The 57,671-nt window shown below is 63.7% G+C and carries 46 protein-coding genes (2 of these 46 running past the window's edge); 12 read left to right on the forward strand and 34 right to left on the reverse strand.

What is annotated here, in order from left to right:
- The 4 genes in view from BI327_RS18540 to ccmI are tightly spaced (at most 59 nt apart) and all read right to left on the reverse strand, a layout consistent with a single transcriptional unit that may run on beyond the window.
- A protein-coding gene (locus BI327_RS18540; RefSeq protein ID WP_076862258.1) for a cytochrome c-type biogenesis protein crosses the window boundary here: on the reverse strand, positions 1-283 show its 5' portion. The gene continues 224 nt to the left of window position 1, outside the view; 283 of the gene's 507 nt are visible here — the first part of the coding sequence; it begins with the start codon at positions 281-283; its stop codon lies beyond the left edge, outside the window.
- Complete coding sequence (locus BI327_RS18545) at positions 283-2,268, reverse strand: heme lyase CcmF/NrfE family subunit (protein WP_076862259.1); 1,986 nt, start codon at positions 2,266-2,268, stop codon at positions 283-285. The genes BI327_RS18540 and BI327_RS18545 overlap by 1 nt, the downstream gene beginning before the upstream one ends.
- Positions 2,265-2,762: a cytochrome c maturation protein CcmE gene (gene ccmE, locus BI327_RS18550; protein ID WP_076862260.1), complete on the reverse strand. Its 498-nt coding sequence runs from the start codon at positions 2,760-2,762 to the stop codon at positions 2,265-2,267. The genes BI327_RS18545 and ccmE overlap by 4 nt, the downstream gene beginning before the upstream one ends.
- Positions 2,763-2,821: 59 nt before the next feature.
- Positions 2,822-3,943 (reverse strand): c-type cytochrome biogenesis protein CcmI, encoded by a 1,122-nt coding sequence (gene ccmI / locus BI327_RS18555; RefSeq protein ID WP_076862261.1) that lies wholly within the window; start codon positions 3,941-3,943, stop codon positions 2,822-2,824.
- Between the two features lie 461 nt (positions 3,944-4,404).
- Here ccmI and BI327_RS18560 point away from each other — a divergent pair, with 461 nt between their 5' ends.
- Complete coding sequence (locus BI327_RS18560; protein WP_076862262.1) at positions 4,405-5,070, forward strand: hypothetical protein; 666 nt, start codon at positions 4,405-4,407, stop codon at positions 5,068-5,070.
- Positions 5,071-5,186: 116 nt separating this feature from the next.
- Here BI327_RS18560 and BI327_RS18565 read toward each other — a convergent pair whose 3' ends face one another.
- From BI327_RS18565 to BI327_RS18590, 6 genes are all read right to left on the reverse strand, one after another.
- Positions 5,187-6,581 (reverse strand): hypothetical protein, encoded by a 1,395-nt coding sequence (locus BI327_RS18565; RefSeq protein ID WP_076862263.1) that lies wholly within the window; start codon positions 6,579-6,581, stop codon positions 5,187-5,189.
- A 259-nt stretch (positions 6,582-6,840) separates the two neighbouring features.
- A complete protein-coding gene (locus tag BI327_RS18570; RefSeq protein ID WP_076862264.1) occupies positions 6,841-7,473 on the reverse strand; it encodes a hypothetical protein in 633 nt (210 codons plus the stop codon).
- 8 nt (positions 7,474-7,481) lie between these two features.
- A complete protein-coding gene (locus BI327_RS18575; RefSeq protein WP_076862265.1) occupies positions 7,482-9,731 on the reverse strand; it encodes a xanthine dehydrogenase family protein molybdopterin-binding subunit in 2,250 nt (749 codons plus the stop codon).
- A 1-nt stretch (position 9,732) separates the two neighbouring features.
- A complete protein-coding gene (locus BI327_RS18580) occupies positions 9,733-10,197 on the reverse strand; it encodes a (2Fe-2S)-binding protein (RefSeq protein WP_167350174.1) in 465 nt (154 codons plus the stop codon).
- 155 nt (positions 10,198-10,352) lie between these two features.
- The gene (locus BI327_RS18585; protein ID WP_076862266.1) at positions 10,353-11,729 is read right to left on the reverse strand and encodes a sensor histidine kinase; all 1,377 of its coding nucleotides are present in this window, start codon (positions 11,727-11,729) and stop codon (positions 10,353-10,355) included.
- Positions 11,730-11,984: 255 nt separating this feature from the next.
- A complete protein-coding gene (locus BI327_RS18590) occupies positions 11,985-12,647 on the reverse strand; it encodes a response regulator transcription factor (protein ID WP_016841655.1) in 663 nt (220 codons plus the stop codon).
- Between the two features lie 345 nt (positions 12,648-12,992).
- On the opposite strand from BI327_RS18590, the gene BI327_RS18595 reads away from it, so the two are divergent.
- A complete protein-coding gene (locus tag BI327_RS18595; protein ID WP_167386893.1) occupies positions 12,993-13,139 on the forward strand; it encodes a sigma factor-like helix-turn-helix DNA-binding protein in 147 nt (48 codons plus the stop codon).
- A gap of 823 nt (positions 13,140-13,962) precedes the next feature.
- Here BI327_RS18595 and BI327_RS42765 read toward each other — a convergent pair.
- Positions 13,963-14,139 (reverse strand): hypothetical protein, encoded by a 177-nt coding sequence (locus tag BI327_RS42765; protein ID WP_167386896.1) that lies wholly within the window; start codon positions 14,137-14,139, stop codon positions 13,963-13,965.
- 341 nt (positions 14,140-14,480) lie between these two features.
- Between BI327_RS42765 and BI327_RS18605 the strand changes: the two genes are divergently transcribed.
- Positions 14,481-14,870: a VanZ family protein gene (locus tag BI327_RS18605; RefSeq protein ID WP_174683052.1), complete on the forward strand. Its 390-nt coding sequence runs from the start codon at positions 14,481-14,483 to the stop codon at positions 14,868-14,870.
- Positions 14,871-15,069: 199 nt separating this feature from the next.
- Here BI327_RS18605 and BI327_RS18610 read toward each other — a convergent pair whose 3' ends face one another.
- Together BI327_RS18610 and BI327_RS18615 are read right to left on the reverse strand one after the other, a co-directional pair.
- The gene (locus BI327_RS18610) at positions 15,070-15,303 is read right to left on the reverse strand and encodes a hypothetical protein (protein ID WP_245334865.1); all 234 of its coding nucleotides are present in this window, start codon (positions 15,301-15,303) and stop codon (positions 15,070-15,072) included.
- The gene (locus BI327_RS18615) at positions 15,300-16,448 is read right to left on the reverse strand and encodes a hypothetical protein (protein WP_076862271.1); all 1,149 of its coding nucleotides are present in this window, start codon (positions 16,446-16,448) and stop codon (positions 15,300-15,302) included. Before BI327_RS18615 ends, BI327_RS18610 begins: the two co-directional genes overlap by 4 nt.
- 126 nt (positions 16,449-16,574) lie before the next feature.
- Between BI327_RS18615 and BI327_RS18620 the strand changes: the two genes are divergently transcribed.
- Together BI327_RS18620 and BI327_RS18625 are read left to right on the forward strand one after the other, a co-directional pair.
- Positions 16,575-18,140 (forward strand): hypothetical protein, encoded by a 1,566-nt coding sequence (locus tag BI327_RS18620; protein ID WP_076862272.1) that lies wholly within the window; start codon positions 16,575-16,577, stop codon positions 18,138-18,140.
- A 45-nt stretch (positions 18,141-18,185) separates the two neighbouring features.
- The gene (locus BI327_RS18625) at positions 18,186-19,163 is read left to right on the forward strand and encodes a UbiA family prenyltransferase (protein ID WP_076863035.1); all 978 of its coding nucleotides are present in this window, start codon (positions 18,186-18,188) and stop codon (positions 19,161-19,163) included.
- Between the two features lie 67 nt (positions 19,164-19,230).
- On the opposite strand, the gene galE is transcribed toward BI327_RS18625, so the two are convergent.
- The 5 genes from galE to BI327_RS18650 form a co-directional block, all read right to left on the reverse strand.
- Positions 19,231-20,226 (reverse strand): UDP-glucose 4-epimerase GalE, encoded by a 996-nt coding sequence (gene galE, locus BI327_RS18630; RefSeq protein ID WP_076862273.1) that lies wholly within the window; start codon positions 20,224-20,226, stop codon positions 19,231-19,233.
- A gap of 139 nt (positions 20,227-20,365) precedes the next feature.
- On the reverse strand, positions 20,366-20,656 hold the full coding sequence (locus BI327_RS18635; RefSeq protein ID WP_076862274.1) for a hypothetical protein: 291 nt from the start codon (positions 20,654-20,656) through the stop codon (positions 20,366-20,368).
- Positions 20,657-20,787: 131 nt separating this feature from the next.
- The gene (locus BI327_RS18640; protein ID WP_076862275.1) at positions 20,788-21,417 is read right to left on the reverse strand and encodes a transglutaminase-like cysteine peptidase; all 630 of its coding nucleotides are present in this window, start codon (positions 21,415-21,417) and stop codon (positions 20,788-20,790) included.
- 329 nt (positions 21,418-21,746) lie between these two features.
- Positions 21,747-22,409: a ParA family protein gene (locus BI327_RS18645; protein WP_076862276.1), complete on the reverse strand. Its 663-nt coding sequence runs from the start codon at positions 22,407-22,409 to the stop codon at positions 21,747-21,749.
- A 15-nt stretch (positions 22,410-22,424) separates the two neighbouring features.
- The gene (locus tag BI327_RS18650; protein ID WP_076862277.1) at positions 22,425-23,660 is read right to left on the reverse strand and encodes a glycosyltransferase family 4 protein; all 1,236 of its coding nucleotides are present in this window, start codon (positions 23,658-23,660) and stop codon (positions 22,425-22,427) included.
- A gap of 196 nt (positions 23,661-23,856) precedes the next feature.
- On the opposite strand from BI327_RS18650, the gene BI327_RS18655 reads away from it, so the two are divergent.
- Together BI327_RS18655 and BI327_RS18660 are read left to right on the forward strand one after the other, a co-directional pair.
- Positions 23,857-24,822 (forward strand): hypothetical protein, encoded by a 966-nt coding sequence (locus BI327_RS18655; protein WP_076862278.1) that lies wholly within the window; start codon positions 23,857-23,859, stop codon positions 24,820-24,822.
- Between the two features lie 22 nt (positions 24,823-24,844).
- Complete coding sequence (locus BI327_RS18660; RefSeq protein WP_076862279.1) at positions 24,845-27,400, forward strand: glycosyltransferase family 2 protein; 2,556 nt, start codon at positions 24,845-24,847, stop codon at positions 27,398-27,400.
- Here the strand turns inward: BI327_RS18660 and BI327_RS18665 are convergent.
- A complete protein-coding gene (locus BI327_RS18665) occupies positions 27,341-29,521 on the reverse strand; it encodes a glycosyltransferase family 2 protein (RefSeq protein ID WP_245334867.1) in 2,181 nt (726 codons plus the stop codon). The two genes, BI327_RS18660 and BI327_RS18665, sit on opposite strands and share 60 nt — an antisense overlap.
- A gap of 395 nt (positions 29,522-29,916) precedes the next feature.
- Between BI327_RS18665 and BI327_RS18670 the strand changes: the two genes are divergently transcribed.
- On the forward strand, positions 29,917-31,224 hold the full coding sequence (locus BI327_RS18670) for a UDP-glucose dehydrogenase family protein (RefSeq protein ID WP_076862281.1): 1,308 nt from the start codon (positions 29,917-29,919) through the stop codon (positions 31,222-31,224).
- Between the two features lie 119 nt (positions 31,225-31,343).
- On the opposite strand, the gene rfbD is transcribed toward BI327_RS18670, so the two are convergent.
- The gene (gene rfbD, locus BI327_RS18675; protein ID WP_076862282.1) at positions 31,344-32,255 is read right to left on the reverse strand and encodes a dTDP-4-dehydrorhamnose reductase; all 912 of its coding nucleotides are present in this window, start codon (positions 32,253-32,255) and stop codon (positions 31,344-31,346) included.
- Positions 32,255-32,809: a dTDP-4-dehydrorhamnose 3,5-epimerase gene (gene rfbC, locus BI327_RS18680; protein WP_076862283.1), complete on the reverse strand. Its 555-nt coding sequence runs from the start codon at positions 32,807-32,809 to the stop codon at positions 32,255-32,257. The genes rfbD and rfbC overlap by 1 nt, the downstream gene beginning before the upstream one ends.
- A 109-nt stretch (positions 32,810-32,918) precedes the next feature.
- Here rfbC and rfbA point away from each other — a divergent pair, with 109 nt between their 5' ends.
- The 3 genes from rfbA to BI327_RS18695 all read left to right on the forward strand — a co-directional run bounded on the left by rfbA (position 32,919) and on the right by BI327_RS18695 (position 35,620).
- Positions 32,919-33,830, forward strand: coding sequence for a glucose-1-phosphate thymidylyltransferase RfbA (rfbA, locus tag BI327_RS18685; protein ID WP_076862284.1), 912 nt, complete (start codon positions 32,919-32,921; stop codon positions 33,828-33,830).
- Positions 33,820-34,887 (forward strand): dTDP-glucose 4,6-dehydratase, encoded by a 1,068-nt coding sequence (rfbB, locus tag BI327_RS18690; protein ID WP_076862285.1) that lies wholly within the window; start codon positions 33,820-33,822, stop codon positions 34,885-34,887. The genes rfbA and rfbB overlap by 11 nt, the downstream gene beginning before the upstream one ends.
- 166 nt (positions 34,888-35,053) lie before the next feature.
- Complete coding sequence (locus BI327_RS18695) at positions 35,054-35,620, forward strand: hypothetical protein (protein WP_083742153.1); 567 nt, start codon at positions 35,054-35,056, stop codon at positions 35,618-35,620.
- A gap of 110 nt (positions 35,621-35,730) precedes the next feature.
- Here the strand turns inward: BI327_RS18695 and BI327_RS18700 are convergent, their stop codons facing one another.
- Complete coding sequence (locus tag BI327_RS18700) at positions 35,731-36,828, reverse strand: glycosyltransferase family 92 protein (RefSeq protein ID WP_245334868.1); 1,098 nt, start codon at positions 36,826-36,828, stop codon at positions 35,731-35,733.
- A 327-nt stretch (positions 36,829-37,155) separates the two neighbouring features.
- On the opposite strand from BI327_RS18700, the gene BI327_RS18705 reads away from it, so the two are divergent.
- A complete protein-coding gene (locus BI327_RS18705; RefSeq protein WP_245334869.1) occupies positions 37,156-38,397 on the forward strand; it encodes a hypothetical protein in 1,242 nt (413 codons plus the stop codon).
- Positions 38,398-38,499: 102 nt separating this feature from the next.
- Here BI327_RS18705 and BI327_RS18710 read toward each other — a convergent pair whose 3' ends face one another.
- The 12 genes from BI327_RS18710 to BI327_RS18760 form a co-directional block, all read right to left on the reverse strand.
- Complete coding sequence (locus BI327_RS18710; protein WP_076862288.1) at positions 38,500-39,423, reverse strand: glycosyltransferase family 2 protein; 924 nt, start codon at positions 39,421-39,423, stop codon at positions 38,500-38,502.
- Between the two features lie 11 nt (positions 39,424-39,434).
- Entirely contained in the window at positions 39,435-41,639 is a 2,205-nt protein-coding gene (locus BI327_RS18715; protein WP_076862289.1) for a glycosyltransferase WbsX family protein, read from the reverse strand.
- Entirely contained in the window at positions 41,636-41,920 is a 285-nt protein-coding gene (locus tag BI327_RS41810) for a hypothetical protein (protein WP_143271657.1), read from the reverse strand. The genes BI327_RS18715 and BI327_RS41810 overlap by 4 nt, the downstream gene beginning before the upstream one ends.
- A 52-nt stretch (positions 41,921-41,972) precedes the next feature.
- Positions 41,973-44,009, reverse strand: a complete 2,037-nt coding sequence (locus BI327_RS18720) for an SEL1-like repeat protein (protein ID WP_076862290.1) — start codon at positions 44,007-44,009, stop codon at positions 41,973-41,975.
- Positions 44,006-45,352, reverse strand: a complete 1,347-nt coding sequence (locus BI327_RS18725; protein WP_076862291.1) for an HlyD family type I secretion periplasmic adaptor subunit — start codon at positions 45,350-45,352, stop codon at positions 44,006-44,008. Before BI327_RS18725 ends, BI327_RS18720 begins: the two co-directional genes overlap by 4 nt.
- Positions 45,342-47,576, reverse strand: coding sequence for a peptidase domain-containing ABC transporter (locus BI327_RS18730; RefSeq protein WP_076862292.1), 2,235 nt, complete (start codon positions 47,574-47,576; stop codon positions 45,342-45,344). Before BI327_RS18730 ends, BI327_RS18725 begins: the two co-directional genes overlap by 11 nt.
- A 196-nt stretch (positions 47,577-47,772) precedes the next feature.
- Positions 47,773-48,387 (reverse strand): class I SAM-dependent methyltransferase, encoded by a 615-nt coding sequence (locus BI327_RS18735; RefSeq protein WP_076863038.1) that lies wholly within the window; start codon positions 48,385-48,387, stop codon positions 47,773-47,775.
- 304 nt (positions 48,388-48,691) lie between these two features.
- Complete coding sequence (locus tag BI327_RS18740; RefSeq protein ID WP_143271658.1) at positions 48,692-50,545, reverse strand: calcium-binding protein; 1,854 nt, start codon at positions 50,543-50,545, stop codon at positions 48,692-48,694.
- Between the two features lie 54 nt (positions 50,546-50,599).
- Positions 50,600-52,486, reverse strand: coding sequence for a calcium-binding protein (locus BI327_RS18745; protein ID WP_076862294.1), 1,887 nt, complete (start codon positions 52,484-52,486; stop codon positions 50,600-50,602).
- Between the two features lie 210 nt (positions 52,487-52,696).
- A complete protein-coding gene (locus BI327_RS18750; protein WP_076862295.1) occupies positions 52,697-53,968 on the reverse strand; it encodes a calcium-binding protein in 1,272 nt (423 codons plus the stop codon).
- A 665-nt stretch (positions 53,969-54,633) separates the two neighbouring features.
- Entirely contained in the window at positions 54,634-55,788 is a 1,155-nt protein-coding gene (locus BI327_RS18755; RefSeq protein WP_143271659.1) for a glycosyltransferase, read from the reverse strand.
- Positions 55,785-57,671, reverse strand: partial view of a heparinase II/III domain-containing protein gene (locus BI327_RS18760; RefSeq protein ID WP_076862297.1) — the 3' portion only. It continues 105 nt past the right edge of the window; the window shows 1,887 of its 1,992 coding nt (coding positions 106-1,992); its start codon lies beyond the right edge, outside the window; it ends in the stop codon at positions 55,785-55,787. Before BI327_RS18760 ends, BI327_RS18755 begins: the two co-directional genes overlap by 4 nt.

The following is a 57,671-nucleotide window of genomic DNA, read 5'->3' on the forward strand; positions in this document are numbered from 1 at the left end:
CGCCGTAGCGGGCGACCAGGAAATCGATCACCTGCGCGTCGCTGTCGCCGGCCGAGATGCGTTCGCGCACCAGCAGGCGGAGATCGCGCGCCAGCGGCGCCTCGGAATCGTCGATCGACTGGTTCTGGCAGACCATGCAGCGCAGCTCTTTGGAGAGCTCGCGCGCCCTCGCCTCCTTGGCGGGATCGGCCATGATCTCGTCGGGCAGCACGGCGCGGGCGGGCATCGCACCGAACATCAGGGTCACCGCCAGCACGGCGGCTGCAAGCGCGCGCGACCGCATCACTCGGCCGCCTGCAATGCGCGCGCGGCCGCTTTGGCCGGCTTCGGCGCACCGACCCGCAAGCGGCGGTCGGACAGCGACAGCAGGCCGCCGAACGCCATCAGCACTGGCCCCCACCAGATCATCAGCACCAGCGGCTTGTGATAGATGCGCACCGCGATCGCGCCATCGGCTGCGGTATCGCCGAGCGAGATGTAGAGCTGGCTTGCGCCGCGGGTCAGCAGCGCGGCCTCTGTCGTCGAGGCGCCGCGGGTCGTGAAATTGCGCTTCGACGGCGTCATCGCGCTGACCCTCTCGCCGTCACGCGTCACGGTGAATTGCGCGACCATCTCGCGGAAGTTCGGCCCCTGCCGCGGATTGAGGCCGTCGAGCCGCAGCTCGTAGCCGGCGACGCGGGCGACGTCGTCCGGCTTCATCGTGCCGATATATTCGGTGTTCCAGGTGGTCTCGCAGACGATCCCGATCAGGGCGACACCGAGGCCGGCATGCGCAAACGCTGTCCCCCAGGTCGCGCGCGGCAGGCCACGCGCACGGCGCAGCGAGAGCGACAGCGGAATCCTAAACAGCGCGATGCGCTCGGCGAGATCGCACAGCGCGCCGATGATGACGAACACCGCAAGCGCGATCGCGAGCGGCGCCAGCGTCGCACCGCCATAGGTCCACGCAAACACCACGGCCATCGCAACCAGCGCTGCAATGCCGGCGACCATCAGACGCTGCGCCGCGCCGAGCAGGTCGCCGCGCTTCCAGGCCAGCAGCGGTCCGAACGGCACCGCGAGCAGCAGCGGCACGAATAAAGGTGCAAAGGTGAAATTGAAGAACGGCGCACCGACCGAGATCTTCTCGCCGGTCAGGACCTCGAGCGCCAGCGGATACAGCGTGCCGATAAACACCGTGGCGCAGGCGGTGGTGAGCAGCAGATTGTTGAGCACCAGCGCGCCTTCGCGCGAGATCGGCGCGAACAGCCCGCCCTGCTTCAGCGCCGGCGCCCGCCAGGCATAGAGCGACAGGCTGCCGCCGATGAAGACGAACAGGATCAAGAGAATGAACACGCCGCGGGTCGGATCGGTCGCGAAGGCGTGAACCGACGTCAGCACGCCGGAGCGCACCAGGAAGGTGCCGAGCAGTGACAGTGAGAAGGTCAGGATCGACAGCAGCACGGTCCAGACCTTCAGCGCATTGCGCTTCTCCATCACCAGCGCCGAATGCAAGAGCGCGGTGCCGGCAAGCCACGGCATCAGCGAGGCATTCTCGACCGGATCCCAGAACCACCAGCCGCCCCAGCCGAGTTCGTAATAGGCCCAGTAGGAGCCCATCGCGATGCCGAGCGTCAGGAAGATCCAGGCCATCAGCGTCCACGGCCGCACCCAGCGCGCCCAGGCGGCGTCGATCCGCCCCTCCAGCAGCGCCGCCACCGCGAACGAGAACGAGATCGAGAAGCCGACATAGCCGAGGTAGAGCATCGGCGGATGCACCGCGAGGCCGATATCCTGCAGCACCGGATTGAGGTCGCGTCCCTCGAGCGGCGGATTGGCGATGCGCAGGAACGGGTTCGAGGTGATCAGGATGAAAAGATAGAAGGCGCTGGCGACCCAGCCCTGCACCGCCAGCACATGCGCACGCAGCGACAGCGGCAGATTGTTGCCGAAGGCCGCGACGAGGCCGCCGAACAGCGCCAGGATCGATACCCACAGCAGCATCGATCCTTCATGGTTTCCCCAGACGCCGGTGATCTTGTAGAGCAGCGGCTTCAGCGAATGCGAATTCTCGTAGACATTGGCGACCGAGAAATCCGAGGTGACGTGCAGCGTCACCAGCGCCGCGAACGATGCCGCGACGAACAGCAATTGGGCAAGCGCGGTCGAGCGCGCCACGTTCATCAGCGCCGCATCGCGCCAGCGCGCGCCTATGATCGGCACGATCGACTGGATCAGCGCGAGGGCGAGCGCGAGCACCAGGGCATAATGTCCGCTTTCGGCGATCACCGCATCGCTCCCTGGGTCGGCGCCGCGGAGGCGCTCGGCATGTTGCCTGGCTTGGCGCCGTAATCGTCCTTCCAGTGGCCCTGCTTCTTCAGGGCATCGGCGACGTCCTTCGGCATGTAGGTCTCGTCATGCTTGGCAAGCACGGTGTCGGCGCGGAACACGCCTGACGCGTCGAGCGCGCCTTCGGCCACGACGCCCTGCCCCTCGCGGAACAGATCCGGCAGGATGCCCTTGTAGGCGACCGGCAGCGTCGCGCCGCCGTCGCCGACGGTGAAGGTCACTGCAAGATTGTCGCCGCGCTTGAGCGAGCCCTGTTCCACCAGGCCGCCGAGGCGAAAGCGCTTGCCCGGGCCGAGATGTTTCTCAGCGACCATCGACGGCGTCGAGAAGAACACGATGGAATCACGCAGCGCGTTGAGCACCAGACCCGCGGCGATCGCCAGCACGACGAGCGCGCAGCCGATCAGTGTCAAACGCCGTTGCTTCCTGGTCATGGCCCATCCTTGCGCATGACGTCTTGCGAAAACCGCTGTGCACGTTTCGGCGTCATGCTCTATCCATCCAACCCGAGATTCTTCAGCCCCTCATTGAGCTGACGCAACCGGTCCGCATCGTTGGCGACCGCCTGACGGGCATCCGCGCGCGCGCTCATCGCCTTGTCACGCTCGCCCATCACGAGATAGGCGCGCACCAGCCGCAGCCAGCCCTCGACGTCGTCGCCGTTGGTCTTCAGCCGCGTCGCCAGCCGGTCGACCATGCCCTTGATCATGGTGCCGCGATCGGCCTCGCTCATGTCCTTGGCCGCGGCCACCGCGCCATCCGGCAGCGCCGGTGCGCTGGCGCCACCGGGTGCGCTGCCGCCGACCCGCACCAATGCGGCTTGCACCAGCGGGCGCCACGGCGCATCCGATGGCCCCTTCGCCAGCATCTTCTGCCAGAGCGCCGCAGCGTCGGCCTTGCGGCCGTCCTGCTCGGCGGCGAGGCCGAGGAAATAGTTCGCCTTGGCGTCGTCGCCATTCAGCGCGACCGAGCGCTCGAACTCGCTCTTGGCATCCGCGGTGACGACACCGCCGGCGGTCCCCATCAGCGCCTCGCCGAGATCGGCGCGGCGATCGGCGGTCTCGCCGGCATAGGTGATGGCGTTGCGATAGGCGCGGACCGCGTCATCATAGCGGCCGAGCCGCGACAGCACCGGCGCCAGCACCGTCCAGCCGCGGCCGTCGGTCGGGTTCTTCTCCAGATGGGCCTCGACCTGCGCCACCAGGTTGGCAAGCGGCTGGTTGGCATCGGCGACCTTGCTGCGCTCGGCGAGCGGAAAGTCGCCAAGCCGCGGCGAGCCGAGCGCGAGATAGAAGCCCGACGCAATGACGGGCAAGCCGACCAGGGCCACGACCGCGGCGCCACGCCGCAGCGTGAGACTGCCCTGCACCGGAGTCTCGCGTCCGCTCTGGTCGGCGGCGGCCAGCAGCCGGCGGCTGATCTCGATCCGCGCCGCATCGGCCTCGGCGGCGCCGATGATGCCTGAAGCCATGTCGCGGTCAATTTCGGCGAGCTGGTCGCGGTAGACCACGACCTCGCTGCCGCCGGTATCCGCCCGCCCGCGGCGGCTGAGCGGCCACAGCACGGCAAAGGTCGCCGCGACCGTCATCAGCGCGAACACAAACCACAGCGTCATCAAGCGGTTCCCGGGTGGAACGGCGGCTTCAGGTGAGCCGCCTTAGAATCGCTTTACACTACCGGCGGCGAGCCCGGCAATTGACAATTGCTGGATCGGCCGAAGGTCGGAAATCAGGCGGTTTCCGGTGCCGTTCGGGCGGTATTGCAACGGCGGCGCCGGGCCAAGGCGCGCGCCACCAAATATCGAAAACAACCCCATGCACAGTAGCCGACTGGTGCCGGCGCTCGATCGACGGTTGACACGTCGGGCAACTCAAGTGCACACTTCCATTATTCCGAAATTCCAACGGGTTGTCGTCCCGCCTTGGCGGGGTCGTTGGTTCGCGTCGAAATGCTCACGAACTAGGGTGCATCTAATTGTTGACCCATGGGATTGTCCGGCGGTGCTTCCCCTCAGGGCGCGACTTTGCAATTAAATGAACTGTCACCGTGATCGGACAACAACTGAAGACGTCGCCGATGAAATCGAGAGTCGCTGAATTTCGGACCGCGTTCGAGGCCCTTGGATATCGGAGAACGCCTGAGTACGAGGTCTTTGGCAAAGGTGATCTTTGGTACATTTTTGACGGAAGCACGCCGGCGGTTACCCATGTCGCTTACTTGGCATACAAGCCTGCACTGCGTGCGTATGCTCCCCATTTCGGCGTGTTCAACGCTGCCTCGCGGACGAAAGTCATAGCTGCATTGCCGGCGATTTTTCCGTATCTCCACCCGACGTTTGGAAACGATATTTGGCCCTTAGGTCGGCGGCCGTGCTGGACCCTTTTTGACGCGGCACGCCAACTTGGCTGGCAGAGAATGTGTGTGCCAGACCCTCAGGCTCCGGATAGTTGGCCGACCCGTCTGAACGAAATGGTGGAGGAGCTTCTCAAGCCGACATTCTGGTCAATCGAAACCCCATCCGGAATCAAGGCTTTGCTCCTGAAAGGAGATAAGAAGTTCGAATGGACCGTTAGCTACTCAGTGTTGCGCGTTGCAGAAATTGTCGCACTCGCCAAGTCTTTATCGTGCGATGAGAACTCTATCAGAAAGAGACTGGCGGAGCACGAGTCCGATATCGTACGGGATATGTATGGGTCGAAAGACTTGAATGAAATGCTCGGTAGGTTCCTGCGTACGATATAGTGTGACCTGAATTCGGAGACGGCCCCCGGTTTCCTGCGCAGGACGATAAGGTGGAAATTGCGGTGACTGGCTATCACCGCAATTCCAAGTTCTTTCGCCTGCTATTGTCCGCGATCTCACCCCGCGCGCGACGACTTCCGCTCGCCGGTCACGGCATTCTCCGCCGCCCGGTTCATCAGCGAGGCGTAGTCGTGGCCGAACAGCACCTCGCAGAAGCGGATCGCGGCCTTGACCTGCTGCTGGCGGAAGGCGCGGACCCGGGCGTCGCCGCCGCGCAGCGACTGCACCAGCCCCTCGGTCGACTGCTCGACATAATGTTGCAGGTCCGAGAAGGTCCGCAGCGTCACCTCGTTGATGGCGAGCTCGCTGGCATAGGTGCGGCACACTGCGACGAAATCGATCAGGGCGGCGGCATCCTCGACCTCGGTCATGTCGATCCTGGCGCCGGCCGCAATGTCCTTGTCGGCGCGCTGGCGCAGGATGCGGCGGACCCGGCCCGGCACGCTGTCGATCTCCGATTGCAGCGCGTTGGACGTATCGGCGCGCACCGACGTCAGCTGACGTCCCCAGGTGGAATCGTTGCGCAGATCAAGCTCGGTGCGCAGGCCGCGGACGCCGTCATGCAGGGTCTTGAGCTGCTCGCCGACATAATCGAAATGCCCGCGCCGGATGTCGGTGCGCAGGCAGGCCGCGACGAAGGACAGGTCATGCAGCGCGATGGTGACGGCGACGCCATACGGCGTGGCCGCGACCCGCAGCTCGTCGTCGGAGGCCGCCATCTTGATGGCGAGGCGGACGATCTGCCATGGCGCGGCGAGCCGCTGCGCAATCAATGACAGCGCGAACGGCAGCAGCTGCGGCGTCTGCAGCGACGGCAGCTTGAGCGCCTCGGTGGCGGAAGCGATCTGGGAATCGGCGAAAACGCGGATCTGGCTCGGCAGCCGGCTGCCCAGGGTTTCCAGCGCCTCGCGGGCCTGCAGCACGAGGCCGATCGGCAGCAGGTCCTCGACGACGCTCGGCGGGCCGACGCGCGACAGCGCGCGTTGGCGGTCGTCCTGCGTCGGTGCTGCGATCTTGAGAATGGCTTCAGCGGCCGCAAGCTGGAACTTGCGCGCGGCGATCTCCATCGGACCGCTCTCCGTGGCGGCCGCGAGTGCCGTCTCGAATTCACGGGCCGCCTCCGGCGCACCCTCACGGGCCAGCCACTGCCAGATCGGCAGCAGCGAGGCGCGCCGGAGCTGGCCCGCTCGCGTCGGGAAATTGGTCTCGGCGAGGAACGGCTCGAGCGGGCGGAACAGCAGCCGCGCCGGATCGTCGCTGCGCGGCTGGATCTGCTCGTCCTCTTCGGCGCCGCGCACGATCTTGCGCAGCTGCTCCAGCACCAGATTGGCCACAGTGACGTCATCGCCGCGTTCGACGGCGCGCTCCAGCTCCCGCATCAGCAGCGCCTGCGATTGCGGCGGAAGCTGCGCGAGATAATCCCTCAGCCGCTCGGTCGATTTCTGGCTCATGCGCCCGGTCGTGAAAGCTTGGTGCCCGGCAAACGCCGCAGCCCGTCCGCCCGCGATGATAGAGGGGCGCGCGTTAAGAAGCCGTTATCTGAAAAATTCGATGGATCAATAGCTTAGGGTTCCTACGCGTAGAAAGCCCAATTGAAATGATTGAAGAAAATCGCGAGGTGCCTCATTCGATCCGCCGCCGTCCGATCTCAGCAAGATCGCGGAGTTTGCGCCGTGTGACGAAAGCGGTTGGTTGATTGCGATACAGGCGTCACTCCGGACATGGCTGTCCGGCGGCGCCCCAAAGAGCCACGTCCTTGACGTGATCCTCAAACGTCCCCGGCGGGGTCGTGCGGCCCGCCCCGGGTGCCCATCCGTGCGGGATGAAGCCGTTGAGCGATGCATCGTGCCTGAGATGCTCGAGCAGACCAACGGCGTCGCGGCCACCGTTGCGTTTGGGATCCCTAAGCTGCGCGCAGATCTCCGCGCCACTCTTGCCGAACCAGATGAATTCGACGGGGGCGAGTTGCCAGTCGATGCCGGCGCGCGGCGGCGACGGTGCCGGTTCGTTGGCCTGGGTCGAAGTCATGTGACAGGTCGCGCAGGCGATCTTCTCGGCGCCAATACGACTGTCGCCGCCGTGGACGTTCATACCATGGACGCGAGGCTTGGATTCACCTGCCGGCGTCCAGATCGGAATGGCCTTGGCATCGACGTGACAATTCGCACATCGCGGATGCGTCACGACAGCCTCAATGCGTTTCCAGGCCTCCAACCCCTCGGTGCGGCTGACGCTGCCCGCCGGCAAGACATCCTTGTTGGCTTCGTCCTTGGCCGTAACAATTCCGGTCAGGACGGCAGTTGCCGAAGCGGCAAGAGCGAGCACCATCAGAGATCGCTTCATGACCCGCCTCACACGAAATCGATGAACTTGTTGAAGGGCATTTCGCGGATGCGCTGTCCGGTCGCCGCGAAGATCGCATTCGCGAGCGCAGGTGCGGCCGGCGGGACCGGCGGCTCTCCGACGCCCCTTACCTTCGGATCGTTCTCAAGCCCGCGGACTTCGATCACGGGACACTGGTAGATCCGCATCGCTTCGTGGTGGTTGTAGTTGGTCTGCTGCACCGCGCCTTTTGCGTAAGTGAGTTCGCAATTGATGGCATGGCCGAGCCCCCAGACGACGCCGCCCTGCACCTGGTTCTCGAAATTGACGGGATCGACGACCTTGCCGACATCGACGGCGACCCAGACCTTGTCGATCCTGATGCCCTGGTCCGTCTTCGTCACTTCGACGACTTCCGCAGTCGGCGTGCCGAAAGCCTCGACGAAGGCGACGCCGCGGCCTCGGCCGTTTCCGAGCGGTCCCTTCCAATCCGACATCTCCGCGACCGTCTCCAGCACCTTCCGGTAAGTCGGCACATTGCACATCGCGATGCGCGCCTTCATGGGATCGAGGCCCGCGGCGTGGATCAGCTCGTCGATGAAGCTCTCGGTGAAGAAGCCCGCGGTTGAAGCACCGACCGATCGCCATGTGGTGCTTGGCGACAATCCCTGCGCCTCGTAGCTCGTGCCCCGGAAGTTGGGGATGTCGTAATAAACGTTCCACAAACCCGCGGCCAACTGCCCGTCGGGATCCTTCGATGGGATGCCCGAGCGCTCGAGCAGTCCCTTCAGCGGAGGCGTCGAGGCCAGTTGCAGATCGACGGCAACGATCTTGCCATTGTCGACGCTGCCTTTGTGCCGGGCGATGGCAATTTGCCGCGGAATGTCCTGGAGGAAATCCTCTTCGCGCGAGAAGACGAGCTTGATCGGCGTGCCGCGCATCTGGTTTGCGATCTCCGCCAGGACGCGAACGTTTTCATACTCGAGACGGTGCCCGAAGCTTCCGCCCGTCCATTGGTTGTGGAAGGTGACCTGTTCCGGCTTCAGGCCGATCGCCGCCGCCGCGATGTTCTGCACGAATTGCGGGCTTTGATGGCCGACCCAGATCTCCATCCCCTTGTCGGTGACGAGTCCCATTCCGTTGAGAGGCTCAAGCGGCTGATGCGCCAGATAGGGCGCGCGATATTCGGCCTCGACGCGCGTGCCGGCCTTCAGCCCGGCCTCGACATCGCCGATCTTGCGCCACTCCTTGCCGAGGAATTCTGGCTTGAACGAAGCTTCCAGCACCTTCCAATGGTCGGCCTGCTCGGCGGGATATGCTGAGGGCGCCCACTCGCAATCGATCGCGGCGACCGCCTCCATCGCATACCAGCTGTTCGTGGCAACCACCGCAACGCCATTCTTGATTTCGAGGATCTTCTTGACCCCCGGCATCGTGTGGGCCTTGCTTGCGTCATACGATTTCAGCGGCTGCCCCTTGTTGGGGTTCAGCTTGACGGAGGCATAGAGCATGCCGTCCATCCGCATATCGATGCCGAACTTCAGCTCGCCCATGACCTTCGAGCGAACATCGAGACGTGTCATCGGCTTGCCCAGCATCCGCCATTGCGACGGATCGCGCGGCTTTGCATCGAGCACGGGCGCTATCTGGGCCGCGTCTGCGGCGAGGTCGAGATAGGCAATCTTCTTCCCGTCCGGCAAGATCACGTTGCCGGATTGCGTGCGGAGGTCGGCGACCGCAACTCCCGCTCGTTTGGCTGCGGCGGCCTTCAGCGTCTCGCGTGCGACCGCGCCGGCGACCCGCAGCTTTTGGTAGGTGTCCGGAATCGTACTCGAGCCGCCGGTCATTTGCAGACCGGTCTTCCTGAGATATTCGAGCGTGGCGGCGCGCGCTTCTTCCGCGGCCGGGCTTTGGTCCGCCGCCACGAACGGCGCGAATTCATCCGCGAAACCGGTGTTGAAATAGGCGGGACTGGGGCCGGCGAACCGGATCTCGAACTGACCAGGATCCAGATCCATCTCTTCGGCGATCAGGATCACCTGCACTGAGCCGACGCCCTGGCCGATGTCGGCATGTTGCGCAATGAGCGTGATCTTCGCCGGGCTGATTTCGACCCAGGGGTTGAAGGTTGCGGAATTCGGCCCGAGGCCGGCGGTCAATGGATTGTCACTCGCCGTCGCGGCCTGCACAGGGTCGCCGTACAAGCCGAAGGCGATGCCGCCAGCTACCGCAGCGGAGCCAAAAACGAATGCGCGGCGCGAATAAGTCTGAGGTGCCATCTCACTTCTCCGCCATCTTCTTCGCGGCCGCCGCGTGGATAGCGGCCCGAATACGCGGATAGGTGCCGCAACGGCAGAGATTGCCGGACATCACCTCGTTGATGTCTTCGTCGGTCGGCTGCGCGATCAGATCGAGCAGCGAAATGGCCTGCATGATCTGGCCGGTCTGACAGTAACCGCATTGGGGAACCTGATGCTCGATCCAGGCCTGGAGAACTGGATGTTGGTCCCGCTTTTCCAGCCCTTCGAGCGTGACGACCGACTTGCCTGCAATCTCACCGATATGCGCCTGGCAAGATCGGACTGCCATTCCATCGATCTGAACGGTGCAGGCGCCGCATTGCGCAACTCCGCAGCCGTATTTGGGGCTTGTAATTCCGAGTTCGTCGCGCAGCACCCACAGCAAGGGCATCTCGGGGACAACGTCGACTTGGTGCTTGGTACCATTGACCGTGAGCTCAATCATGGCGTCCTCGCAGGTCTTGGCCTGACTTACGGTCAGGCGAGGACGAAACGGTAACCGAGGCTTGTTACACTGCCAAGTACACTGATTAGGCAGCCCTGTGCGATTACGCCGCGCCCCGCAACGCCATCGGCTCGCTCCCGCGCAGTCGCCAACGACTACACCGCCGGCAGCACCAGCTCGGCCCGCAAGCCGCCGATCGGCGCATTGTTCAAGGTGAGATTGCCGCCATAGAGGCCGGCGAGATCGGTCACGATCGACAGGCCAAGCCCCGAGCCGGGCTTTGACTCGTCGAGCCGCTGGCCGCGCCGTGACACCTGGGCGCGCTCGGCTTCCGACAGGCCGCGCCCGTCGTCGTCGACCACGATGCGCAGGCGCGGCCCGGCGCCCGACGCCTCCGGCGGGACCACACTGACCTCGATGAACACCTGCGAGGCCGCCCATTTGCAGGCATTGTCGACGAGATTGCCGACCATTTCCTCGAGGTCCTGCCGCTCGCCGCGAAACCGCGCCGCCGGATCGGCCTTCGCCTCGATCACGAGATCGCGGTCGCGATGGATCTTCTCCATGGTCCGGCGCAGCGCCTCGATCACGGGTGCGACGTCGGTGATGGTCGAGACGATGGTGGCGCGGGCGGCGATCCGGGCGCGCTCGAGATGGTGCGCGACCTGGTCGCGCATCACATCAGCCTGCTCCAGCACCTTGCTGGCGAAAGGGTCCGCGGCATGCGCGGCCGCCTCATTCACGATCACCGACAACGGCGTCTTGATCGCGTGCGCAAGGTTGCCGACATGGGTGCGCGAGCGCTCGACGATCTCCCGGTTGGCATCGATCAGCGCGTTGGTCTCGCGCGCGAGCGGCGCGATCTCGACCGGGAACCGGCCCTCCAGTCGCTCGGCACGGCCGGAGCGGATATCGGCGATCGCATCCGAAATCCGCTTGAGCGGCGCCAGGCCGTAGCGCACCTGGAAGATCGTGGTCAGCAGCAGCACGATGCCGAGGGCTGCGAAGGTGCCGCCGAGGTAATAGTCGAAGCTGCGCGTCTCATCGAAGATCTCGGTGGCGTCACCGGCGACGCTGACCAGGAACTTGCCGTCGGCGCCGAGGTCGACCGGCCGCTCCACGACGCGCAGGCTCTGGCCTTCGGGCCCGTCGACATAGCCGAGGCGGACGCCGGCGGCGGTCAGTTCCGCGCCATGCTCCTCGAGCTTCGGCAACTTCTTGTCCCACAGCGAGCGCGAGGCGCGGGTCTCGCCCTTCTCGGTGTCGGTGCGGGTGATCTGCCAGTACCAGCCTGACAAAGGCAGGTCGAACAGCGGCTCGCCGAGCGACTGGAACTGGCGGTCGGCCGGCTCGTCTGGTGTCGCGACTTCGGCGATCAGGGTGCGCAGATAGAGATTGAGCCGCCGGTCGAAGGCGCGCTCGGTCGCGTCGCGGTAGACCGACGACAGGATGACGCCGGTGATCGCCAGGATCACCACCACCCAGGCGGTCGCCGAGACGAACAGGCGGGTCGCAAGCGAACTGCCGCCCATCAGGGCACGAGCTCGATCAGGGTGTCAGCGGGCCGAGACATTGGCGAATCCAGTCCTCCCGGCGCGCATCATGACAATGCCCGTGTACGCCGATCAAGCGCTCTAAGGGCATGATCCAATTGAATAGGATATGCCCTCATCCTGTTGTTTGGTCGTGTTTTCTTCACGCGAGCGGACCGCTATCCGCTTCGCTCGAAAACGCTTTAAGAGCATGATCTTTTCGGAAAACCGCTTCGCACTTTTCCGGACCATGCCTTAAGTCGGCGGCGACAGCATGTAGCCGAGGCCGCGAACCGTCTGGATGATATCGACTTCCAGCTTCTTGCGGATGCGGCCGACGAACACCTCGATCGTGTTCGAGTCGCGGTCGAAGTCCTGGTCGTAGAGATGCTCGACCAGCTCGGTGCGCGAGACCACCCGCCCGGTGTGGTGCATCAGATAGTCGAGCAGATTGTACTCGTGCGAGGTCAGCTTGATCGGGTTGCCGTTGACGGTGACGCGCTTGGTGCGGGTATTGAGCGCCACCGGCCCGCAGTTCAGCTCGACCTGGGCATGCCCGGTCGCGCGGCGCAGCAGCGCGCGGATCCGTGCCAGCACCTCCTCGAGATGGAAGGGTTTTGCGACATAATCGTCGGCGCCGGCATCGAAGCCCTGAACCTTGTCGCTCCAGCGGTCGCGCGCGGTGAGAATCAGCACCGGCATCACCCGCTTGTTCCGCCGCCAGGCCTCGAGCACCGAGATACCGTCCATCTTCGGCAGGCCGATATCCAGCACGACGGCGTCGTAGGGCTCGCTATCGCCCAGGAAATGCCCCTCCTCGCCGTCGAACGCGCGATCGACCACATAGCCGGCGTCCGTCAGCGCGGTGGTGAGCTGGCGGTTCAGATCCGGGTCATCCTCAACGACGAGCAGACGCACTTTGGCCTCCGAGAGTGAGCATTGCGATAGTCCGCCATCAAATGAGGCTTCCGGCCGTGAACGGCCTATGAATGGATCCGCAACGCAAAGCTAATTTTTTCGTCAGGTGCACCATCCGGGGAACCCGCGCAAGCGTCGCAGGTTCCCGCCAGGAGATACGCGCAGGTCGGATCAGGTTTCAGTTTACGGTATTTTGACACCTCATTGGGTGTGCCCTGGTTGGGACACGCGACAGAACAAATCAGGACAGACCGGAAAACACCGGACAGACGCGACTACCGAAATCTGCAATCCATGCTGGCATTTCCAGAACGAAACAATTCGGAGAGCGTAGTGCCAGCTTGGATGGAAGAGGAAGAGCAGCGCCTGCTGCAGATGATCCGCGAGACCGATCTCACGCAGCGCGAGATCGCTCAGAAGCTCGGCCGCACCGAAGCTGCCGTGAGCGCGCGACTAACGATAATCAGAAGGCGCCTCGCGGAGGGGAACTAGGATCGCACGTTAAGCATCCCGACGATTTATTTACCTTTGATTCACGCAAGTTAATTGACCAGCTCACATTTTGATTCGATGATCCAGGCACTGGGTCGGGCTGTTTCATTAAGTTCAACTTTTAAGCCCAGAGGGGCCGTCTATTATCGGCAAGCGGCGGTTCGGCGTGAGAATGGAAATAAAGAGCGGCCCCGGCATTTGCCCTCCAAGGGTGCTGGGGCCGCCTCCTTTTGCGGCCAGGAACCTCTGTAGCGACATCCGGTTGACCAGCGGTCCCGGTGCCTAAAGCGGACAGCACTTGGACGCGGCCTCAGCGTTTCCCCGGCGCTGGGGCCGTTGCTTCGGGATGGACCGGAAAGGCACAGCTTTCGGGCCCTGTGGTTCACGGCATAAGCAGCCAAGCCACGCTCGCGGCCAGCGCCACAAACGACACTGCCGCAGCGCAGACAAAGGCGATCTCGACGCTGTCGATGCGGTGATGGTGTGCATGCATGATAGACCTCCTCAGCGGAGCTCGGCGAGCGTAGCCACTCACTCATGCCTGCCCCCGGCGTCGGCTTGCCGGGCCAGCTGGAGCTTAGCCTCTTTTTCGATATCTGGGGCCAGCGCTGCGGCCTGTTCGCGCACGCTCCCGGCTCTTGCGATGAGGCGTTCCTCAAGCGAATCGGTTTGCCTGACGCGGTTGCGTCGCTTCGTCACGTGGGCTCCGTTGCCGTTCAGGAGGCCAGAGCGCGACACGCGATCCAATCGCCGGGTGCCAAATGTGATGCGCGGCGATAGCGGTCAATTGTCAGGTTGAAGTAATGTTCCTGAATCGAAACCATTAACTCCGCCTGGACTCGCTCATTGCCTTCTCGACTTCGGCAGCCAGTGCGCGGTAATGCGCAGCCAACCTGGCGAACAGATCTTTCTTGGTCTGATTGGTCGCCAGCTTACTGATCAGCTCGCACTCTTCCGCCTCGATACGAAGCTTCTCCAAGTGCGCTTGCATGTCCTTCATTGGATGAACTCCCAGGGAGATCACAGTGGATCATCACACATGGAACTCGCGGGGCAATAGTCTTCTGGAACTCCCTTCACCCACGCAGAACGATGGAAACACCTCTGAGCCGTAGTCAGGAACGTATTGCGTCCCATAGAAATCTATATGCACATAACGATGCATATGCCTCACCGGACATACCGAGAATGGGACAAGCTACGGTACCCTGTTCCGGATCATGATCCACATGCGACGAGTTACTAGCCGACAGACAAGTTAACCTTCGGCGGGCAATTCATTATCGCGGACGTGAGCGATGCGCTATTGCAGCGCGGGGCAAAGGGACCGGGAATACTTTGTTGCTTGTTTCGAAGATCAAGACGTTTGGAGTGGTTGCCGGCTGGCTTGCGCTGGCCTTCATCGCATTCGTCACGCTCTCCCCAATCCAGGACCGTCCGTCGTTCCTGCATCCGCAGGCCGAGCGCTTCACCGCGTTTGCCGTGATGGGCCTCGCTTTCGTGCTGGGGTACCCGCGGCGCACCGCCCTGATCGTGCTCTTTGTCGTGTTCAGCGCGTTCACGCTTGAAGCGATGCAATTGCTGACACCGGATCGCCATGGCCGGCTGCTCGACGCGGTCGTCAAGGTCGCGGGAGGGCTTGCCGGCATCGGCGCGGGTCACTTCTTGCTGCTGGTGCTGCGCAGCCAGTTCGGCCGATTGAGGTCGCGCGCGGAACAGTCCGCGCGTTGAGGCGGCGCGATGTACTTGAACCGGATCGGTTAGTCCACGTATCAGCTTTACCTCTCCCCAGCGGGGAGAGTCGATTTGCGCAGCAAATCGGGTGAGGGGCCGCAGCGCTAACGAGAGACCGTAATCCCTCACCCGGCGCTACGCGCCGACCTCTCCCAAGGGAGAGGTGAAGCACCGCCATTCCGGTTCCTATCACGCGTTAATCGCGCTTCGGCGCTTCCGCGGACTTTGTGCCCTCTTGCGCCATGCATTGCTGAAAGAAGTGCAGCCGGTCGCCATTCATCGGCGCGGCGCCCGGTCGCTTGTACGGATAGACCATGTAGGCCGCGCGCAGGCACCGCTTCGCCGTCTCGGCATCGGGTGCGGCGATGGCGGCACCCGACGACAGCAGGAGCGCCAGCACGGCGCTGAGCCGAATGGGCGCCCCGCTCACAGCTTCTCGCATTCCGAGTAGAACACGCCATTGGCGGCCGCCAGCCGCTGCAGGCAATGCCGCCTGTCGGTCACCGCGCCCTCGACGGTGAAATCATAGGCCTGCGCCTTCAGGATCAATGCGTAGCGTCCCGGCGACAACGGCGCATCGTCGCGCGGCAGGACCTCGAACATCTGCGGATCCTCGGCGAGCGGCGCGGCGCGGAACGGGATCGAGATGTTGCGGATCACCCAGGTGTCGTCGCCCGGCGAGACCACCGGCTTGCCGGTCGCGTCGAACGTGGTCTGCTGCGTCACCCGCGCGATCAGGCGTACATCGATCGGGTCGGATGCGCCGCCGGCGCCTTCGCGCCGGAACACGATGAAGTGCAGATGTCCGTCAGGCAGCGTGGTCTCGCTCGGCTTGGTGATCGCCGCCGAGATCGCCACGCGCGGGTCCGGCGCCCGCCCCTGGATCAGTTGCAGCTCGTAGAGCTTGCCGCCGCTCTCGGCGTAGACGCCGTAGGCGGTCGGCAACGGCCGCCTCGGCGCCGGCGGCGCGGCGGGCATGGCCGGCGCCGGGACGGCGGCGACCACCGCCGGCCTCTGCGGTTGGGCTGGCGCCGGCGCGAGCGTGCCGGCGATCATCGCGCGCGCCGCGGCGAGTGACACACCGCGTTGCTGCAACAGGACGACGGCTGCGATCAGCCCAAACAGAGCCAGCATCGCAACGTAACGCAGCGGCGCCGACGACGACCACAGCGGACGGCGCGGCGGCACCGCCGGCGCGAGCGTCGTGACGAATGCCTCCTCGACATCGATCCGGGAAGGCCCCTCGATCCTGCGCGCAGCGCCCGCCGCCTCCAGGAAAGCGGGCAGCGCCCGCGCCGGCGGCACGGCGAATTTTTCGAACCGATTGTCGCGGGTGTGCGCTTCGACGCCTTCGATCGCCGCTTCCAGCGCCTGCATCAGACGCTGTTTTTCCGCGGGATCCTCGTGCGCGAGCTGCTGCAGCTTCTGCCGCGCGAGCTCGTAGACCGCGCTGCGCAGCTGCTGCGGGTCGGAACTCACGGAGTCGATGGTCCGCGCCAGCACCAGCGCGAACTCCACCTCGGGGTGCGCGGGGCCGATGTCCCTGACCGTCCTCTGGGCCGGCGTCGACGTCATAAATGTTAGTCTGGTTTGCCCATAATGTTACAACATTGTAGGTGGCTTCTACTGTTAACACAAATGACAAAGCCCGCAGATGACGCCGCGGTCTGACGTTACCAATCCGAGCAGCAGCAGGGTTCATTGAGCCGTTCTTTGCAGATCCTGGACGACTGGTTCTTCGCGCCGAAGCGGGATCGCCGATCCTGGCCGGACCTCGTGCTGCTTGCGGGGTGGATCGCGCTGGCGGGCTTCCAGATCGCCCGTCACGTGATGTGGCGCGACGAGGTCCGCGCGCTCACCATTGCGCTGAACGGCGACGATCTGTTCGCCATGCTGAAGGGGCTGCATGGCGAGGGCCACCCTGCCCTTTGGTACCTGCTGCTGCGCGGCGCCCATGCGGTGTTCGGCCGGGTCGAGGTGCTGCCCGCGGTTGCCTTCGTGGTCGGGCTCCTCACGGCCGCATTGCTGATCTTCCGCTCGCCGTTCCCGCGGCCGCTGGTCCTGCTGCTGATCACGAGCCACGCGCTGCTCTTCGAATATGTCGTGATGGCCCGGAATTACGGTATCTCGGCCCTGTTCCTGTTCGCCATCGCGGCCTGCTATGCGGCCCATCGCGACCGCGGCGTCCTGCTCGGCGCGCTGTTGTTCCTGCTCGCCAACACCAATGTGGTCGGTGCGATCATGGCCGGCGCGTTCCTGCTGTTCTGGCTGCTCGACCTGCTCGAGGCCCAACGCGCGACCCAACCCGGCTGGCGCTGGTCGCCGCAACTGACCAATTTCGCGATCAATGCCATCATTGCGACAATCGGCGTCGCGATCTGTGCGGTGACGATGCTGCCGACCTATAACGACGCGGCGGCCCGGGACTGGTCGCACGCTTCACCGCTGGCGGCTGCAATCCTTTCGCTGGTGAACCCCGGCGCGACGTCGCTGGGGGCGCTGTTTGCCAATCTGCTGCCGGGGATTGCGGGTTCGGTGCTGTTGTTCGGCGCGACGCTCGGGCTGTTGCTGCGGCCTCCCGCCTTCCTCGCCGCCCTCGCCGCGCTGCTGCTGACATCGCTGTTCTTCGCCGTCGCCGCCAACGGCGCCTACCGCCACGCCGCGGTCTGGCTGTGTTTCCTGATCACGCTGTACTGGATCGGCTGGAGCCGGATCACCGCGCCATCCGCCTCGCCGTTGGCGGCGATCGGACGCGTGTCGCTCCTGCTGGTGCTCGCGATCCAGAGCGCGGCAGGCGTCAACGATCTGCGCAACGCCGTGACCGGCGTTGTCGCGAGCCGCAGCGCCGATCTCGGCCGCCTGATCGCCTCACGTGCCGATCTCACCAACGCGGTCATCCTCAGCGAGCCGGAATGGCTGGTCGAGGCGCTGCCCTACTACGTCAAGAACCCGCTCTATCTCGCCCGCGACCACAAATTCGGCAGCGTCGTGATCTTCACGCGCAAGGGCCGGATGGACGGCGATCTCGGCGAGACGCTGCGGCTGGCACGCGAGCTCCGCGAGACATCAGGCGCCCCCGTCATCATCCTGCTGGCCTATCGGCTCGACGAGATCACGCCCGGCCAGATCTACGACCAAGGCAAGGACTGGCGGACGTTCCGTGCCTCGGCCGCAGAGATCCGCGATTTCCGCGAAGCGACCACGATGATCCGCCGCTTCGATCCCGCCAAGACCGACGAGAGTTTCGACGTCTACCTCCTCAAATAGGCGATCGATCGAGGACGACAGGAAAGGACCCGCGCGATGGCGCTGATGGACAGCAAGCTCGACACCCGCAAGCTGCCGGCCGCGGGCATCCGGCAATACCTTGCCATCCTGCGGCTCGATCACAGCACCAAGCACATCTTCATCATTCCCGGGATCATTCTCGCCTGGCTGTTGCGCGGCGCGCGAGGCGATGATCTCGCCGTCTCCGTCACGCTCGGCCTTGCGGCCGCGATCTGCATCGCGTCGGCCAACTACGTGATCAACGAATGGTTCGACCGCGAGTTCGACCGGCATCACCCGACCAAGTCGCAGCGCTCCGCGGTGCAAAGCGTGATGGACGGCAAGATCATCGGACTCGAATGGCTGCTGCTGATCGCGATTGGGCTTATCTGCGCGGCTGCGAGCAGCCGTCTGATGCTGTTCGCGGCCGGCGTCTTCGCCTTGCAGGGCATCGTCTATAATGTCCCGCCGCTGCGCAGCAAGGACAAGGCCTATTTCGACGTCATCTCGGAGTCCGTCAACAATCCGCTGCGGCTGTTGATCGGCTGGGCGATGATCGACCCGACCTCGCTGCCGCCGGGCTCGGTGATCCTGTGCTACTGGTTCGGCGGCGCGTTCCTGATGGCCGCCAAGCGGCTGTCGGAGTACCGCGAGATCGCCGCCTCCCATGGCAGGGAGCTATTGGCACGCTACCGCGCAAGCTTCGCCCATTACACCGAAGTGTCGCTGACCGCTTCCTGCCTCAGCTATTCGCTGTTCTCGGTGTTCTTTTTGTCGGTGTTCCTTGTGAAGTACCGCATCGAGTACATCCTCGCGATGCCGCTGGTGGTGATGCTGTTCACGGCCTATTTCTCGATGTCGACGTCGCCGGGCTCGTCGGCGCAGAAGCCCGAGAAGCTCTATGGCGAGCGCGGCCTGGTGCTGATCGTGCTGGCGCTGGTCGCCGTCTTCCTCGTGGCGAGCTTCGTCGACATGCCGTTCCTCGCGCGGCTCGCGGAGCAGCACTACATCACGCTGGAATGAGGCCGTCGGGATTGTTATTTGAGCATGATCTTGTCGGAAAACCGCTTCGCACTTTTCCGGATCATGCTCATCGCCGGCGCGGATGCGCCTTCTGGTGCCACGCCCAGGCCGAGCGAATGATGTGGCCGAGGTCCGATCGCCTCGCCTTGAAGCCGAGGCCGCTCTCCGATTTGGAGGGATCGGCGACCAGGATCGGCGGATCCCCGGCCCGGCGTTCGCGCACCACGCTCGGCACCGCCTCGCCGGTCTCGGCGCGGATCGCGTCGAGCACCTCGCGCACCGAATAGCCGGTGCCGGTGCCGAGGTTGAACACGCCGCCGGCGTCGCCCTTCAGCAGCAGTTCGAGCGCAGCGATATGCGCCGCGGCGAGATCGTCGACATGGATGTAGTCGCGCACCGCGGTGCCGTCAGGCGTGTCGTAATCCTCGCCGAAGATCGCAAAGTCCGGCACGTGCCCGAGCAGCGCCATCAGCGCGCGCGGGATCAGATGCGTCTCGGGATCGCGCAGCTCGCCGATGCTGCCGGAGGCATCGGCGCCGCAGGCGTTGAAGTAGCGCAGGCAGACCGAGTTGAACCGATAGGCCGCGCGGTAATCGGCCAGGATCTGCTCGATCATGAATTTGGAGCGGCCGTAGGGATTGACGGTCGGGCCTGCGGCACTCTCCGGAATTGGATCGCGCCCGGCATTGCCATAGACGGCACCGGTCGAGGAAAACACCAGGCGGTCGCAGCCCGCCTCGCGCATGCCGCGCAGCAGGCCGAGCGTGCCGGCGACGTTGTTGGAGAAGTATTTCTGCGGATCCGCGACGGATTCGCCGACCGCGCTGAACGCGGCGAAATGCATCACGGCGAGCGCCTTGTGCTCGCGGATGGTGGCGGCGATCTTGTCGTGATCGGCGATGTCGCCGAGTACCAGCGGTCCCCATTGCACGAAATTGCGATGGCCGGTGGACAGATTGTCATAGACGACCGGAACGAACCCCGCCTCGGCAACCGCCTTGGCGCAATGGGATCCGATATACCCCGCGCCGCCCGTGATGAGAATCGAACCCCTGCTCGTCATTGAAAAGGTCGTCCCTGCGCGGACCAATCCTGCGCATCAACAGGCGCAGTGATCGCATGGGTACGACATTCCGTCTGGCGTGGCAAAACGGCGATGCGAATAGCGTTAAGACCGCACGGATTTGCCGCCGGTGGAACCGTTAACGCGACCCCAGCGGAACGTTGCTCTGTTGCCCGACCGGCGGCCCGTATCGTGACGGCCTCCCATTCGGGTAAGCCGGCGTTGCCGGCGGCACCGGCCGGGTCGCCTGCGGCCGCGACGTCGGAACGCCGCCGCCCGGTCCGTCGATCGAATAGCGGGTCGCGCCCTGCGTGGTCTGCCCGGTGCCCTGCGCGAGCGCGGGAGCAACTGTGGCAACGACCAGCGTCGCGGTTGTGACAAGGCCGGCCAGCTTCATCTCGATGCCCTCGATAAGTCGGATCGGAGTCAACCGGTCAGGCGTCCGATCGTTCCGCCGACCGTCGCAGCCTTCGCGATCATCGGCCTTCCTCGAACGAAAAGTGGCGCGGCGAAATGTCTCGCCGCGCCACGTTCGATCGATGGAGCTCTAGCCTTGAGAAGTCAGGCGCCGACCTGCGCGACGGCGGCCCAGTGATCGGGATTTGCCGGGGTCTGCATCCGGACCCAGCGATAGCGCGCCTGCGACCAGCTGCGGATCTGCGCGTTCAGATTGTCGAGTACGATGTCGCCGCCCTGGGCGCGGACCACCAGCACGAGATGATGCTCGCCCCAGGACGTCACCACCTCGCTCAGCAGCAGATTGCGCATCGGCCAGCCGCGCGCCAAGAGTTCATGGCGCTTGCTGACCGCATAGTCGTTGCAATCGCCGCGCGCCGGATTGATCAGCCATTCCTCGCCGGCCAGGCCGCGTTCGTTTCGCTGCGGCGCGATGCTGCGATTGACCGAAGCGTTGACCTCGATCAGGTCGGCGATGCGCTGCTTGGTCAGACGCGTCGCGCCGCCGCGGAACACCATGCGGGCGCGGGGCTTCGGCTTGCATTCATCGGCATAGCGCATGCAGAACATGGTGTAGGCCATCGGCGCCAGCGTCGGCTCGCTGAAGCGTATCTTCTCGACCACGCCGCGCAGCGGCAGCGGGAAGCCGATCATTCCAGCCTGGGTGTCCCGCGCGCTGGTCCCGAGCGCGACGATGGCCAGCAGCAAGGCCATCACTCTCTTGACGTTGTACATTGTTCACTCCCCACCGTGACGGGAAGCATGTACGGGAAATGTCTTGAGCTTAGGCTCAAGCGCGCGGCGGCATTTGCCTCAAATGCCCTGACGCGCGCTTGCAGTCCGTTAACCAAGCAAGGTTCCCGTGCCGGCAAGCCTTTCGGCTGCGGAGTGATAACGCGCGTGCCGGCTAACGGATCGCAGCGTTATCGGTATTTTCGGGAGCCTTTTGCCGCGGCTTCGGCGGATGCGGCCGTCGGGCGCAGGATCGGTTGCGGCGCAGGATTTCTCGTTCCCATGCAAGCATGGTTAGCCTGACGTGAAGCAGCCGGCCGGCTTTGTTAATGCTAGATCGTCACGCGCTGCCGGGGTGCGATACCGCACCAGTTCATGACGAGATCGGCGAGCGTCTTGATCTCGATATCCGCGGGCGTGCCGCCGGCGAAATCGGCGACCGATTGTCCCAATGCGACGGCGCGAACATAGGCCGAGCGGCTTCCGATCATCGGCCCGATCTCTTCGTCGAGCGTATCCAGTTCCTCGATCAACTGCTGGCCTTCCAGCGTACGCTGATCGACGCGGTTCGGCACGATCATGGCACGGAGCGCGGTTCGCCGCGAGGCACGCACCTCCCGCACGATGTCGAGCGTCCGCGCGGTGGCCTCGATGTCGAGGCCGGACGGCGTGCACGGCATCAGCACGATGTTGGCGACCGCGAGCACGGCGCCCAGCACGCGATCGTTGGGCGCTGAGTCCACGACGATGATCTGATGCGGGATCTGGCGCATCAGCTTGGCCCATTCGGCTACCGGGCGGGTTTCCGGATCAAGCTGGTAGACCGGGAACGTCAAATTACCGGGCTCGGCCCAGTGACAGGCCGACGCCTGGGAATCGGCGTCGACCAATCCCACCACGCCAGTGCGCCGGTCTAGTTCTGCGGCCAGCAGGACCGCGAGAGTCGTCTTTCCGACCCCGCCCTTGCGCTGGGCAACCGAGATGACAAGCGGCATCGCAAACTCCTGGCGTTATCCCCCGTGCGTGCGCGGGAGGACACCTTCATCAACGAGCGTCAGCATCCGCGGCAGACAGACCCGCTTCGCGTCGTAATTGTCCCTCACGAAGCTCCGCGCCTTCATCCGCATCTTCTTGAAGGCCTTGGGCCGTGACAGCACCGAGACTACCTGATCCGACAGCGCATCAATATCAAAAAACGGCGCCAGCAGGCCGTTGCCGTCAGAGATGATGTCGCGAAGCGGGGCGGTGTCCGATGCCACCACCGCGCATCCCGCGCTCATCGCCTCCAGCAGCGACCATGACAGCACGAAGGGATAGGTCAGGTAGACGTGCACCGAGGAGATCTGCAGCAGCTCGAGATAGGGTTCCCGCGGAATCCGGCCGAGGAAATGCACGCGGCGAAGGTCGATATCCGACTTGATCTCGTCCAGGAACATCGACTTCCAGCTCGAGCCCTTGGGCGGATTGGCGCCGTACGATGTCCCGGTGCCGCCGACGATCACGACCTGCGCATTCGGCCGCGCCGCCAGGATCTTCGGCAGCGATCGCATGAAGACATGGAATCCGCGCACCGGCTCCAGATTGCGCGAGACGTAGGTGATCACCTCGTCGTCCGCCGACAATATCGCGCCGTTCGGCAGCTGAAACCGCGCGACCGGATTGGGCTTCACCTCGTCGGTGTCGACGCCTTCGTGGATGACCTCGATCTTGCTCTGAAACTCGCGGGGAAAGGTCGAGCGCTGCCATGGCGTCGGCGAAACGCCGGTGTCGCATTCGGTGAGCGCCAGCAGCGTGGTCGCATTCTTCAAATGCAGCGCGACGTTGCCGTCGAGGCCCGTCATGGGAAACTCGGGATCGAAGCCGACGTCCCTGCCCTCGGCGCCGTAGTAGAATTCGCAATAGAGGATGATCCGCGCTTTCGGAAACATCGTGCGCAGCGGCAGCGTCTCGCCCCAGCCGGGATGCGCGAAGATCAGGTCGGGCACGAAGCCCTGGCCCGACAGCGACGACAGCGCATACAGAACCTCTTCGGCACGCCGCGCTTCGACATCGAAGCGGCGGGCGAAAGGATGGACCGGCGAGGAATCCGACTTGGTGGTCGAATATTTGAGCAGCCTGATATCCGGCGTCGTCGTCGCAGTCGACGACCCGACGGCAACGACCTTGTTGCCGGGCTGCTCCGCGAGCGCCCGCGCAATGTGGCGGTACTGGGCTGGAAAGTTATTGTGGACGAAGAGGACGTTCATTGGCGGGCGGGCGCGCCCCCCGGCCGCGCGATCTTCGATTGAGGTCAGGGTCGGCATCATGACCGGCAGTGTGTCATCGATATGCACGGGTGAAACTATCTTACCGGATTAACATTAAGCCCCCTTCTATCACACAGATTTTTGGGGCACACTGCGGGAGACATATCAATCCATTCCGTTAAGCTCGCAGGCGACGATGAACGAACAGATTCAGCAGAAAACCATTGATCTGGCACGGGGTCTCTTCCTGGTTCGGTACAATGGCGCGGAGGATAAAACATCACCTCCGGTGGTACGCGTCTATGCGGATCGCGCCAGTGTTAACAATTGTAATATCATTACCGGACCCGATGTGGTCAATGGAACCCTGTTCGCGCCCGAGACCGCGCTGGTCGTGTCGGTCGCCCGGCCAAGCCGCGTGATCGTCGAGGTCACGGCGGGGCGCGTCGGCGGATCGACCGCCGCCAATATCAAGATCGAGCCGCTAACGCAGGGACAGCCCCAAGCGCAGTTCCAGGGACAGTTCCAAGCCCCGCCGGCCGTGCAGCCGGCGAGCCAGCCGTACGACGCGTTCGAACCCGATCCCGGGTATGACCGCGGCGGACCAAGCGACCTCAAGCTGCTCGCACATGTTGCCGGTCTGGGTGATGTCACGGTCGGTCCGAATACCTGGATTGCCGGACCGTCCGCGCCGGCCCGAATCGAGGGCATTTCGCTGGAATGGCCGAACAAGCCGCACGATCTCAACCTGCAATATGCGGTCAAATTCGCCAGGCCGCAGCGGGGCGACAACCAGTTCGTTCCGCTTGGAACCTTTGCCGGAACCCGCGGACGCGCGCTGGCCATCACGGGGTTCTCGCTGGAAGCCACAGGTCCGAGCGTGGATCGCTACACCATCTCGGCCGAGACCATATTCCTGGGAGCTCCCGCCCTGCGGGTCACCGGAAACCGGATCGTGGTGTCGGGCCCTTCGGGCCGGGAACCGCTGGTGGGCCTCAAGCTCAATCTCGAAGAACGCCGGGTGCAGGCAGCGCCGCTGGCGCCGCAGCAGCCGCGGCGCGCCGAACCCATCAATCCGGCGCCACGCGTCGATGGACCGCGCCTCGAGGGACGCGTGCGCGTGTTCCGGAGCCGGCAGAGCGCGGTCAAGACGGCGGGCTGATCAAGGCAGATAAGGGCGACAGTTGACCGCCAACGCGCGCAGGATCGCATTTACGTCCAAAGCGCTCCACCACGCCGATCTCGAGCGCGCCGCTGTTGCAGCGCTCGAGGCGCGTGATTTCCGTCGTGCGTTCGCGCTCGCCGACCGCCGCTGCCGGATCCTGCCGCATCCGGGCGCGCGCGCTCACCTGCTGCGCGCAGAAGCGCTGTTTCATCTCGACCTCAGGGATGCCGCCGTCGCCAGCGTGGCCAGGGCGATCGAGCTCGAACCCGACGACCTGGTCGCAGCACGGCGAATGATGGCGTGGGGCGACGGTCTTCAGCAGGTCGAGGCCGCGCGAGGCGTCGCGCGGCGCGACGACGATCCGGATTCGGTCAGGAGTGCCCTCGTGCTGCTCGAACAGAGCGGCCAGGATTGCTGCGCGCGCGTCGACTTCCTCGACGAGGAGGTGAAGGGATGGGTGACGTGGCGAGGGGCTGATGACCCGCACCTTTCGCTGGCGCAGGCGGATCAATCCAGCGCCCTCCAGCTTCCGTCCGATCCCCGTCACAGATTCGCGCTCGGCGGGAGGCGCGCCGCGAGCTTCCGCCTGATACGGCCGGTGTCCGAGACCTCGCAACGCCTCGAGATCACGCAGGCCGACCGGGTCATCGCAAGCATCCAACTCCCGGCCAACCGCGTACCGGATCGCCGGCGCGCAGCACAACGGCCGGCTCGCGCCCGAAACGGCGAAACTCCCCCGCTCACCATTATTATCCCGGTCTACCGGGATCTGGCCGCAACGCGCGCCTGCATCGAGAGCGCATTGACTGCCGCCGCCTGCACGCCGGGCTCGACCATCGTGGTCGTCGATGATGCCTCGCCCGAGCCCGACATCAAGCGTCTGCTCGGCGAACTGGCGGCCGAGTTGCGCATCCGGCTCCTGACCAACGCGCACAATCTCGGCTTTGTCGGCGCGGTCAACCGGGCGCTCGCCGAGACCGGTGCCGGCGACGTCGTGCTGCTGAATGCGGACACGATCGTGCCGAAATACGCGCTGCAACGCTTGCGCAGCGCGGTGCGCGCGACGCCGGGCGTGGGAACGGCGACGCCGCTGTCGAACAACGGCGAGTACACCAGCTTTCCAGTGCCGAACCGGTCAAATCCCCTGCCCTCACCTGCCGAACTGGAGTTGCTGGACGAACTTGCAGGCAGCGCAAACTCCGGGATCGCCGTCGACATCCCCAACGGCATCGGGTTTTGCCTCTACATCACCCGCGAATGCCTCGACGCCGTGCGGGAGCTCTCCGACGACTTCTATCGTGGCTATCTCGAGGACGTCGACTTCTGCCTGCGCGCCGCCGAGGCCGGCTTCCGCAACGTGTGCATCCCTTCGGTCTTTGTCGGACACGAGGGCTCGCGCTCGTTTCTCGGCGAAAAGCGTTCGCTGGTGCTGCGCAATCTGCGCGTTCTCGAGCACCGTTACCGGCGCTACGCGACGGAGTGCGCCGCGTTCCTGCTTGCCGATCCGCTTCGCGATTGCCGCGCGGCGCTCGAGCTCAAGCTGCTCGCGAACGAACGACACCCCACCGGGGCGCACGTCATCCTGTGCGGCTCCCCAATCGGCCGGGAGATTGCGATCCGGCGGTGCGGCCAGCTCGCGGCGGAGGATCAGCGCGGCCTGGTCGTGCAGATCCGCGCGGAGGGACAACGTCAGCTCGCTGCAATCTTCGATCCGGATGATGGCGCTCCGCAGTCGATCGCCCTCGACGTTGCGACGCCAGAAGGGTGCGAAGCCCTTCTGAAGCTGCTCGCCGATCTCGGAGTCCGGTCGCTCGAGATCGCGGAGCCGAACCGCATCCCGGGGACCTGCCTGGCGCAGCTCACACACCATTTCGCCTATGACCTGCTGATCACCGACACCGGACTTGCAGCCCGCGCCGCGGTTGGATCAGGCGCACATCCGGATTGGACAGACCTGATCGCCGGGGCGCGGCGCGTGGCTGTGATCGGTGAAGACGGGGCCGCCTTTTCCGAAGCAGTCCTCGGCCTGCAAGCGACCCGCCTGACCGATCCTCCCGCACCATGCCCCCCGCATCGCGCCGCGAGCGGCCCGGCGCGGCTCGGCGTGCTTGCCCTGCGCGCAAGCGCCGCGGAATTCCGCTTCGTCAGAGCGCTCAGCGATCAAATGGCCGATGCCGACGAAGACGCCGAGATCGTCGTGCTGGGTACCACGCTCGACGATCTCAAGCTGATGCAACGGACCAACGTTACGGTCAGCGGCGAAATCGCAGTCGACGAAATTGCCACGCTCATCGAAGGTCACGGCATCACCAAACTGGTTCTCGACATCGGCGAACCGGCGTTCGGGCATCCATTGGCGGACGCGCTGCTGGCTACCGGACTGCCGGCCGCCGCGACACAGTGGATTGCGACACCGCCGGCGCGCGGCCGAACAACCGACCTGAGGCTGCCGCCGGGCCTTGATTCCGATCAGACGATTGCGGCCGTGCTCGGCTGGGTGGTCGAGGATGTCCAGCTACATCCCGATCGGAGGAGCGGCCGGCACAGGCGGCAGGTTGGCGCGCGGCTTCCATGACCGCGGCGGCCATGCAAGCGAAGAGAACGGCGTCGAATCCAACCCCAGCAGCGGGCTGTAATAGGGATCGTCGATCAGCACCTCGCCCCATTTCGCGCGCAGCATCGACAGCTCGCGCTTGAAGCGCGCCTTGCGATCCGGCGCGGAATCGCGGCCCCGGCTTGCCGATTCCAGATGCACGAGCTTCGCATCCGGCGAAAATACGATCCGCTTTCCGAGCTGGCGCAGCTTCAGGCACAAATCGATATCGTTGAAGCTGATCGGAAAGCGGATCTCATCCATGCCGCCGACGGCCAGGAAATCGCGCTTGCGCATCAACAGGCATGCTCCCGTCACCGCCGAACATTCGTGCGCCACCTGGAGCAGATCGCCGTAGCCGGGATCACCATCCATCCGGTCGTTGAAGGCGTGGGCGGCCGAGAAATTCGCCCCCAGCACCACTCCGCCATGCTGCACGACACTGCTCGGCCAGAGCAGCTTGGCGCCGACGGCTCCGACATCGGGAGCCGCGAGCCGCCACAGCATCTCAGACAACCAGCCGTCGTCGAGCGCCTCGATATCATTGTTGAGAAAGCAGATGTTCTCCGTGTCGACGCAATCGACGGCGGCATTGTTGATGAATGCGAAGTTGAACGGCCCTTCGACCGAGATGACGTCGATGTCCTCGGCGGACAGGCTCTCCAGATAGTCCAGCGTTTCAGGCTCGGACGAGCTGTTGTCGACGACGAGAATCCGGGCGTTGGTCTCATTTGCGGCCGGCGTGACCGTCTCGATGCATCGCTTGAGCAGCTCGGCGCGATTTCTGGTCGGGATGATGATCGTGGTGCGCTCGTTCCAATCGACGGTGCGCTTGACCTGAACGGCAGGAAGCAGACCCGCCTTTCGCGGCTCGACATTCGCCTCGATGCCGGCCCTGGCAAAATAGGCCTTGCTTGCTGCGGCCAATTCGATGGTCGCAGCCGCCGCATCGATCTGCGGCAATGCCGCAACTGCTCCCGGAAGATGATAGGTTCGATCAGGTTCCGCGCAGGACAGGAAGATATCGTAGAGCGACGCCGCCGAGCGCAGCGCTTCGAGGGCGTGGTCCCGGCGCACCGCAAAGCAATATGCCCCATAGCCCTGCTCGAGCGCGCGTTCGAGATCGAATGCGGAAAACGCCAGCGGCCACACCGCGCCGGCGCCCGCCGGGACCTCGACGTCGCCGTAGACCAGATCGCAACCGGGTTCGGACGCGAAGACATTGGCGACGCGCTGCAACGCGTCCTCGGCGAGGATCGTCCCGCTCAGACAGAAAACAAAGTACTCGCTGTTGGCGGCATCGCCGTCGACAAACTCGCGCGCCGCGTTCGGATCGAACTGGCTGAAGCCGCGCGCCGGCAGGCACACCGCCGACCACGCCGTGTGCCGCTGGGCTTCGAGGCTTTCGATGCTTTCGTCCACCCTGACCTCGCCGATCAGGACGACCGTGGCTTCAGATGGAATCTCGGACCGCTCGAATTCCGTCGTCGGCGAGAAGCGCTCTTTCCAGCCGCGATAGGCGTGAAGCGGCATCGAGGCCGGCAGCACCCGGTCGAACAGCTCGCCGCGCAATCGCTCGCTCTCCCAGCGTCCGAGACCCGCGAGCGTTTGCTCCAATCCGCGCTCGAATGCGACAAAGGCAACCGGCTCCGAGATCAGATTCCGTCCCGAAATCGTCCGCGCCGAAAGTCCTCGCATGCGGCCGTCGGCAAAATGCTCGGGCAGATGGAAATCGATCCGGCGGCCGACGCCGAACTCGCCGCCGCGCGCAACATTGGTCCAGCCGGTCGGCTTCACGGTCATCACCGGCCGTTGCGCAATCAGGATTTCGACGTCTTCGTCGATGTCCTGCGCAAGCCAGCCTTCGAAGCGCAGGCCTCCGACCCATTCGATATCGCCAATGCGGTGCCACCGCGCGTCCGGTACTGCGACATCGCAACGAATCGGAGTGCCGACCGGACTTCCGATATTTGCCAATCGCGCCTCAACGATCCCGGCGCTGGAGCTGACTTCTTCCTGCACGTTGAAGGTAAAACCAAAACGGCCGTCGCCGATCCCGCCGTCGGCGAGCTCTGTTACAAACTCGTCACACAATGATGACATGTATGGCTCGCCGTCGACGAGCAGTTCGACGGTGTAGCGTCGGCCGAGATCGGCGCGGTCATAAACAAACCCAGAAAACGTCGTGCGATCGTATCTGGAGAATTGCGTTTGTACCGACGCGTATTCAGCTCCTGAGGACCTCTGCTTGCCAATCGTCATCGTGCTCATGTCCACCCCTCAAACGGCGGCTCGATTGTCAGTCGATTTCAAGTTGAGAATGTGTCCATGGCGCGCCCGAGGTGACTAGCGCGCACTCACCTGCACCGAGGCAATCACCGTTTGCACAAAAAGCCGCCGGGCTTCAACACAAACTATGCGCTATAAAACTTGGCGTTATCGGCGCTAATTGTGCTAGTGCTAACTCCTCCTCTCCACACTGATCGACGAGCGGATTCATGAAGATTGCAATGGTTGGAACGGGATATGTAGGTCTCGTGTCCGGAGCGTGTTTTGCCGACTTCGGCCATCAGGTCGTTTGCGTCGACAAGGACGGCGGCAAGATCGAAGCCCTGAAGCGCGGCAAGATCCCGATCTATGAGACGGACCTGGACAAGCTCGTCGAGACCAACACCGCCGCGGGACGGCTGACCTTCACGACCGAGCTCGCGCCAGCCGTGGCAGACGCCGATGCCGTATTCATCGCGGTTGGAACACCGTCGCGGCGCGGCGATGGCCATGCGGATCTGAGCTACGTCTACGCTGCTGCCAAGGAGATCGGCGCGGCGCTCAAGAAGTTCACCGTGGTGGTGACGAAGTCGACCGTGCCCGTGGGCACCGGCGACGAGGTTGAACGCCTGATCCGCGAGACCAGTCCCGACGCGGATTTCGCCGTGGCGTCGAACCCCGAATTCCTGCGCGAAGGCGCCGCGATCCAGGATTTCCGCCATCCCGACCGCATCGTCGTCGGCACCGAGGACGAGCGCGCCAAGAGGGTGATGGGCGAAGTCTATCGTCCGCTCTATTTGAACCAAGCGCCGATCCTCTATACCGCGCGGCGCACCGCGGAACTGATCAAATACGCCGCAAATGCCTTCCTCGCCACCAAGATCACCTTCATCAACGAGATCGCCGATCTCTCCGAAAGGGTCGGCGCGAACGTGCAGGAGGTCGCGCGCGGCATCGGGCTCGACAACCGGATCGGAACCAAGTTCCTGCATGCCGGCGCGGGCTATGGCGGCTCCTGCTTCCCGAAAGACACCCGCGCGCTGTTCAAGACCGCGCTCGACCACGACGTCCAGCTGAAGATCGTCGAGGCCACGCTGACCGCGAACGACAACCGCAAGCGCGCGATGGCGCGCAAGGTCGCCAACGTGCTTGGCGGTGAGCTGCGCGGCAAGACGATCGGCGTGCTCGGCCTGACCTTCAAGCCCGATACCGACGACATGCGCGAGGCCCCCTCGATCCCGCTGATCAACGGCCTGATCGACTTCGGTGCCAAGGTTCGGGCTTACGATCCCGTCGGCATGGAGCAGGCCCGCAAGGAATTGCCGGAAATCGAGTACTGCAAGGATGCCTATGAATGCGCGCGGCAGGCGGATGCGCTTGTTATCGTGACCGAGTGGCGCCAGTTCCGCGCGCTCGATCTCAAGCGCATCAAGCAGGAGATGAAGCATCCGGTCGTGGTCGACCTGCGCAACATCTACCGTCCGGACGAGATGGCCGCGCACGGCTTCACCTACGACAGCATCGGCCGGCCGCGCTGAGCGGCCGCAACCGACCGGCGACGATAGCCGCCGGTCAATTCAATCCCGGAGCCCCGTTTCGATCGAATCGAAACGGGGCTCCGGTTTTTTCTGACGCGTTTACGTCGCGCGAGAACGTTCTAGGCGTGGGCGGGCGCACCGAGCTGCACGAATGCATCCAGCTCGTGTGCGAGCGCTTCCTGCCAGGTCGGCATCGCCACACCGAACTGCGCCTTCAGCCGCGACAGATCCAGCCGCGAATTGCCAGGGCGCACCGCCTTGGTCGGGAAATCGGCCGTGGCGATCGGAACGATGTTTTCGACCGCCAGCGTTACGCCGCGCGACCGCAGCCCGCCGACAATGGCCGTGGCGAAGCCGTGCCAGCTGGTTTCGCCGGCGCAAACCAGATTGACGACACCGCCCCTGCGCGCGAGCTGATCGTGCAGCGTGGTGAGGTTCGGCAGAACGATGCCGGCCACCGCACTGGCGATCGCCTGCGCCGTGGTCGGCGCGCCGATCTGATCGGCCACGATCCGCAGCTCCTTACGCTCGCCGGCGAGCCGCGCGATGGTGCGCAGGAAATTGGTGCCCTTGGCGGCATAGACCCACGAGGTGCGCGCGATCAGATGCGCCCCGCCCGCCGCCTGCACCGCGACATCGCCGGCAAGCTTGCTCGCGCCGTAGGCCGACAACGGCTCGGTCGGGCTGTCCTCGCGCCATGACCGGTCGCCTGAACCATTGAAAACGTAATCGGTGGAGAAATGCACCAGCGGCACGCGGTTCGCCGCGGCCCATTGGGCCAGCGCTTCGGGTCCCTTCGCGTTGACCAGGAACGCCAGCTCGCGCTCGTCCTCGGCGCGATCGACCGCGGTATAGGCCGCCGGATTGATGATGAGATCGGGCTTCAGATCGTCAAGCTGAGCCGTCAACTGCTCCGGCTTCGACAGATCGAACTCCGCGGTCGGCGGCGCGATGATCGTGCCGTGGCTTTCCAGCAGCGGCTTGAGCGCACTGCCAACCTGGCCGCGTGTTCCCGTCAACAAGATCCGCATCAGATTTGTCCATAGGTCGGAAGATTGCTGGCGTCGGCAAGCAGCGGCGCATCCGCATCCTTGGCCGACAGCTGTGGCTTATCGACGCCCCAGTTGATTCCGATCGCCGGATCGTTCCAGCGGATCGAGAGCTCGTCCTTGGGGCTGTAGAAGTCGTCGCACTTGTAGAAGAAGTCGGCAGTTTCCGAGAGCACCACGAAGCCGTGGGCAAAGCCGCGCGGCACCCATAACTGCCGGCGGTTCTCCTCGCTCAGCTCAACCGCGACATGCTTGCCGAAATTCGGACTGCCGACACGCACGTCGACGGCAACGTCCAGCACCTTGCCGCGCAGCACGGTCACGAGCTTGCCCTGGGTGACCGGGTTTTGCAGATGCAGCCCGCGCAGCACGCCATAGGCCGAGCGGGACATGTTGTCCTGCACGAACGGACGCGCAATGCCGTGCTCGACATAACGGGGCGACTGATAAGTCTCGAGGAAGAAGCCGCGCTGGTCGCCGAACAGCTTCGGCTCGACGATCAGAACTTCAGGAAGCTCGGTCTTGATGACGTTCATTTAACATTTGTTCCAGTTTGACGCGCCCGAAATGTTAATTTCCCTCTCATAACAAACTTGTGCGGCGCACGCTATATGTTATGTTTTGATAGTCAAATTGTGAGGGACCATGAAAGGCATTATCCTTGCCGGTGGCACCGGCTCGCGCCTCTATCCGGTGACAACCGTTGTCTCCAAGCAGCTGCTGCCCGTGTTCGACAAGCCGATGATCTATTATCCGCTGTCGACGCTGATGCTCGGCGGAATCCGCGATATCCTGATCATCTCGACGCCGCAGGACAAGCCGCTGTTCCAGCGCCTGCTCGGCGACGGCAGCGAGATGGGTGTCCGGTTCGAGTACGCCACGCAGGAGACCCCGCGCGGTCTGGCCGACGCCTTCATCGTCGGACGCGACTTCATCGGTGATGACTCCGTCGCCCTTGTGTTAGGTGATAACATTTTCTACGGCCACGGCCTGCCGAGCATGCTCTCGGCCGCCTCGATCCGCAAGAAGGGCGCGACCGTGTTCGGCTACGTCGTGAATGCGCCGGAGCAGTATGGCGTGATCGAGCTGGACGGCACCGGGCGGGCGCTGTCGATCGAGGAGAAGCCGAAGCGGCCGAAGTCCAACGTCGCCGTGACCGGCCTCTATTTCTACGACAATGACGTGGTCGAGATCGCCGCCGGGATCAAGCCGTCGCCGCGCGGCGAGATCGAGATCACCGACGTGAACAAGGCCTATCTCGAGCGCGGCGACCTCTATGTCGAGGTGCTCGGCCGCGGCTTCGCCTGGCTCGACACCGGCACCCACTCCTCGCTGGTCGAGGCCAGCCATTTCGTCCAGATCCTGGAGCAGCGCCAGGGCCTGCGCATCGCCTGCCCCGAGGAGATCGCGCTGCGCCAGGGCTACATCTCGCTCGAAGCCTTCGCGAGGGTGGCCCAGAAGACCGCCAAGAGCAGCTACGGCGAGTATCTGCTGTCGGTCTACCGTTCGTTCCAGGGTCAGCCCCGCACGGCAGAGGTATTCAAACATGCGGTTTAAGGGATCGACGATCTTCGTCACCGGCGGCGCCGGCTTCATCGGCTCCGCCGTGGTCCGTCACCTGCTGCGCGACACCCATGCCCGCGTCGTCAACATCGACAAGCTGACCTATGCGGCGAACCTGGCCTCGCTGCCCGGTTCGAGCGAGAGCCTGAACTACACCTTCGAGAAGGCCTGCATCTGCGAAGGACAGGTGCTGCGCCGGCTGTTCGAAAAGTATCAGCCCGATGCGGTGATGAACCTTGCCGCGGAGAGCCATGTCGACCGCTCGATCGACGGCCCCGGTGAATTCATCCAGACCAACATCGTCGGCACCTTCACGATCCTGCAGGAGACGCTGCGGCACTGGCGCACGCTTTCGCCCGAGAAGCGCGACGCGTTCCGCTTCCTGCACATCTCGACCGACGAGGTGTTCGGTTCGCTCGGCGACGAAGGGCTGTTCACCGAGACCACGGCCTATGCGCCGAATTCGCCCTACTCGGCCAGCAAGGCCTCGTCGGATCATCTGGTGCGCGCCTGGCGCGAGACCTACGATCTGCCGACCCTGGTGACCAACTGCTCCAACAATTACGGCCCCTATCACTTCCCGGAAAAGCTGATCCCGCACATGATCATCAAGGGGCTCGCCGGCGAGCCGCTGCCGGTCTATGGCGACGGCCAGAACATCCGCGACTGGCTGTTCGTCGAGGATCACGCCAAGGCGCTGACCCTGGTGCTCGAACGCGGCGAGGTCGGCGAGACCTACAATGTCGGCGGCCGCAACGAGCGCACCAACCTGCACGTCGTGGAGAGCATCTGCGACCTGCTCGATGAGGTCGTGCCGGCCGCGGCCGGCCCGCGGCGCCAGCTGATCAACTTCGTCGCCGACCGGCCCGGCCATGACCGCCGCTACGCCATCGACGCCACCAAGCTCGAGACCGAGCTCGGCTGGCGCGCCGCGGAGAATTTCGAGACCGGCATCGCCAAGACGGTGCGCTGGTATGTCGACGAGCAGCCCTGGTGGCGCGCGATCCTGGAGCGTGGCTACAAGGTCGAGCGCGTCGGCCTGAACCAGTAGCCGCCGATCTCTCCAAATCAACGGCGTGGATAGCCAATCGGAAGCCGAGAACCGCGATGACGATTCAACTGAATCTCATCGCGGTTTGACGAGCCGCGACCGCCTTCCGACGGTGGATTGGCAGCCACCCGCCCAACAGCAAATCGAGAAACCACGGGAGCCCGCCATGAAAATCGCAATGGACGGTCAGGAACTGACACTGTTCAAGAGTTTCGTGGATCTCTCGAAGCGCTATCTCGAATTCGGCTCGGGGGGCAGCACCTGGCTCGCCTGCCAAACCAGGAAGGAGTGGGTCATTTCGATCGATTCCTCCGCGGAATGGCTCGCCAATGTCGGCGACGCCACGCAAGGCGCGAGCACCAAGCCGCTGCTGCTGCATGTCGATATCGGCAAGCTCCGCGAGTGGGGCTATCCGGTGGAGAAGGAGAAGGAGAGCTCCTGGCCCGAATATCACGAGCGCGTCTGGGATCGCCCCGAAAGCAAGACGGCCGACCTGTATTTCGTCGACGGCCGATTCCGCGTGGCCTGCTTCGTGCAGTGCGTGCTGCACGCCGCACCGGGAGCCTTCATCGCAATCCACGACTTCGAGAACCGTCCCCACTACCATTCGGTGCGGACCGTCGCCCGGGAAATCGCCCGTGCCAACAACATGTCGATCTTCCAAAGGCCGACGGAGATCGATCTCCGCGCCGCGCAACAGCTGCTCGAGAAATACCGGCTGGAGCCTCTGTAAGGGAACCAGCGCCTCAGTAGCCGATCGCTGCGGGTCAGAGATCACTTCAAAAGCGAAAAGGGCGCGCCGCCTGGCGCGCCCTCTCCATTGAGGAAATCACTGTCCCGGCTTCAGCCCTGGACCAGTTTCTTCAGCTCCGGAAGGAACCTCTGGATCGTCGCGTCTTCCAGATCGTTGCGGTCACGCAACGTGAAGAACTCCATGGCGCGGATCTTTTCAGGATCGCCGTCGCCGAGCGGCCGGCCGCGCTCGCGCTTCTTCAGCAATTGCTGCTTTGACTTCGTGTAGTAGTGATTGATCACGAGCTTGTCCCGCTTGGGAGCGGTACAGCGCCCGCCGATCGGGAAAACCGGCGTGCCGTCTTCGGCGACGTAGCACCCCAGAACAAGCGATTGATGGGGATGCAGATAGGACACGATGGTGTCGGGCCGCACGATCGACTTCATGATGAAATGATCCGGGAAGTCGTCCGGAGCACGACGCGTGAAGGACTCGATGCACAGGCCGGCCGGCCTCGCATCGTGACCGTTCGATCCGAAATTCAGCCAATGCACCGCGACCGCCGGCGCCGAGCCGACCTCGGCCAGCACGTCCTTGATGTTGCCGGCCTTGGTCGGAAACAGGTACTCGTCGGCATCGATGAAGGCGCACCATTCGGCACAATTGCGATAGCTGTCGATCGCATGCGAGAAGGCGCGCATCTGGCCGAATTCCCCCTCCACGAAATGATAGGTGATCATTTCGGGCCACGGGAAGGACTCGATCACGGCGCGGGTATTGTCGGTGCTGCCGTTGTCGTAGAGGTAGAAGTGATCAACCCCTACCAGCTTGTGGAAGTGCAGCCACTCCAGCAGATCGTCGCCCTCATTCTTGATGGCACACACCACTGCCAGGCCGTGCTTCTTCCGGTCGACCCCGGCATAAAGCTTCCTCGCCTCCATCACGCGCAGCAGGCCGGCAAACTCGCGGCGCAGGTTCTCGCTCTTCGGAGCCGCGGCGAGTGCCGAAAGGTAGACGTCCTGCGCCTCATGGGCGGATCCCATGTTGAGATCCGCGATTGCAAGCCGATGCAACACCCGCGAGTCGGATGGCAGCTGCTTGACGAGGTCGAGAAGGATTCCACGCGCGCCGGCGAAGTCGCATGCCTGCACGAGCATGGCCGCCTTGGCAAACTGGAATTCCTTGTAATCGCTGAATTGCTGCTCCAACTGCGTGACCGATTGGATCAGCTCGTCGGGTTTCGGATTTGCGATCCGCCCGGAAAAGAAATCTCTAAGCCTTGTCTCGATCTCACTTGCTGGAAGCGTATCGAGATTCACGCCTGAGCTGAAACTAGACAATGCAGGAATTTCCATGTCCAACCTGAGCCGCTCCCCACGAGATCAACAAGCAATTACCATTGGTTCGCACCACGAATTCCCTATTAGCGCACTTATCCTACAAGAATAAGGCTATAACACGCAGCGCTCACATTTAACTGTTGTAAGGTTATTTCGAGGAAAATCAATACAATAGAGAACAGGGCTCGGCGTCATTTGCATGAAACCGTCGCACCGGACGGGAACGATCGGAGATCGTCAATGGACAATGGGAACGAAGCCGTCCGTAAGCCGTTCGCGCTTACGAGAAGGATGTTTTTGACATCGTTATCCGCAAGCCTGCTGCCCGGCTCGCTCAGTTTCCTGGGTTCTGGCCATCCTGCTGCGGCCGCGGCGCCGTCCAGACCGCTCGTCGGAGCCATTCGATGGGACGCGTGGTATGCGCCCGGTTCGCAGCCGACGGAAGCCATGAAGCAATCGCTCGGCCCGCAGAAATATCGCTGGCGCGCGCCCTTCTTCGGGGCGCAACTGAACCGCGATCCGAACGCGCTTGATTTCTCCGCCTCGATCGAGACCGAGATGGACAAGGAGATCGGCCAGGCGATCTTTGCCGGATTGGACTATTGGGCGTTTGCCGGTTACGGCGCCAACCACCCGATGTCGAAAGCGCTCTACACGTTCAGAACGCGCCCGAGGGCGGCCGAACTCAAATACTGCATGTTCACCGAGCTCGGTCGTTGGGGATCGGCAGCCAAGCTATCTCCCCTTCCCCAGGAGCACATCGGCCTGATGGCGGACAAGAACTATCTGCGAGTGGAAGGCGGTCGGCCGCTCTACTTCCTGGGCTTCATCAAGGGTGCAGACGTGCAACGCAGCTGGGGCGGCGTGCAGGGTCTGCGTGCCCAACTGGACAAATTCAGATCCGATGCGAGCGCAGCCGGCCATGGCGAGCCCTATATCGTGCTCGCAGGAGACACCAAATTCCTGAGCCAGGAGGCCGCCAATCTGGGCGCCGACGCGCTCGGCTCATATGCGATTACAACCGGCAACGGCCGCGGCAGCTTTGCGGACCTCGCGAAGTATGCCGAGAAGGGCTGGAATACGCTGGCCGCCAGCCAGGTCCCCGTGGTGCCCACGGTGATGACAGGATGGGACCGGCGCCCGCGCATCGAACATCCCGTGCCCTGGGAGACGTCGCAGCGTCCCGGCGACGGCATCACCAATTTCTATGCAGCACCGACCAAGAAGGAATTGGCCGGCCATCTCGCGCAATCGATCAGCTGGGTGAACAGCCGTGCACCTGACCGCCGCGCCCCCGCGGTGCTGATCTATGCATGGAATGAAAATGACGAGGGCGGCTGGCTGGTGCCGACCCTGCCTTGTCAGACTGACCGCCTGGAAGCCTTGCGTGAAGTTCTCAAAGCGACTGCACAGGCGGCGTCGAAGAACCTCTGCTAGAGCGCTTTCCAGCGCAGCGCCGTCCCGGCTTGAATGGAGACGGCGCGGCAGGATCAAGGCTCCGTTCCGATACGATCGGAACGGAAGCCCGACGCCCCTCGATCAGCGCCAGCGAATTGGCCTGGTGCGATCGTTGGATTCCACCGTGCGATGTTCGACGTTATAAGGCGCGTAGATCTGCTTCACCCAATAGTTGAAGTTCGGGTGCAGCTTCACGAAGTCATAGAACGAATCGCCGAAATTGGACGGGCTGAGGCAGGTCTTGTTCTGCGGCCTCGACGTGATTGCGTTCAGGCAATACGACACCATGCAAGCCTTGGTCTCGCTCTCCGCCACCTTGCTCAGGCTTCTGAAACTGTTGGTCGAATGAAGCCGGTACAGATAGCGGTCGGCCTCGAGATAGGTCGGCTCGACCTTGGTGACGGCGCGCAAGGCGAAGTCCCAGTCATGGCAGTATTTGAGGTCGGCGAGCCATCCCACCTGGCGCAGCAGCTCGCGGCTAAAGACGAAGTTTCCGGTTGACGCGGCGATCTGGGAATCCAGGAACGTCCACGACAGCGGCGCCCCTGCAATCTGAGCCCGGTCGATGGCATAGCGCAGCCGCGTCGGAAACTGGTAGTTGCCGATCGACTTGCCATGTTCGTCGATCGGCTCAACCGCCGAGAAGCCGAAGAACAGCCGCTCATTGGCATGCTTGTCCGCGAACAGCCGAACGCGCTCCTTCGAGAACGCATCGTCCGAGTTCAACAGGAAGATCATGTCGCCCTTGGTCAGCGACAATGCCCTGTTCCAGGTGTAGTGAGCACCGAGGTTTTGCGGGTTCTTGAGCAGCTTGCAGGAGACGAAGCGCTTTCCGAACGACCGCTTCTTGATGACCTTCTGCGCGACTTCAAAACTCTTGTCCGGCGAATGGTCGTCCACGATGACGAGCTCAATGTCGGCAAAAGTCTGTTGGTAAACAGTCTCGAGGCATTCCTCGAGATACTGCTCGTGCTTGTAGCAGGCGATGACGACACTTGCGAGCATCGGCGGCGACCTCAACGTCTCACGATGATCGAGTGGCGGGACCGCACCAGCGCGCTGGTTCCGTCGCCGACCTCCAGGACCGCGAGTTGATATTCACCATCCGGCAAATCCCGGATCGAGAACGACAGCTGAAAGCCGAAATAGCAGTCCTTGCTCTCGGCCTTCATGTATTCCTTGACGTCGACGCGCTCATGCCAATCGACGATCAGGCAGTATCCGCTGTTGAGCGCGTGCTCCGGAGCGAGCGCCGTCAGCAGCAGGAATCCGGTTCTCTGCCGGCTCGCCTCGAATGCGCTGCTCGCGCAGATCCATCCCCGCACCAAGACCTCAAAGCGCGGATCAACGATCACGCGTTCGCCGGTTTGGGAATTGATGTTCTCGATGACCAGCAGCGAACCCGCCGGGTTGTCGGACGCACCTTCCACCTCGACCGGCGCGCCGTTCCTCAGCCGCTGCACCCCCGAATGGGTAAGGCCGGAGCGGTGCAGGCTCGCGAGCACTTCGACATGCGTCGAGGCTTCCTTGACCGCCCACTCGAGCTCCTGCCGGCTGAGGCAGTCCAGCAGATCCGGACTATTTCGGATCTGGGCCGAGATCGGCTCGGCCGAAGCGACCCTCCGCACGACTTCGAGAAACGCGCGTCCATAGCGGGAGTCCGGCTCGAGATGCGCACCCTCGGCCCACTCGTTCCAGGAATTGATAAACACCAATGACTCGGAAAAGCTGTTGCCCTTGGCCCGCAGGGTCGCATCGCGAAGCCAAACCTCGAACGCCTCCGGGCTCGACCTGGTGAAGACGTGACCGCGCGGCCCCTTGCGAGGCGTATTGTCCCAACGCGGCATCACCGCAGGAAAATACGGAAAATCGTAGGTCTTGCCGATCGACGACCGCATGGCGTCGACATAGTCGTAGACCTTTCCGGCGAAGGTCGGCGGTGCATCGACTTCGGTCGGCGGCACTTCCCTGGTCGAGACCGTGTGCGGCGGAAACTCGATCGCGGCATCACAATTGACGTCGCGCGGATCGAACTCTCCGAAAGTCATCGCATTGCAAATGAGAAGCTCGCCGATTCCGAGCTCGCGCGCCCTCTCGCGCCAGGTCTCGAACAGGCGCTGCTTGTCCGGCAGCAATGACGGCCGGTAGATGACGATGACCTTGCGGCCATCGACGGTGATGTAGCGCTCATCGAGCAGCAGGTCGGCCATGTCGTCGATAAAGCGAACATCGTCTTCCAGCGAGTGATTTTGCCCCAACAGGAGTTCGGCATCCGAGCCGTCCCACCGCCGCGACCAGTTCTCGTTCGCCCAGCAAATGCAGAACGGCAGGTTCGGCTCGCCGTCCTCGAGCAGCAGCTGAAGCGGCTTTTCCAGCAGCCTTCGCCCCTGGAACCAATACACGTAGTAGCAGAAGCCATCGATGCCGTATTTGCGCGCGAGCTCGCCCTGCTGACGGCGCGTTTCCGGCAGCCGGACGTCATAGAATCCGAGATCGGCCGGCAACCACGGGGATTCATGCGCCGGAAATTGAGCGCGCATGCGCGAGACGTTGGTCCACTCGGTGAACCCCGGTCCCCACCACCGGTCGTTTTCCTCGAAGGAATGGAATTGCGGCAGGTAGAAGCAGATGTAGCGCACCTCCTTGGGGGAAGCGTCCGCCAGTCCACCCACGATCCTGTCGTTGTTGGGAAACAGCAGGTCGTCGTAGTCTTCAGTCGAGAAACCCAGCGCAACAATCACTTCGCCCGGCGTGAAATTCTCGAACAGCGGTATCTCGTAATATTCGCCGTCGCTCAGGCTGATCCGGAGATAGACCTGCGCATGCTTGGGGTCCACGAGCGCGTTTCTGAGCGCGCGCGCCAGACGACGGCGTACGCCCGGCGTGGACAGATCGATACGAAATCCGGGACGACCGATCACGCTCCGCGGACCGACGCGGGCCGGCATCGAGCGGCCCGTCCGTCCCTCTTCGACACAGTGGGAAGCGACAAACAGCGCGATCGACACCGTTGAAGCCGGCGACTGGGCATCGACGATCCAACCGGAGATCCCTCGCCCCGAATATTCAAGTATCGCGCCGCGCAGCCGCGGCCCTGACTGGAGATCGCTTATGTCAGGATCCAGGAACAGGCTCTGCGGATGGTCTTCCTGCTGAACCGGACTGGCAACGGGCAACATATCCTTCGTATCCCTGACGCTCCGTTCGACCATCTTGTTCATTGCCACTCAATCTCCTGCCAACGTTTAACGTTGGCTCCAGTTTCTTTCCCGGTCACGCGGAAGTTCGATCCCGAGATCACGTTGCCTGACACGCCCCAGATCGTGACCTCATGGTGCTTATCGATCATCTTCACACAACCAGAGGTACAATGAGCATTTATTCCGCGAACCCACATTAACGCAATCTCTCTGTCGTCGATATGAAAGCCATTGTTAGTTCTGCCTAGATTGTCACGCGGACGTGCACACTTCCGTGCCTTCGCGCCCAAAAACAAAGCCATCCACTGTCTCTGCCGTTGCCTGCGCGCGAGGTGATATCCGCCTCCAACAATCTCAGCCGACGGTCTCGCCCATAGCCTGCAGACGACGCAGCGCGCCTTCGTTGTTCTGCTGCGCTGCTTGTCGATACCAGCGCAGCGCCTGATCGCGATCCTGCGCGACACCGTTGCCGGCACGCAGCGCATCGCCGATCGCGAGCTGCGCTTCGATCATGCCTTGCTTCGCAGCCGCCTCGAACCACTCGGCCGCTTTCGCGGGATCGGCCTCGCGGCCCTGTCCTCGTCCCAGCATCACGGCAAGGTTGTATTGCGCGGTGGTATGGCCCTGGCGCGCCGCGGCCTCGTACCACGTCACGCCCTGGGCGAGGTCCTGCTCGACGCCCTGCCCGGTGCAATACATGACGGCAAGCTTGAACTGCGCCGCGGCGCTGCCGCCGTCGGCTGCCTTGACGATCCAGCTCGTGGCAGCCTGCGGATCCTTGAGCCCGCTCTTGGGATCGGAATACAGCAGCGCCAGGGTGTGCTGGGCCTCGACGTGGCCGGCACTTGCCGCACGCTTGAACCATTGCGCCGCGGCCGCAAGATCGACCGCGCCGCCGGATCTTCCCATGTGGAGCCCGCCGAGCTGGAATGCCGCGGCGGAGTGACCGGTCTCGGCGGCGTCGGTCAGCAGCGTGCGCGCTTGCGTAAGACGCTCCGCGGACGGCTGATCCTGGATGAGAAACACCGCATACGCCGTCTTCGCATCGGCATCGCCGCCTTTGGCCGCCTTGCTGAGCCATTCCGCTGCACGCACCTGATCGCGCGGCACGCCGTTGCCCGCAGAGTAGAGCCGGCCGAGCTGCACGCCTGCGGCGCTGATGCCGCCCTCGGACGCGCGTTCGAACCACTTGATCGCGGTCGCGACATCGCGTGTCACGCCATTGCCGTTGAGATAGAACACCGCAATGTTATGGGCCGCCGTGGCGTGGCCGCTCTCGGCCGCGCGCTCGAACCATTTCGCGGCCTGGCGGATGCTGGGCGGAACGCCGGTGCCGGTCGCATAGAAGCGCCCGGTAAAGAACTGCGCCTGCACGTCGCCGCGCTCGGCCGCCTTCTCGTACCAATACGCCGCCTCGCGCAGATCCGGCTCGGCAGCGGTGCCGAGCGCATAGAACTCGGCGAGCGCCTGGATCGCCGGCAGATAATCCTTCCGCGCCGCCTTACGCAACGCGGTCTCGGCCTTGTCGAGATCCTTGGCGACCCCTTTGCCGCTCAGCCGCAACAGTGCAATGTTGTAGAGCGCGATCGTATCGTCATGCGCCGCGGCGCTCTGAAACAGCCGCGCCGCCTCCTCGACATTTTCGGGAAGCCCGGTGCCCTTGAGGCACATGAAAGCGAGCGCAACCTGCGCGCGTACATGCCCCTGCTCCGCCGCCTTGTGATACCAGATCGCGGCCTGCGCGAAATCAGCGGGAACGCCGCGCCCCTGATAATACACGTCGCCGAGCGCGAATTCGCCGGACGCAGCCTTCTGCTCGGCCGCCGCCTTATACCAACGCAGGGCGGCAGCGTGGTCCTTCGTGCAGCCCAGCCCGTTGGCGTGCATGTCGCCGAGCATCGCCTGCGCCTCCGCCTTGCCGGCTTCGGCCGCCACCGACATCCAGAGGAAGGCGGCGTCGACGTCCTTCGCCACGCCGATTCCATTCGGGAAGACCAGATCGTGGAGGTTGGACGCCTTGTCACCCAGGCGCGCCGCAGTGGACTGCCGCCACATCTCGGGCCTGTTCGGTCCGACCATCGCCTTGACGCCGTTGAAGTAGATCAGGCCGAGCTGGAATTGCGCATCGGTATGTCCCTTCAGGGCGGCGCGCTCGTACCACACGACCGCATCCGGGATGTTGCCGATAACACCCTCGTTCCTCGCATAGAGCAGCCCGATCCGGTAATCGGCCTCCGGGTGGCCGGCGCGCGACGCCAGCCGCCAGAAGCGCAACGCGTCGAGATACTGCCGGTTCTCGTAGGCCTCCAGTCCCCGTTCAAACTGCTTCGGGTCTGAACGGGATGGACCGGGTCGGAACAGGTCGAGAAGGGATCGCGTCGATACCGTCATGGTTCGCGCATTGCTTCTTTTGCACTGCGCAGCATGCCGCCGAGCAGATACATCGCCACCGAGCGGGTGCCGACATTGACATCGCCCTGCAGCGTCATGCCGGGGATGAGGCGGAAGTTCTTCGGAACATCCTTGAAGTTGGTCTGGTCGACCGAACACCGCGCCTTGTAGTAGGCGTCGACGGGCTTTCCGTCATCGTCGGTCGTGAACGCGCCTTCGCTGATCCAGCGGATCTTGCCCTGGGCCGTGCCGTGCTCCGCCGCGTTGAAGGCGTCGACCTTCATCGTGCAGGGATCGTTGGGCCGGACAAAGCCGACATCGCGCGACAGGATCTGGATCTCGGCTTCCAGCCGCGTCTTGAGCGGCATCAGCGTGATGAAGGGATCGCCCGGCTTCAGCACCGATCCGACCGAGAGCTTGGCGAGGGTCAGCACGACCGAGGGCTCGGCCGCCGTCCAGCGGACGAGGTCCTGATGCTTGATCGCCTTGTCATATTGCGAGCGGGCCGTATCCAGATTGTTGCGCGTCGTGACCAGATCCTGGCTCAGCTGCGCGTTCCATTGCTCGGTGAAGGCGTTGCGATCCGCCTTCAGGGAATCCAGCTGGTGTTGTGCTTCCAGCAGGGTGTTGTGCGTGTTGTCGATCTGACGCAGCAGCTCCAGGCGATTATCCTGCGACAGATACAGGTTCAGCTTGGATCCGCTGCCGCTTTCGGCGAGAGTCGAGCGCATGTCCTCGATCTTGCCGGCGATCTCGGCGCGCTGGCCATAGCGCTCGTCGTCCTTCTTCGACTTCTGGATCGTCGCTTCGGTCTGGCTGATCTTGGAATCGTAGCTGTTCACCTGCGCGTGGTACTGCGCGACGCGCTGATCGTAGAGCGCCTTCTGCAAGGCGTTGTACCTGGTGACCTCGGGGTCCTTGGATTGCCCGAACGACAACGGCTTTCCGGATAATTCGGCCTCATCCCGCGCGACCTGCGCCTCGAGGCTCGCGATCTGCAGCTTGTACTGCGTGACGTCGGCAGCGGTGAACGTCGAGTCCAGGGTCGCAAGCTGCTGCCCCGTCTCAACCTGCTCACCCTCTCGAACATCGATCGTCTTGATGATCGACGCGTCCAGTGCCTGCAGCACGTTGATCTGATCGACGGGAACGATCCGGCCGCCGACGCTCGTGATCACCCGATCCACGCGGGTGAAGCACATGATCGCCACAATGCACACCAGGAACGCGGACAGGACGAACAGCGTCGCACGGGCCAGCAACGGCTCGGCTGCCTCGCGGATGGCATCGGTTTCGGACTGGAACTGGCGAACGGTCGCGAGCGAAGCTTGATTAGGAGACAAGGGTCGGACTCCTGAAGTTCTTCTCGTTACGGCCCGCCGGCACAAGATGGGTATTTTGCTGGTACCAGAGCGAGCTGTAGATGTCGTTGCGTTCCAGAAGCTCATCGTGGCGCCCGATATCGTTGACCACGCCGCGATTGAGCACGAGGATTGCGTCCGCCTTCGTGAGCGACGACAGGCGGTGCGAGATGATGATCAGCGTGCGACCGTGTGCAATCCGCGAAATGTTGGCGTTGACGATCGTTTCGCTCTCCGCGTCGAGCGCGCTGGTCGCTTCGTCCAGGATCAGGATCGGCGGATTGACGATCAGCGCTCGCGCGATCGCGAGCCGCTGCCGCTGTCCGCCGGAAAGATTGGTCGATCCCTCGTAGATATAGGTCTCGTAGCCGCGCGGCAGCTTGTCGATGAATTCCTCGGCACCGGCCAGTCGCGCCGCCCTGACGATGTCGTCGAACGTCGCGTCGGGCTTCGCGGCCGCGATATTCTCGCGGATCGTACCGCTGAACAGGAAGTTCTCCTGCAGCACGACGCCCACGTTGCGCCGCAGATGGTCGACATCGTATTCGCGGACGTCGATGCCGTCGACCTTGATCAGACCGCCGTAGTCGGAGTGCAGGCGCTGCAACAGCCGCGTGATCGTGGTCTTGCCCGAGCCGCTCTTGCCCATCACGCCGAGCGTCGTGCCGAGCGGAATCTCGAAGGAGATATTGTTCAGCGCCGGCGATACCGCGCCCTTGTACTTGAACGTCACGCCGGAGAACTCGACCAGGCCCTTCAGCGGCGCCCTCACGCCATGACCGGAGCGCCCCTCCTCGGCCGGCTGATTCACCAGCCTGCCGACGATCGTCACCGCCGTGCGCGCCTCATCGTACTGGTTGATGAGCTGGGCCATCTGCATCAGCGGGCCGGCAACACGTTGCGACAACATCAGAAAGGCAAACAGCGCGCCGACATAGACCGGATCGCCGCTCGACACGGCAATATAGACGCCGAACGCATAGGGTGCGCTCACGGCCAGCCGCTCCAGCGGGCGGACCACCGTCTGGATCGCGGTTCCGGTCATGCCTTCCGCAAGACGCGCCTTGGCAACGCGCGCCACGAGCACATCCCACATGTGGCGCTGACGCGCATCGAGCGCCAGCGATTTGATGGTCCTGATGCCGTTCAGGCTCTGGATCAGGAACGCGCCCTGCGCGCCTTCAGCCGCCAGCGTTGCCGATGACTTCTTTCGGTAGGCAGGCAGCATCAGGATCAGCCAGGTGACGATCACCCCGGCGAAGGCAAGCACCATCAACGTCATGATCGGGCTGAAGAAGAACATGACGGGAAGGAAGAAGAACAGCGTCGTCGAATCGAGAATGGTTCCGAACAGCTGCCCGGTCAGAAAGCCGCGAATGCGAAACACTTCGCGGATGTCCCGGGAAACCAGGCCGACCGGGTTCTGCTCGAAGTAATCGATCGGCAGATTGAGCATTTTCTCGAACACGTAGGTCGACAGCTTGACGTCGATACGTGCCGTCAGGCGCTGGACGAGATACTGCCGCAGGAACGAGAACGCCGCCTCGAACATGATGACGACGAACATGGCGATGCACAGCACGTAGAACGTGTTGTAGGCCTTGTAGAAAATGACCTTGTCCGAGAGCAGCCGCCAGAACATGATCGGCGCCAGGCCCATGAAGCCCAGGATCAGCGCCGCGATCGCGACGTCGCGCAGGATGCGCCGTTCGCGGAACAGCAATGCGGTGACGAAGCCGAAGCTGAACGGCTGGGTCTCGTCGGATATCTCGTAGTCGCGCTTGGCCATGACGACGTCGCCCGACCAGATGTCCTCGAAGCGCGGCTGATCGATCACGAGCAGCGCATCCTCGCTCGCATTCGGATCCTGCAAGACCACCCGGGAGCTGCTTTCATCGCCCTCGAGGCGCAGCAGCACCATGTGGCCGCCGTCGCGCAGCCGAACAATGGCCGGCAGCGCCCGCTTGAGGTGGCTCAGACCCTTCCAGTCCAGCGTGACCGCCTTTGCGGTCATTCCCGAGGAATTCGCGCATTTCAGAAGCTCGGGCAGCGTGACTTCCTGGTCGCCCAGGAGATTGTCCTGGGTGAGCTGGGTCGTGGTCAGATGCAAACCGTGCTGTCTTGCCACGATGACGAGGCAGGCCAGACCCGAGGGTGGCAGCCCCTCCACCGAAGGTGCGCCGACGAGCGAGAGGTGTTTGGTCATGAATGCCTCGAAGTTTCGACTGCGCTAGATCCGGTCCCTGGCGGGATATAACTTATCACTGTTAGTTCGCTAACGCAGCATTTTCAGCACGTCGTTCGAAAAAGATATGCATCGCGACAGGCGAATAGCCGGTTTCGAACACGATTCGTGGATGGGTTTAACCATGGAACCTTATAACATTATTTAACATCGACAATCACGAATCGGCGGTCACCGTCTCGCGGAAGTCGAAGCCGCAGGCCTCCAGTTGCGGCCGGATCCGCTCGTCCTTGGCCTCCGGCATGAGGGCCAGCGCGCACACCTCGAAGTTCTCGCTGCGGACGGAGACGGTCGGAAAGCCGGCGCTGAGCAGCAGGTTTCCCATCCGCTCGCTCGAAAAGCCGGTCTTGTGTGCCATGTGATGGCGTCCCTGCTCGATCGCGCCGGAATGGCCGTAGATCATGTCCAGTGGCCGGATCGGGCCGGCCGGCGAGACATAGGCGACGGCGCCGAGACCGTGAATCAGCATGTGCTGGGCGACCGCCTCGAGGTCGGGCGACATGATCAGCGCAAAGCCGTCCGGCTTGAGGACCTCGCGGAACTGAACGAATGTGGGGTGAATCTCGTGGGCATAGAGATGCTCCATGACATGCGAACACCAGATCGCGTCGAACGAGGCCTGCGGGAACAGCCGAGCCAGATCGGTGATCGATCCGACGACGTCCGGATTCACACCGCCGTCGACGTCGAGCCGAATCTCTTCCCACTCGTGCGATGTCATGAGCGGCTGGATGCGCTTGGTCACCGTCGATCCAGCGCCGGCATTCAGCATTTTCTTCTTGGCCAATTCGAGAGCTCCGCGGGTTCGCGCATTAAGCGGCTGAATTCTGCAGCGATCGCTCGTCTCGACACGGTTGCCAAAGGCCATCGGCCATAGTTCCCGTTGTGCCAAGCGAGCTACACGCCTTTACAAAAGCTACGTGGTCCGAATGTGACGGACTAACTTCTAACATCCCCTGGCGGAACCCTATAACAGAGATCGGCGCAAAGTTCCGATCATCATGTTCGCACGCAAGAAAAACCGCGGCCCCAACCCGGGTTGAGACCGCGCCTTCGTTCAGTGCAGATCCGGGATCCTACAACCTGATCGATTGACCGTCGTTGAAGATCAGGTACTCGATGTTGATGACGTGGGTCACTTGGCCGTTGCTGAAGCTGACCTCCAGAAAACCATTGTTGCCGTTGCTAATGCCGGTCAGATCGGCCGAGGCGTGATCCAGGAAGGTCAGCGAATCCTCGTTGCCGCCACGGCCGTCGATCGTGTCACTGCTGTGCGGATTGGACAGGTAGAAGTAGTCCTGACCGCCGCCGCCAACCATCGTGGCCGTACCGGTGACGGAGCCGATGAACGACGACCCGTCATTGCCTTCGCTCATCAGCCACTGGTGGCCCGAACCGGCGATCAGCGTATCGTTACCGGCGCCGCCATACAGCGAGTCGTTGCCGGCGCCGCCATGGAGCACGTCGTTGCCGTCACCGCCAACAAGCCAGGTCGCGCGCGACGCCTCGCTGCCCGAGTAGAGCACGTCGTTGCCGCTGCCGCCGTACTCGTCACGGGTCCCCTTGCCGCCAATCAGCGTGTCGTTACCGGCGCCGCCTTGCAGCGTGTCGTTGCCGCCGCCGCCATGGAGCACGTCATTGCCGTCACCGCCATCAAGCATGGTCCTGTGGACCGCATCGCTGCCCGAGTAGAGCACGTCGTTGCCGGCGCCGCCGTACAGTGAGGCGTCGCCAGCGCCGCCAACCAGCAGGTCATCGCCTACGCCGCCATACAGCGTGTCGGCACCTGCGCCATAGAGCGAGTCGTTGCCGTCACCGCCATTGAGGATCGAGCCGTACCGCACCCCACCGTTGCCCGCGTAGAGCACATCGTTGCCGCTACCGCCGTACTCCGCAACGGTCCCCACGGCGCCAACCAGCAGGTCGTTGCCGTCGCCGCCATACATCGTATCGTTACTCTCGGAGGCACCACTGATCAGCGTGTCGTCGCCCGCACCGCCGTCGAGCGACGTCGATGCAAAACGCCCGCCTGAATAGAGAATGTCGTTCCCGCTGCCACCGTACTCCGCAACGGTGCCGGAGCTGCCAACCAGCAGGTCGTTGCCGTCGCCGCCATCCAACGTGTTGGTAGCGGAAGAGCCATACAGCGTGTCGTCGCCGTCGCCGCCCGACAGCATCATCATCAAGCCTGGATACAGTTGTACACCCGCGTAGAGCACGTCGTCGCCGGCGCCGCCGTAGAGCTCTTCGCCGAAGCCGCCGACGCCGAGGCCGTATTGGCCTCCGACGAGGGTGTCATTCCCCGGGCCGCCGTCGAGAACCTCGTGGCTATAACCCGGACCCGCGCTCAACCAGTCGTTACCGTCGCCGCCATACAGGCTATCGTCGCCCCAACCACCAATCAGCGTGTCGTTTCCGGTACCGCCGTAAAGCGTGCTGGGTTTGCCTTGCTCCACGCTGCCCGACACCAGCACGTCGTCGCCGCTATCGCCGTACAGTTCCGACGCGCCACCACCGAACACCGTGTCGTTGCCGGCGCCGGCAAAGACCGTCGTATCGCCGATAAAATCCGTACCCTTGCTGCTGACGAAGGAGACATAGTCGTTTCCGGCGCCGGTCGCGACCAGCACCGGGCCGCTGCCGATCACCGACAGCGTCACGTCGCTGTTGGTGGCTTCGATGATCGCCTTCAGGTTGGCGTCGAGGTGAACCGTATTGTTGGGATTGATTTCGATCAGAACATTGGCGTCCGGATCCGGGGCGCCGATGGCAGCCCCCTGCTCGACCGGGATCGTCGCGCCGTTATCCGGGCTGGTGTATCCGATCCCCGCGGCGATCAGATAGTCGAGAATCTGCTGCCGGGTCGCGGGATCGATGGTGGAGTTGATTGCTGCTTCGAGTTCGGTCTGGTCCAGATTGGACGTCCCCATCGACATAGCCCCTGCTTGGAATGACGCGCTTTCGTTGAGTGGAGACCTGGGATCTTACAGCTTGGTCGAGTGACCATCGTTGAAGATCAGGTATTCGATGTTGCTGATCTGGGTCACCTGGCCATTGCTGAAGTTGATGTCCAGGGAACCGTCCTTGCCCGCGGCAATGCCGGTCACATCGGTCGAGGCGTGATCCAGGAAGGTCAGCGAGTCCTTGCTGCCGGCACCGCCGTCGACGGTGTCACTGCTGGTGGCATTGGACAGGTAGAAATAGTCCTGGCCGGAGCCGCCGACCATCGAGGCCGTGCCGGTGGCAGAGCCGACGAAGGACGAACCATCGTTGCCGCCGATCAGCGTCTGATGCCCCGAACCGGCGATCAGCGCATCGTGGCCGGCGCCGCCATGCAGCGTGTCGGCACCAGCACCGCCGTAAAGCGAGTCGTTGCCGTCACCGCCGTCAAGCGAGGTCGCATGCGACGCATCGCTGCCCGAGTAGAGCACGTCGTTGCCGCTGCCGCCGTATTCGGCAACGGTGGCCTTGCCACCGACCAGCAGGTCGCTGCCGGCACCGCCGTACAGCGTGTCGACACCCGCACCGCCATAGAGCGAGTCGCCGCCGTCACCGCCATCGAGCGAGGTCGCGTGCGATGCATCGCTGCCCGAGTACAGCACGTCCTTGCCGCTGCCGCCGTATTCGGCAACGGTCTCCTTGCCGCCGACCAGCAGGTCGTTGCCGGCGCCGCCGTACATCGTGTCGGTACCCGCACCGCCATACAGCGAGTCGTTGCCGTCGCCGCCGTCCAGGATCGTGCCGTGCGATGCATCGGAGTGCGAGTAGATCGCGTCGTTGCCGCTGCCACCATATTCACCGACAGTCGCGGCAGCGCCGATCAGCAGGTCGTTGCCGTCACCGCCATCCAGCGTGTCGGTACCGATATTGGCAGGGTTATACCCGGCACCGGCAATCAGCGTGTCGTCGCCCGCACCGCCGTCGAGCAATGTCCCGAGCATATAGCCGGCGCCCGAATAGAGAATGTCGTTACCGCTGCCACCGTACTCCGCAGCAGTGCTGACGCCGCCATTCATGGAGTCGTCGCCGGCGCCGCCATACAGCGTGTCGGCAGCGGCACTTGCACCGCCATAAATCGTGTCGTTGCCGTCACCGCCCGACAACATCGAGCCTTGACCCGCAAACAGGTCCGCATAGAGCACGTCGTCGCCGGCGCCGCCGTAGAGCTGACAGCTGTATACGCCTGCGATCAGCGTGTCATTGCCCGTGCCGCCGTCGAGAATCTCGTTGCCGTAACCCGCGCTCAACCAGTCGTCACCGGCGCCGCCATACAGGCGATCATCACCCCAGCCACCGAACAGCAGGTCGTTGCCGCTACCGCCGTCCAGCGTGTTGATTTTGTCCGGTCTGTCCAGCGAGCTGCCGGACAGCAGAGTATCGTCGCCGCTGCCGCCATGCAGATCCGACCAGCTACTGCCCCAAAGCCAGTCGTTGCCGGCCCCTCCGTAAATCTGGCTGTGACCCACGCCGCCACCGTACACCGTGTCGTTGCCGGCGCCGGAAAGCACCGTCGTGCCGCGGTTGTTATTGATGGTGATATCGTCGTTGCCGTCGCTGGTCGCGACGATCACCGGGGCGGCGCCGTTCACGGTCAGCGTCACGTCGCTCTTGGTGGCTTCGATGATCGCCTTCAGCTTGGCGTCAAGCTTGATCGTATTGTTGGCGTTGGTTTCGATCAGAACGATGGCGTCCGGATCCGGGTTGCTGATGCCAGCCCCCTCCTGCACCGGGATCGCCGCGCCGTCATCCGGGCTGGTGTAACCGATCCCCGCGCTGATCAGATAGTCGAGAATCTGTTGCCGGGCTGCGTGATCGATCGTGGAACTGATCGCAGCCTTGAGCTGCGTCTGGTTCAAGTTTTGCGTCACCATCGATGTAGCCCCTGCTTGAACGCGCTACATAATCGCTAAGCAAATACTCAAACTATCGCGATGACTGACAATTGGAGCAGGCGGCAACACCGCAATATTATCAGATAACATTTCGAAACACTACCTGTAATCGCAAAAAAGCGCCGCCTCAACCTTGGGTTGAGGCGGCGCCTTCGCTTAGTGCAGACCTAGTCGTACAGACCTGGGATCCTACAGCTTGGTCGAGTGACCATCGTTGAAGATCAGGTATTCGATGTTGCTGATCTGGGTCACCTGGCCATTGCTGAAGTTGACGTCGAAAGAACCGTCCTTGCCAGCGCTGATGTCGGTCACGTCGGTCGAGGCGTGATCGAGGAAGGTCAGGGAGTCCTTGTTGCCGGCACCACCGTCGATGGTGTCGCTGCTGTTGAGGTTGTTCAGGTAGAAGTAGTCCTGACCGGAGCCGCCGACCATCGAGGCCGTACCGGTGTCGGAGCCGACGAACGAGTCATTGCCGTTGCCGCCAATGAGCGTCTGGTTGCCCGAACCGGCGACCAGCGTATCGCTGCCGTTGCCGCCATACAGCGTGTCATTGCCGGCACCGCCGTAGAGCGAGTCGTTGCCGTTGCCGCCGTAGAGCGCCGTCGCGTGCGACGCATCGCTGCCGGAGTACAGGATGTCGTTACCGTTGCCGCCATACTCGGCAACAGTGCCGGTGCCGCCAACCAGCAGGTCGTTGCCGGCGCCGCCATACAGCGTGTCCGCACCCGCACCGCCATACAGCGAGTCGTTGCCCTGACCGCCCTGCAGGACCGAGCCGTGCGACGCATCCGAGTTCGAGTAGAGCGCGTCGTTGCCGGTGCCGCCGGAGAGCAGATTGTTGCCCGTACCGCCAACCAGCACGTCGTTGCCGCTACCGCCCACCAGATCGGAGGAGGTACCGCCGTAGAGCGTGTCGTCGCCGGAGCCGCCGAGAAGCGTGTCGGCGCCGGTGCCGACCAGCAGGTCGTTGCCCGAGCCGCCGTCCAGCGTGCTGTGACCGGAGGCGTTGTCGATCAGCACGTCATTGCCCGCGCCGCCGCTGAGCGAGTCGTGACCCGCACCACCGAAGATCGTGTCGTTGCCGGCGCCGGCGAGAACGGTCGTATCGCCGGTGTTGTTGATGAAGACCTGATCGTTGCCGGAGCCGGTCGCGACCAGCACCGGGGTGCTGCCGTTCACCGACAGGGTCACGTCCTGGTTGGTGGCTTCAATGATCGCCTTCAGGTTGGCGTCAGTGTTAACAGTGTTATTGGCGTTGGTCTCGATGAGAACATTGGCCGCCGGATCGGGGTTGGAAATCCCGGCCCCCACCTGCACCGGAATCTCGGTGCCGTCGTCCGGCTTGGTGTAGCCGACCCCGGCGTTGATCAGATAGTCAAGAATCTGTTGCTGGGTCGCGTGATCGATCGTGGAGTTGATCGCATGTTTGAGGTCGGTTTGGTCTAGATTGTAAGTCGCCATCGATGTAGCCCCTGCTTGGGATACGAGGATTCAAGCCGCTCGCCCACACCTAAGCTGTTGATTCACAACTGGTTTGTTGCGATGCAACCCAAATGTGGACACACGTTACGAACTTGTTAAGTCCATTGTTAAGACCGCAATGCCGGAGTGTCAATCAGCAATGTGCTATTAACTCCTGGTTCCACGTGATTTATGTGAGACTTAGCACCATTTCGAATGCGATATAACATTCAACGCGCGCGCCTCACAAATGTTAGACGCGGCGCAAAAAAGGGTAGTGATTATACGGGGTTTCGTCGGGTCCCGTGATGGCGTCGGAGTGCCGGATTTCGCAGGCGTTGCGCGTGCTTCGACGTGATTTTCTGATCTGAAAAAATATTTCTGCGCCGCATGAGAGCATTTCCAAAAAAGCGTCAAACTTCACAACCGCCCGGCGGCCCGGCATGTGTTACGGCGGGTCCTGGTTGCAGGCGATGGGCCCCAGGCGGGCGAAAATCCGGGAATCAATCGCAGAATCGGGGCCATTCAACCGCCCCGGCCAAGCCCTGCGGCGGCGCCGGATCGGACGCATCATAACAAATTAACACAAGATTTGCCGCAATTTGTTAGTGGCGGAAAGCCGCGAGACCGACCGCGCTCACAAGCGCAGCCGCCATCCGCGGCGATCATCCGGCGGCGGCGCGCGCGTAGATCGCCTCGAGCAGCCGGCGGTTCTCGTCCGGCCCATAGAGTTCGAGATAGGCAGCCCGTGCGGCCCGTCCCCACGTTGCGGCAAGGTCCGCGGCACCGAGCAGGTCAACGATCCGGCTTCGGAGCGCGGCGGCGTCGCCCGGCGGCACCAGCGCGCCGGTCTTGCCGGCGGTCACCACCTCGGCAAGTCCGCCGATCTCGGACGCGATCACCGGCGTGCCCTGCGCGAAGGCTTCGACCACGACCATCGGAAATCCCTCGTACCATAGCGACGGCACGACCAATGCCTGGGCATTCGCCATTTCCCGAAGCACCTCTGTGCGCGAGAGCCCGCCGAGGAACCTGACATTGCCGGGCGCCCGCGCCTCGAACCCACCGCGCTCCGGCCCCTCGCCCACGATCCGCAATGGCATGCCGGTCCCGGCAACGGCCTCGAGCAACACGTCGACGCCCTTCTCGCGGCTCAGCCGTCCAACGTAGAGCAGCCCGGCGCGCGGCGCAGCCGGATCAGGCGCCCCCGGATCGGCCATGAAGTTCGGCTTCACGTCGATCCGGTCTGCGTCGAAGCCGGCCTGCGCGAACAGGGTTCGGGCAAACTGCGTCAGCGCAATCAGACGCAGACCGGGACGGGTCCAGGTGCCGCGGCGCTGGTGCTGCGCGATCATGTAGGCCGAGGCCAGCGAGCCCGGCAGCGATCCGCGATAGCAGCGGTGCGCAACCCCCCAGAAATGGCCGCGGTCCAGGCATTTGTGGCAGATGCGGCCGTCGCGCAGCAGCATGCCGCCGGTGCAGATGGTGCGATAATTGTGCAGCGTCACCACCGCGGGCACGCGCTTCCGCCGGCACAGATCGAACACGGCGGGCGAGAACAGCGGGAAAAAATTGTGCACGTGCACGACGTCAGGACGAAAGCGGTCGATCGCCTCCGCCATCACCCGCTTTCCCTCGGCATTGTCGGCGATCGACAGCGTGGTCGCGATACGCGCGGCGAGCGGATTGATCGCCGCGTTGCTGACGGTGAGCGCTTCAACGCTGTGTCCGGCGCCGCGCAGCAGGTCGAGTTCCGCTTCGAAGACGACGTCCTCGCCGCCGCGTCCCTGATACCTGTTGTGCGCGACCAGGATCTTCATGACCGGCGCGCCGGGTCTGAAAACCAGCGCAGCTCCGTCACCAGGCGTTGGCCGGCGGCGAGCGTACCCGAGCCGATCAGCGTCGTTGCCGGCACCTTGAGATCGAAGGACGGCGAATACCAGCCGGCCGGCATGGTCTCGTCGCCGTGATACGACGTCCAGCTCAGCGCTGCCGGCAGCTCGAGCTCGCCGCGCCCACCCGGCCATACGAGCTGCGCCGTGCGCCCTTCGAGCCTGCATTCGACCTCGGGACCGAGATGCCAGCTGAGACGCGTCGGCACGGCAAGCCCTTCACCGGCAAGCACAATATCTGACACGACGAGCCGTGCCGCCTGACGCTGCAATTGCACCGCGCGGCGATGCACGAGGCCGGCTTCGTCCTGATATCCCGTGTGCTCGGCGACCCAGCTCGCGTCCGCATCACGATCATCCAGGCCGCTTGTTTCGATCAGCCGGCTCTGCGCATGGCGCGTCCAGAGAAACGGCCCGCCGGACACCGATTGGTCGCGCGCGAACAGGCAGAGCGTGTTGTGCGCCAGCGTGGAGCGGAAATAGGCGCGCCATCGCGGGTCGCCGTGGTAGCAATAGGTGCCGGGGTCAGCGAGGATATCGACCCCGCCGATCCTGCATTCGATCGACAACGCATCCGCATGGGCATGCGCCGCGATACGACCGAAGCCGTGCGGACCATGATCGCAGCGGCACCACACTGCTCGGTCGGCATCGACGAGGAAGGTCTGCCCGGCCTCATCAAGCAGATATGGACGACGCTCCGGCCGCGCGGCCATCGCGCGCGGCTTGATGCCGTCGGTCAGCACGAACGTGCGCAGATCAGCCTCCGGCAATGCCGGCCACCATGGCCGGTCGCCGAACAGGCGCGCGCCGGTGGCGAGCAGGCCGAGCCAGCGATTGGCGGCGTGATCGTCGAGCAACAGGCCGATGCCGTCGTCGCCATCGCCCTGGCGCGGCGGATGCGCGCGATCGTCCAGGACAGCGGCAATGACGTCGCTCATGCGGCACATCGTGCTCCAGACCGCATCGTCGAGCGGATGTCCGGACTCTTCGCCCTGCACCGCTGCGGCGAGCAGGAGTTCGAGGACAAAGCCGTGATAGTCGGTCGCGAGTTCGCCGTTGCTGCCGCAGGCGAGCGTTTGCGCGACGGCTTCGTGGGCAAGCATGCTGGCGGATTGCTCGCGCCATCGCGCGCTGTCGCGAAAAAACGGAAACACGCACGCCGCCACGAATTGCCCGGCAGCCTCCGCGATGACGTGGTTGTTGGCGGAGGAACCACGGCTCGGGAATTGCGACAACCAGTATTGATGCGCATAGAGCTGCGTCACGAACAGCTCATTGTCCTCGAACAGCGCAGGCGCGCCGGGCCAGCTCTGCAGCAGCTGGCGCGCCCAGGCCCAGGAGATCAGCCGCACGCCGAGTTCGATGCCGCTGATCCAGTGCGGGCCGCGCGGGAACGGATTGTCGCGCCACCAGCTCGTCAGGTGCCCGGCCACGCGCCGGGCGTAGCGCTCGTCGGCGGTCAGGTAGTACGCGGCCGCGAGCACGGTGAGATGGTGGTGACGTGACGGCTCCCAGATGTATTTGATGTTCCCGACCGCGGCTTCATCGCGATAGGGAACCGCAAACGCATACACATCAGCGGGCGCCCGCTTGCCGCTGCGGACATCAACAAACCAGTCAGGTCGTTCGCCAAGCGCCCCATGATCTCGGGCAAAGATCCGCCAGTGGCCGGCAAGGATCTGGTCGGCGCTCTGGATCAGCCGCTCGGCGGCCTGTCGCGGCGCGTTGGCCGGCAATGGCAACGGCTTCAGGTGCGGCTGCCGGGGACCAGCAGCGAGGCTGGCATGAGCGCGCCGCGCGATATCGGG

It is taken from the genome of Bradyrhizobium mercantei (assembly GCF_001982635.1).
GTDB lineage: Bacteria > Pseudomonadota > Alphaproteobacteria > Rhizobiales > Xanthobacteraceae > Bradyrhizobium > Bradyrhizobium mercantei.

What these genes read in the sequence shown, in the direction of transcription:
- BI327_RS18665 (WP_245334867.1), bottom strand. Translation starts at nt 29,521, where the DNA reads ATGTCATCATTGTGTGACGAGTTTGTAACAGAGCTCGCCGACGGCGGG.
- BI327_RS18570 (WP_076862264.1), bottom strand. Translation starts at nt 7,473, where the DNA reads ATGAAGCGATCTCTGATGGTGCTCGCTCTTGCCGCTTCGGCAACTGCC.
- ccmI (WP_076862261.1), bottom strand. Translation starts at nt 3,943, where the DNA reads ATGACGCTGTGGTTTGTGTTCGCGCTGATGACGGTCGCGGCGACCTTT.
- BI327_RS18745 (WP_076862294.1), bottom strand. Translation starts at nt 52,486, where the DNA reads ATGGTGACGCAAAACTTGAACCAGACGCAGCTCAAGGCTGCGATCAGT.
- BI327_RS18655 (WP_076862278.1), top strand. Translation starts at nt 23,857, where the DNA reads ATGAACGAACAGATTCAGCAGAAAACCATTGATCTGGCACGGGGTCTC.
- BI327_RS18750 (WP_076862295.1), bottom strand. Translation starts at nt 53,968, where the DNA reads ATGGCGACTTACAATCTAGACCAAACCGACCTCAAACATGCGATCAAC.
- BI327_RS18720 (WP_076862290.1), bottom strand. Translation starts at nt 44,009, where the DNA reads ATGACGGTATCGACGCGATCCCTTCTCGACCTGTTCCGACCCGGTCCA.
- BI327_RS18645 (WP_076862276.1), bottom strand. Translation starts at nt 22,409, where the DNA reads ATGCCGCTTGTCATCTCGGTTGCCCAGCGCAAGGGCGGGGTCGGAAAG.
- BI327_RS18715 (WP_076862289.1), bottom strand. Translation starts at nt 41,639, where the DNA reads ATGAACAAGATGGTCGAACGGAGCGTCAGGGATACGAAGGATATGTTG.
- BI327_RS41810 (WP_143271657.1), bottom strand. Translation starts at nt 41,920, where the DNA reads ATGGCTTTGTTTTTGGGCGCGAAGGCACGGAAGTGTGCACGTCCGCGT.
- BI327_RS18710 (WP_076862288.1), bottom strand. Translation starts at nt 39,423, where the DNA reads ATGCTCGCAAGTGTCGTCATCGCCTGCTACAAGCACGAGCAGTATCTC.
- galE (WP_076862273.1), bottom strand. Translation starts at nt 20,226, where the DNA reads ATGACGAGCAGGGGTTCGATTCTCATCACGGGCGGCGCGGGGTATATC.
- rfbA (WP_076862284.1), top strand. Translation starts at nt 32,919, where the DNA reads ATGAAAGGCATTATCCTTGCCGGTGGCACCGGCTCGCGCCTCTATCCG.
- BI327_RS18730 (WP_076862292.1), bottom strand. Translation starts at nt 47,576, where the DNA reads ATGACCAAACACCTCTCGCTCGTCGGCGCACCTTCGGTGGAGGGGCTG.
- BI327_RS18755 (WP_143271659.1), bottom strand. Translation starts at nt 55,788, where the DNA reads ATGAAGATCCTGGTCGCGCACAACAGGTATCAGGGACGCGGCGGCGAG.
- BI327_RS18575 (WP_076862265.1), bottom strand. Translation starts at nt 9,731, where the DNA reads ATGGCACCTCAGACTTATTCGCGCCGCGCATTCGTTTTTGGCTCCGCT.
- BI327_RS18560 (WP_076862262.1), top strand. Translation starts at nt 4,405, where the DNA reads ATGAAATCGAGAGTCGCTGAATTTCGGACCGCGTTCGAGGCCCTTGGA.
- BI327_RS18740 (WP_143271658.1), bottom strand. Translation starts at nt 50,545, where the DNA reads ATGGGGACGTCCAATCTGGACCAGACCGAACTCGAAGCAGCAATCAAC.
- BI327_RS18640 (WP_076862275.1), bottom strand. Translation starts at nt 21,417, where the DNA reads ATGTACAACGTCAAGAGAGTGATGGCCTTGCTGCTGGCCATCGTCGCG.
- BI327_RS18595 (WP_167386893.1), top strand. Translation starts at nt 12,993, where the DNA reads ATGGAAGAGGAAGAGCAGCGCCTGCTGCAGATGATCCGCGAGACCGAT.
- BI327_RS18735 (WP_076863038.1), bottom strand. Translation starts at nt 48,387, where the DNA reads ATGCTGAATGCCGGCGCTGGATCGACGGTGACCAAGCGCATCCAGCCG.
- BI327_RS18695 (WP_083742153.1), top strand. Translation starts at nt 35,054, where the DNA reads ATGAAAATCGCAATGGACGGTCAGGAACTGACACTGTTCAAGAGTTTC.
- rfbD (WP_076862282.1), bottom strand. Translation starts at nt 32,255, where the DNA reads ATGCGGATCTTGTTGACGGGAACACGCGGCCAGGTTGGCAGTGCGCTC.
- BI327_RS18615 (WP_076862271.1), bottom strand. Translation starts at nt 16,448, where the DNA reads ATGACGTCGACGCCGGCCCAGAGGACGGTCAGGGACATCGGCCCCGCG.
- BI327_RS18580 (WP_167350174.1), bottom strand. Translation starts at nt 10,197, where the DNA reads ATGATTGAGCTCACGGTCAATGGTACCAAGCACCAAGTCGACGTTGTC.
- ccmE (WP_076862260.1), bottom strand. Translation starts at nt 2,762, where the DNA reads ATGACCAGGAAGCAACGGCGTTTGACACTGATCGGCTGCGCGCTCGTC.
- BI327_RS18625 (WP_076863035.1), top strand. Translation starts at nt 18,186, where the DNA reads ATGGACAGCAAGCTCGACACCCGCAAGCTGCCGGCCGCGGGCATCCGG.
- BI327_RS18650 (WP_076862277.1), bottom strand. Translation starts at nt 23,660, where the DNA reads ATGAACGTCCTCTTCGTCCACAATAACTTTCCAGCCCAGTACCGCCAC.
- BI327_RS18585 (WP_076862266.1), bottom strand. Translation starts at nt 11,729, where the DNA reads ATGGGCGGCAGTTCGCTTGCGACCCGCCTGTTCGTCTCGGCGACCGCC.
- BI327_RS18565 (WP_076862263.1), bottom strand. Translation starts at nt 6,581, where the DNA reads ATGAGCCAGAAATCGACCGAGCGGCTGAGGGATTATCTCGCGCAGCTT.
- rfbB (WP_076862285.1), top strand. Translation starts at nt 33,820, where the DNA reads ATGCGGTTTAAGGGATCGACGATCTTCGTCACCGGCGGCGCCGGCTTC.
- BI327_RS42765 (WP_167386896.1), bottom strand. Translation starts at nt 14,139, where the DNA reads ATGAAGGACATGCAAGCGCACTTGGAGAAGCTTCGTATCGAGGCGGAA.
- rfbC (WP_076862283.1), bottom strand. Translation starts at nt 32,809, where the DNA reads ATGAACGTCATCAAGACCGAGCTTCCTGAAGTTCTGATCGTCGAGCCG.
- BI327_RS18670 (WP_076862281.1), top strand. Translation starts at nt 29,917, where the DNA reads ATGAAGATTGCAATGGTTGGAACGGGATATGTAGGTCTCGTGTCCGGA.